The organism is Patulibacter brassicae (assembly GCF_033949425.1).
In the GTDB taxonomy this organism is placed as follows: domain Bacteria; phylum Actinomycetota; class Thermoleophilia; order Solirubrobacterales; family Solirubrobacteraceae; genus Patulibacter; species Patulibacter brassicae.
Genome location: NZ_JAXAVX010000006.1, coordinates 115,042 through 171,714, shown reverse-complemented (window position 1 = coordinate 171,714; position 56,673 = coordinate 115,042). Strand labels below are relative to the sequence as shown.

The window sequence follows — 56,673 nt, the reverse complement described above, 5'->3', positions numbered from 1 at the left end:
CCGGCGGCGAGCTTGCGGTGGTCCCAGGTGGCGCGGCGCCGCTCGACGAACTCCATCGCGATCCGCTTCGTCGCCTGCTGGTCCACGGCGGCCTGCATCGCGTCCGGCAGCGGGCCGTCGCCGATCCCCGGCGTGTAGCGGCGGAAGACCTCGGTGCCCAGCGCGCTGACCGTCTCGAGGTCGCGGTGGATCACCGTCTCGCACTCGAGCATCACGCCGCGCAGCTGGTCGTAGGTCTCGCCGGCCTCGACCTGGAGCGTCGCCCGCGGATCGCGCTCGAGGTTCTTCGTCTTCTGGGACTTCGCGAACGTCCACGCCCAGATCCGGCCGTCGCGCACGACGTACCAGAGCGGCATGAGGTGCGGCCAGCCGCGCGGCCCGGCGGTCGCGCAGACGAGGGTCCGCTCCTCGTCGAGGAAGGCGAGGACCTCGTCGTCGCTCATCGTGATCTGATCGCGGCGGCTCATGGCCGCGCACGCTATCCGGCGCGCGGCGCGACGGCGGACGGGGCGGCCGGTGGACGTCGTGGCGCGCCACGAGCCGCGGGCACGAGCGGGAAGCGCGGCGGAGCGTGACCGATGACGCACCCGGCCGGTGACCGGGGCCGCGGACCCTGTCGCCGGCCGGCGACAGGCTGTGCGCGTACCCCACACGCGGCCCCGAACGAGCCGCAGGCACCGACGACGCGGCCCTCCCGGTCCTTCTCCAGGTCCCCCCTCGGCGACCGGGCCCGCCGCGAGACGCGACGCGAACGGGCGGACCTCCGGGTCCGCCCGGTCCGCGGTCCGTGGACCGCCGGTCTGCAGGACTCCCGCGAGCTGGGGCGCCTCCGCGGTGCTCAGCGCCCGCGGCGCTCAGCTGCGAGCCAGGCGATCCGCGACGGCGCGCACGGCGTCGCGCGCGTCCTGCGGCTCGAGGATCACGAGGTCGCCGATCTCGGTCAGCACCTCGCGCACGAGCCAGTCCACGCCCGCGAACGGGATCTCGATCACCAGCGCGCCGTCGTCGAGCTCCTCGACGACCTGGCGGCGCTCGCGCTCCCACCGCGCGCGCTCCGGGCTCACCCAGACCCGCGCGGTGCGGCTCGCCGGCACCTCGCCGGTCCGCGGCCACCCGGCGACCTCGGCGGCGGGGTCGACCTCGGGCCGCCGCTCGAACTGCTCGTCGGTCGCGCGCGCCGAGCGGATCCGGTCCAGGCGGAAGTGGCGCACGTCCTCGCGGCCGCGGTCGTAGCCGGCGACGTACCAGCCCTCGCGCCCGTTGATGAGCGCGTAGGGCTCGAGCACGCGCTCGCTGAACTGGTCCTCGTTGGGCTTGTAGTAGTCGAGCTCGAGCACGCGCCGGTCGGCGATCGCCTCCGACACGAGCCGGGCGAGGTCGCGGTCGTCGCCGCCACCGTGGGCGACCTGCAGGCCGTGCTCCAGCGGGTCCTCGCCGAGCGCGTCGACGACCTTCGCCCGCGCCGTGCCGAGCGAGCCGGCGGGCAGGTGGTCGCCGATGAGGTCGATCGCCGCCACGAGCGCCTTCGCCTCGACGGGCAGGAGCCGCGCGGGGCGGGCGAAGTGATCGCTGTAGGGCTCGTTGTCGACCTCGATCCGACCGTCGTCGGTCACCTCGGCGTAGAGGACGTAGGAGCCGCCGCCGAAGTTCACGATGTTCAGGACGTTGATGTCGTCCCGCAGCTCGCTCTCGTTGACGTTCAGGCGGTCCAGCACCTCCGGCAGGTCGAGCGCCTCGCCGCCGCGGCCGGCGTGGATGAGGATCGACGCGAGCGTCACGAGCCGCGCGAAGCGCTCCGGGCGGATGATCCCGTCGCGGGTCGGCGGCGCCGTCGCGCCCGGCTCCTCCTCCTCGAGGTAGGGGCGGCCGCCCGCGATCGCGAAGTCGCCCTCGTGGCGCTGCCGCACGAGCGCCACGCGCTGCGCGTACTCGTCGCGCAGCGGCGCCGGGTCGAGGATCTCGGCGTGCTCGCCGATCCGCATGACCCACCCGAGCAGCGCGCGCGGCACGCCGTAGGCCGTCTCGAAGACGACGTCGCCGCGCAGCAGCCCGTCGTCGCTGCGCTCCTCGGCACCGTCGCCGGCGGGCGCGAACGTCCCCTGCCGCGCGTGGTTGCGCTGGACCTGCCACGCGATCCGCTCGGCGATCCGGATCCGCGCCGTGGCGACCGGCTCGGCCATCTGCCAGTCGGCGCGGTCGCCGTAGGGCCGCGGGTCGAAGTCGTCGGGCCGGCGGAAGTCGTGCTCGGCCTTCGTCGCGTAGGCGACCTTGTCCTGGATGCGCGAGAGCCGGAAGACGCGCAGCTCGTCGCGCTCGTGGTCGCGGCCCAGGAGGTAGAAGTGGCCGCCGCGGAAGAGCAGGTGGTACGGGTCGACCTTGCGCGTCTCGACCGTGTCGCGGTGCAGCGAGTGGTAGCCGAAGACGATCGTCTTGTTGCGGAAGATCGCCGACTCGACCTTCGCCAGCCGCTGCGCGGGGTCGCGGCCGCTGACCTGGGCGGTGATGCCCAGGCCGACCATGCCCGCCCCGGCCGCCTCGGCGCCCGCCAGGGGGCTCGGCCGGCCCCACGAGAGCTGCTGCAGCGCCAGGCGCAGCGGCTCGGCGTAGGCGAACTCGCCGTCGAGCAGCGAGAGGGCGAGCTGCAGGCTCGCGAGCTCGTCGTCGCTGAAGGCGATCGGGGGCAGGTGGAAGTTCTCGCTGCGCAGCGAGTAGTGCTCCTGCTCCGCCGTCCCGTCGCCCGGGCGCTCGATCGTCAGCTGGATCCCGAGCGACTCGAGCTCCGCGCGGTCGGCGTAGAAGCGGCGGGCGAACGCGTCCTCGTTCATCCCGCTGTAGCCCTCGACGTCACGGCGGATCTCCAGCGCCGTCACGGGACGGCGCTCCGCCATGAGGTACGAGATCAGCGAGAGCTGCCGGATCAGCTTCTCGGTGTCCTTCGCCATCGCCGGTGGACTGTACGCGGACGGCGCGCGCCCCCGCCGTTCAGGGGGCCACGAGTTCCCGCAACACGCGAGAAACGGCCGGGCCCTCCGGCGCTTCCCGCCCCCCGTCGACGGCCGAGGCGTCCAGGTCGCCTGGGAACGGACGCGGAGGCCGGCCGACGGTGGGGCGTCAGGCGGCGCGGGCCGGCAGGACGGGGGCCGGCAGGGGCGCGAGCGCCTCGAGGTCCGCGTCCCGGCGCACGGGCCCGAAGTACGCCGCCGAGCCCACGCCGCGGTCGTAGGCGCTCCACTGCGCGTCCGGGGCCAGGCCGCGCTGCAGGCGGTCGAAGCTGCCCATCCGCGCGGCGAGGTCGTCGGCGTGGTGCACGAGGACCGCCTCGCGGGTCGCCGGCACGACGGGGCTGCCGTACTCCTGCTTGCCGTGGTGGCTCAGCACGATGTGCCGGACGGCGAGCGCCGTCTCCGCCGGGAAGCCCTCGAGCGCCTCGACCGCCGCCCGGACGATCTCGTAGCCCAGGACGATGTGGCCCTCGAGCCGCCCCAGGTCGGTGAGGTCCGGCGCGAGCGGGTCCGTGGTGTACGCCTCGGCCTTGCCGATGTCGTGCAGCAGCGCGCCGGCGACCGCGACGTCGCGGTCGACGTCCGGGAACAGCGGCGCGAGGGCCTCCACGGCCTCCGTCACCCGCAGCGTGTGGTCGAGCAGCCCGTGGGGGTAGGCCTCGTGGAAGAACTTCGCCGCGGGCGCCTCCCGGAACCGCAGCCAGAAGGGCGTCTCGCGGTCGAAGACGCGCTCGAGCAGCAGGCGCAGCCAGCGGTCCGCGGTCCGCGCGATGAGCGCCTGGAACCGCCGCTCGAGCTCGGCCACCGGGATCGCCGGCCCCTCCGTCAGCTCCGCGAGGTCGACCGTGCCCCGGTCGACCGGGGCGAGCGACTCGAGCGCGAGCTGCCGGCCGAACCGCTCGTCCTCCTCGACGACCCCGCGGAAGCGGACCGCGGCGCCGCGCTCCGCGAACGCCGCGATCGCGTCGACGTCCTCGCGGACGATCGCCACGAGCGCCTGCGAGCGGTCCCCGAGCTCGAGCCGGAGGTACTCCGAGCCGTCGTCGCGCCGGCGGCGCCGCGCCGCGGCGCGGACCAGCAGCACGCGGTCCACCGGTGCGCCGGCGTCGAGATCGCGGAGATCCATGCGAAGGACGGTACGACGCGAACCGGACGGCACAGGCGACGGGCGATCGGGGTCGGCGGGCGCCGCGAGCGACGCGAGAACTCCCTGCAGATCGGCAGGTTCCGGCCGCGCCCGCGGGGCGCAGCGACGGGCGGCTCGGCGCGGCCGCGGGTCGACGGACGGTCCACGGCGCTTCGAAGCGCATCGAACACGGTGTTAGCGTTCGGTCATGGGTCGACCCGAGATCACCGAGCGGTTCATCGAAGCCGCCGGGGTGCGGACGCGGCTCCTCGAGACCCGCGGCTCACGCCTGGGCGGGCCACCGCTGCTCCTCCTGCACGGGTACTCCGACTCCGCCGACACGTGGCGGCCGCTGATGCTCGACCTCGCCGACCGCCGGCAGCGGTCGGTCGCGATCGACCTCCAGGGGTTCGGCAAGGCGGACCGGCTGGTGCCCGACGAGCCGATGCTCGAGCAGTTCGCCCGGCTCATCGACGGCGTGCTCGCCCAGATCGCCCCCGACGAGCCCGCGGTGATCGCGGGCAACTCGATGGGCGGCGCCGCGACCTTGCTCGCGGCCGAGCGGCGGCCCTCGCCGGCCGGGATCGTGCCGATCGACCCCGCCGGCTTCGACCACCCGCGGTGGTTCGGCCTCATCTCCCAGCAGCCGCTGCTGCGGTTCCTGCTCGCCGACCGCAACCCGGTCCCCACGCCGCTGATCCGCGCGATCGTCGCCCAGCTCTTCCGGCAGCTCGCGTTCGCGCGGCCGCTGCGCGCGCGCCGCGACGTCCTGCACCGGTTCGCGCAGCACTTCGAGTCGCGCCGCGACGTCCGCCGCCTGCTGCACACCGGCCGCCGGCTGCTGCCCGAGCTCGAGAGCCCGTTCGACCACTCGCGGATCGAGTGCCCGGTGCTGCTCATCTGGGGCGACGGCGACCGGATGGTCCATCACGACGGCTCCCGGCACCTGCGCGACGCGCTGCCCGCCACCCGCTACGAGCTGCTGCCCGGGATCGGCCACTGCCCGCAGCTCGAGTGCCCGGCGATCGTCGGCGAGCTCCTCGCCGAGTTCTGCCGCGAGGTGCGCGTGGCGCCCGCGGCGGACGTCGCGCCGCCCGCCGCCGTCGCCGGCTGACGCGCGTTCCCGGCCGACGCGGCGCCGGGATCCGGCCGCGGACCCAGCGGGGCGCCCCGCGCCGCGCGGCCGTCTCGCCGGCGACCGCGTCCGAGGCGGTGGCCGTCGGCGCGGCCCGACGCGCCCGCGGACGCACGAGCCCGTGCAACCGTCGCCCGTCCGCGCGCGGGTGCCTAGCCTGGACGCATGCCGTCGTCCCTCCGCCCGCCCGCGGGTTCACGTCCCCTGGCCGCGGCCGCGCTGACCCTGCTCGCGCTGGCCGCCCCGGCCGCCGCCCACGCCCAGGACCCTTCCGCGACCGTCCCGGCCCCGCCGACGACCACGACGCCCGCCCCGCCGGCCGAGCCGACGGTGAAGCCGGGCGTGAAGCTCGGCGACGTCGACCTGTCCGGCCAGACCGGCAAGCAGGCGACCCGCACGATCGCCGCCGCCCTGCGCGGCCACAAGCCGTCGGACGCCCCGATCGTCGTGACGATCGCCGAGCGGCCGCACCGCCTGGCGATGGACGCCATCGACTACCGCTACGACGCCTCCGACACCGCGGCGGCGGCGCTGAAGGCGAAGGCCGGCACCCGGATCGCGCCCGTGATCCTCTGGCGCCAGTCGGCGGTGAACCGCTGGATCGCGTCGCTCTCGAGGATGGGCCGGGCCGCGCGCGACGCGACCGCGCGGATCGGCATCAGCAAGCAGCGGTACACGGGCTCCAAGCGCGGGTGGAAGGTCGACCGCGCGAAGCTCGAGAAGCTCGTCCTCGGCGCGCTGCGGGACCCGGGCGCGGAGCGGGCGACGCTCACGCTGAAGGTCACCCGCACACGGCCCGCGGTGACCGTCGAATCGCTGAAGCGCCGCTACGCGACGCTCGTGACGGTCGACCGCCAGACGTTCCGCCTGCGCCTGTTCAAGCGCCTGAAGTGGGTCAAGACGTACAAGATCGCCGTCGGCGCGGCCGGTCACGGCACGCCCGCCGGCACGTACTCCGTGACGTCGAAGCAGGTCAACCCGGCCTGGCACGTCCCGAACTCGGCCTGGGCCGGATCGCTCGCCGGCCAGGTCATCCCCGGCGGCGCCCCGAACAACCCGCTGAAGGCCCGCTGGCTCGGCCTGCGCGACGGGATCGGGATCCACGGCACGGCGGAGACCTGGTCGCTCGGCTCCCGCGCCTCGCACGGCTGCATCCGGATGCACCCGAGCGACGTCATCGACCTCTACCCGCGCGTGCCGATGGGCACGACGGTGAAGATCCGCTAGCGATCGGCGCCCTGCCTCGGGGGCGCCGGCTAGCGCCGCGGGCGCAGGGTGTTGCGGGCGAGGAACCCGCTGATCCCGGCGCCCACGAAGCCGACGACGACGAGGGCGCCGGAGCCGATCACGAGGCCGACGATGCCGGCCGCGCCCAGCGCGACGGCGGCGACCCCGAGCTTGAAGGCCCGGTCGACCCGCTGCGTGCGGGAGAGGTTCGAGCCGGAACGACGCTGCAGGTTGCCCATGGTCGGCCCATCGTCCCACACGAGCGGGGACGTGCCAGCACGGTCCTCGGCACCCGTGCGGCCGGCCGTCTGCTGTCATGGGAGCCGTGGAGCCCGAGCTGCGCGTCACCGGAGCCGTGCGGATCCCCCTGCGCGAGATCGTCGTGCGCGCCAGCCGGTCGTCCGGCCCCGGCGGCCAGCACGCGAACGTCACGGCGTCGCGGATCGAGGCGACGTTCGACGTCCGCGCCAGCGAGGCCCTGACCGACGCCCAGCGGACGCGGATCCTCGAGCAGCTCGGCCCGCTCGTGCGCGCCGTCGCGCAGGACGCCCGCAGCCAGTCGCGCAACCGCGAGCTGGCGCTCGAGCGGCTCGCCGCGCGGCTGCGCGGCGCGCTGCACGTGCCGAAGGACCGTCGCGCGACCCGGCCGACCCGCGGGTCGCAGCGCCGCCGGGTCGAGGCGAAGGGCCGGCGGGGCCAGCTGAAGCAGTCTCGCCGCCGCCCGTCGGCCGACGACTGATCCGCGGTCCCGCACCGGCCGCCGAGGCCGGTCAGGGGCGCACGACGTTCGCCAGCGGCTCGCCGGCGGCGAAGCGCCGCAGCTGGTCGATCACGAGCCGCCGGGCGCGCGGCGGGAAGCTCGCCGACCCGCCCCCGACGTGCGGGGTCAGCAGCAGCCCCGGCGCGTGCCAGAGCGGGTGGTCGGCGGGCAGCGGCTCCGGATCGACGACGTCGAGCGCCGCGCGCAGCCGCCCGGACTCGAGCTCGGCCCGCAACGCGGCGGTGACGATCGCCGTCCCGCGGCCGACGTTCACCACGAGCGCCCCGTCGGGCAGCAGCGCCAGGCGGCGGGCGTCGAGCGTGCCGCGCGTGGAGGGATCGTCGGGCAGGACGAGGACGACGATCTCGGCGGCCGGGAGCAGCGCGTCGAGCTCGTCGACCCCGCGAACGCCCTCGGCGGGGCGGGCGCGCCGCGCGACCGCGGTGACGACGGCCTCGCACGCCTCGAGGCGCCGCGCGATCGCCCCGCCGATCGAGCCGGCGCCGACGAGCAGGACGCGCCGGTCCGCGAGCGAGCCGACGAACGACGGGTCCCAGCGGCCGGCCGCCTGGTCGGCGACCCAGCGCGGCAGCTCCCGCTGCGCGGCGAGGATCAGGCCCAGTGCGTGCTCGGCCGTCGAGGCGTCGTGCAGCCCGCGGCCGTTGGCGATCGTCACGCCGTCGGGCACGAGCGGCAGGAGCTCGTCGACCCCGGCGCGCAGGCTCTGCACGACCGCCAGCCCGGTGAGCCGCGGCAGCGCGTCGTAGGCGCACGGCGCGCCGTAGGGCAGGACGTGCAGGCGCACGTCGCCGAGGTCGCCCTCGGGGGCCGGGCCCGTCCCGTCCCAGACGTCGACCCGCAGGCCGAACGGCCAGTCCCCGCCGGCCTCGTCGGCGAGGTCGAACGGGAGCAGGACGCGGGCGCCGTCGGCCATCGCCCGATCATCGCGCACGACCGGACGTCCCTCGTCGGCGCGCGGCCCGACCTCGGCGCGGCCGCCCCGACCGGGATCGGATCCGCCGCTCCCGGGACGCACCGGCGGCCGTGGCAGGATCGGGGCGTGCCACCGTCCGCCCGTCACCGCACGTCCGCCGGGATCCTGCTGCACCGCGGCGACCCGGACAGGCTGCGCGTCCTGGTCGCCCACATGGGCGGGCCCCTCTGGGCGCGCAAGGACGAGCGGGCGTGGTCGATCCCGAAGGGCGAGCACGGCGCGGACGAGGAGCCGTGGGCGGCGGCGCGGCGCGAGTTCGCCGAGGAGCTCGGCCTGCCGGCGCCCGACGGCGAGCCGCTCGACCTCGGCGAGGTCCGCCAGGGGTCGGGCAAGCGCGTGCGCTGCTTCGCGATCGCCGGCGACCTGGACCCCGACGCCGTCGTCCCGGGGACGTTCACGATGACCTGGCCGCCCCGGTCCGGCCGGACGATCGAGGTGCCGGAGGTCGATCGCGTCGCCTGGCTGACCCTCGACGAGGCGCGGCCGCGGCTCGTCGCCGCGCAGGAGGCGTTCCTCGACCGGCTCGTCGCGGCGCTCGGCGGGGACGGGACCGGGGCCGTGGTTTGATCCGCCCGTGAGCGACTCCGCCCCGACGCGCGCCGACGCGCTGCTGGACGCCCAGGTGGCGTTCCTGCTGCGCGACCTGTCCGAGGAGCGGTTCGCGACGCTCGCCGCCGAGGAGATCGACCACGCGCTCGCCGCCGCGCGGACGCTGACCCTCGACGAGGTCGTCGACCGCGCGGCCGTCCAGGCGGTGGCGCGCAAGTACGTCGCGAGCTTCCGGATCAGCCGCGGCGCGATCCCCGAGCTCATCGGCCAGGTCGCCACCCGGCTCTACGACCATCCCGTCCACGACGAGCACCCGATCGGGGCGATCCTCGACGAGTCGCTCGTCGCCCCCGTCGCCGAGAAGCTCCTGGGACCGGGCCCGCTGCGCGCCCGGCTGCTGGAGGCCGTCGCGCGCAACCCCGTGGCCGTCCGCGGGCTCGCCTGGCTCCTGCAGCGGATCGTCGTCGACGCGCGCACGCAGGCCGAGCGGCTCCCCGGCCTCGGACCGCTGCTCGAGGCGGGGCTGCGGGCGGTCACCGCGGTCGCGCCGGGCCCGAGCGAGCTCGTCGACGCGCAGCTGCGGGAGCTCAGCGAGCGGGTCGCGCGCGTGCTGCTGCGCGAGGCCGAGCGGGCCGGGCAGCGCGAGGACGACGGCCTCGTCGAGGCGGTCCTCGAGCTGCTCGCCGAGGTCGAGGACGAGCCCGTCGGCCGGTTCCGGGCGCTGCTGGCGCGCGAGGACCTCGAGGACCTGCTCGTCATCGCCTACGAGCTGTGGCTGCAGCTGCGCGAGCACCCGTGGCTGCTGGCGCTCGTCGACGAGGGCGTGGCGCTCTTCTTCGACGAGTACGGGCCGGTGCCGCTGCGGGACCTGCTCGAGGAGATCGGGCTGACGCGGGAGGACCTGCTCGAGGAGGCCCGGCGGTTCGGCCCCCGGGCGCTCGCCGTGCTGCGGGAGGCTGGGCTCCTCGAGGCGCTCCTGCGTCGGCGGCTGGCCCCGTTCTTCGCCTCGGACGAGGCGCGGGCGCTGCTCGGCGAGGCCTGAGCCCCCGTCGGGTCACCGTGTCGGGGCCACCGGTCGAGGGACCGGGCCGCCCGATGCCTCGCGCGCTCCCCACCGCCCGCGCCGATGCGCCCGACGGCCGGCTCGCGGTCGTGCTCATCCGTCGTTGCCGCGCGGCGTCGCCCGGCGACCCGCGGCGGGTCGGGCGCGCAGCTCCGGCAGCCGCCCGAGCGCGTCCGCCTCGGCGAGGCTGCCGTCGAGGCTCAGCAGCGCGAGCAGCCGCACGGCGCGGCCCCCCTCGGCGGCCGCCTGGAGCTTGTGGTGCCCGTCGAGGAGGAAGTGCGTCAGCGCCCAGTGCCAGTACCACTCGTCGCCGTCGCCGTCGGTCGCCGGGGCGCAGACGTCGAGCGTCGTCAGCGCGACCGCCGTCGGCCGCGCGGTGTGCGCCAGGAGCTCGCGGTGGCGGTCCACGACGGCCGCCTCGTTCCAGCTCGGCGGCACCATCGGCACGACGAACTCGTAGAGGTGCGCGTCGTCGGCGACGCGGGTCTGCCACGTCCGGTAGTACGGCGTGCGGGGGGACTCCGGCAGGTCCCAGAACGGGTCGACGCCCCAGGTGCGCACCTGCTCCTCGGCGAAGTAGTCGCCCGGCGCGGCCGGGCGGACGAGGCGCGGCCGCAGCTCCAGCAGCAGCGGACGGTAGGACCCGCGCGGCAGCAGCGCGCCGAAGAGCTCGGCGACCGGGTCGTCGGGGTCCTCGACGCCCTCCGTCAGGCGGTCCGTCGCGGCGCGGACGGCGAGCTTCTCGTTCGCGCCCTCCAGACGCTGGAAGAGCACCCCGCAGGTCCCGCACCACGGCGAGAGGTCGAAGGCGGCGCGGCCGTCCAGGCGCAGCGTCCGGCGCGGGAACGCGTCCTCGACGCCCGGTGCGGCGAGCCGCAGCCGCGGGTCGGCGGAGCCGAGCGTCCGAGGCGTTCCGGCGGCGAGCAGCACCGGGTCCAGCGTAGGGGAAGCGCGCCGCGCCGCCGCCGGTCCCGGTTGGACGTCCGCACAGCGCTCCGAGGACCGCCCGTGGCCGGCACGGAACGCGTCGGCGAGGATGGCGGCGATGACGAAGCTGCGCCTCGGCCTGAACGTCGGCTACTGGGCGGGCGGCCCGCCGCCCGGGATCGAGGAGACCGTCGCCGAGGCCGAGCGGGTCGGCTTCGACTCGATCTGGTGCGCCGAGGCGTACGGCTCCGACGCGCTGACCCCGCTGGCGTGGTGGGGCAGCCGGACGCAGCGCCTGCGGCTGGGCACCGGCATCGTGCAGCTCTCCGCGCGCCAGCCGACGGCGACCGCGATGGCGGCGATGACGCTCGACCACCTCTCCGGCGGGCGGTTCGTCCTCGGCCTGGGCGCGTCGGGGCCCCAGGTCGTCGAGGGCTGGTACGGCCGGCCGTTCGAGAAGCCGCTCGCCCGCACCCGCGAGTACCTCGGGATCCTGCGCGACGTCTGGGCGCGGGGCGGCCCGGTGACGAGCGACGGTCCGGCGTACCCGCTGCCGCTGACCCCGGACGCCGGCCAGCCCGGCGTCTCGGGGCTCGGCAAGCCGCTGAAGTCGTCGATCCGCCCGCTGCGCGAGGACATCCCGGTCTTCCTCGCCGCCGAGGGGCCGAAGAACGTGGCGCTCGCCGCCGAGCTCTGCGACGGCTGGATCGCCATGCTGCTGGACCCCCAGGAGCGGTTCTACGCCGATGCGCTGGCCGAGGGCTTCTCCCGCGACGGCGCGCGGCGGACGCCCGAGGACTTCGAGGTCGCCGCGATGGTGCCGCTCGTCGTGCACGACGACGTCGAGGCCGCCGTCGACCGCGTGCGGCCGTTCTACGCCCTGTACTTCGGCGGGATGGGCGCGAAGGGCCGCAACTTCCACGCGAACGTCGCGATCCGGATGGGCTACGAGGAGCACGTCGATCGGATCCAGGCCCTCTACCTCGACGGGAGGAAGGACGAGGCGGCCGCCGCGATCCCGTCCGAGCTCATCCAGCGGATGGCGCTGCTGGGCCCCGCCGACAAGATCCGCCACGACCTCGCCGCCTGGGAGGACTCGTTCGTCACGACGCTCCTCGTCGACGGCGATGCCGAGACCGTCCGGCAGGCCGCCGAGATCGTCCTGGGCTGACCGAGCCCGGACGCCCCACCGGTGCGTCGCACGCCGCGTGCGGCGCGCCGCGGGGCGCGCGACGTGCCGCGCACCGCCCCCGTGCCGAGAACGACGGACACGGGCGGCGCCGCCGCAACCGACGCGCCGCGCCCGCCCCGTGCGTGAGACGACGCCCCCGGGGACGCTCCGCGCACGAGGCTCGGGGGGCACGGACGCCGTGCGGCCGCCGTCGCCTCCGCGCGCCGAGCCCGTAGGCGATGTGCGGCGCCGCGGGGCCGTGGGCGAGCCGGGGCCGCGGATCGTCCGGCGGGCGGCTCCGGGTCAGGCGCCGACGTAGTCGGCGAGGTGCTCGCCGGTGAGCGTCGAGCGTGCCGCGACGAGGTCGGCCGGCGTGCCCTCGAAGACGATCCGGCCGCCGTCGTGGCCGGCTCCCGGACCGAGGTCGATGATCCAATCCGCGTGCGCCATCACCGCCTGGTGGTGCTCGATGACGATCACCGACCGCCCCTCGTCGACGAGCCGATCCAGCAGGCTGAGCAGGGCGGCGACATCGGCGAGGTGCAGACCGGTCGTCGGCTCGTCGAGCACGATGACCGCGCCCGTGCCCGGGGCGTCGGGGGCGGGGCGGCGGGAGGATCCCTTCCCGGACATGTGGGCGGCGAGCTTCAGCCGCTGGCGCTCGCCGCCCGACAGGGTCGTGAGCGGCTGCCCGAGCGTGACGTAGCCCAGGCCGACCTCCTCCAGCCAGACGAGGATCTTGTGGGCGGCGGCGATCTTCCCCTCGCCCGCGCCGAAGAACGCCCCCGCCTCGGCGACCGGCATCGCGAGGACCTCGCTGATGTCCTTGCCGCCGAAGCGGTGCTCCAGGACCTCGGCCTGGAACCGCTTGCCCCCGCACTCCTCGCAGACGGCCGGGGCACCGGCGACGATCCCGAGGTCGGGGTAGATGACGCCCATCCCGCTGCAGACCGGGCAGGCGCCGTCGGAGTTCGGGCTGAAGAGGCCCGGCTTCACGCCGTTCGCCTTCGCGAACGCCTTGCGGATCGGCTCGAGCAGGCCGGTGTACGTCGCCGGATTGCTGCGCCGCGAGCCCTTGATCGCGCCCTGGTCGACGGCGACGACCCCGTCGCGACCCGCGATCGAGCCGTGGATGAGCGTGCTCTTGCCCGAGCCGGCGACGCCGGTCACGACGCACAGGACGCCGAGCGGCACGTCGACGTCGACGTCCTGGAGGTTGTGCCCGTCGGCACCGCGGACCTCCAGCACCCCGGTCGCGGCCCGGACCGCGTCGGCGGGCTTCAGCGACGCGCGGTCGTCGAGGTGGCGGCCCGTGCGCGTGTCGCTGGCGCGCAGGCCCTCGACGGTGCCCTCGAAGACGATCTCGCCGCCCGCCGTGCCGGCGCCGGGACCGAGGTCGACGACGTGGTCGGCGATCGCGATCGCCTCCGGCTTGTGCTCGACGACGAGCACGGTGTTGCCCTTGTCGCGCAGCTGCAGCAGCAGGGCGTTCATCCGCTCGATGTCGTGCGGGTGCAGCCCGATCGTCGGCTCGTCGAAGACGTAGGTGACGTCGGTCAGCGACGAGCCGAGGTGGCGGACCATCTTGACCCGCTGCGCCTCACCGCCCGACAGCGTCCCGGAGGGTCGGCTCAAGGACAGGTAGCCGAGCCCGATCGCCACGAACGAGTCGACGGCGTGACGCACCGACGCCAGCAGCGGCTCGACGCTCCCGGGCACGTCGAGCTCGGCGACCCAGGCGGCGAGGTCGGTCACCTGCATCGCGGAGACGTCGGCGATGCTCTTGCCGGCGATCTTCGACGACCGCGCCTCCTCGCTCAGGCGGGTCCCGTCGCAGTCCGGGCAGACCGTGAAGACGACGGCGCGCTCGACGAACGCCCGGATGTGGGGCTGCATCGCCTCCACGTCCTTGGAGAGCATCGACTTCTGGATCTGCGGGATGAGGCCCTGGTAGGTGAGGTTGATCCCGTCGACCTTGATCTTCGTCGGCTCCCGATGGAGCAGGTCGTGGCGCTCGCGCTTGTTGAACGTCGCGATCGGCTTGTCCGGGTCGAAGTAGCCGCAGCCGCGCAGGATCCGGCCGAACCAGCCGTCCATGCTCATGCCGGGGATGGTGATCGCGCCCTCGTTGAGCGACTTCGCCTCGTCGAAGAGCGCGGTGAGGTCGAAGTCGTTCACCGACCCGCGGCCCTCGCACCGCGGGCACATCCCGCCGGTGCGGCTGAACGACGCGCTCTGCGTGATCGTCCTGTCGCCCCGCTGGACGGTGATGCCGCCGCTGCCGGAGGCCGACGCGACGTTGAAGGAGTACGCGCCGGGACCGCCGATGTGCGGCTCGCCGAGCCGGCTGAAGAGGATCCGCAGCAGCGCGTCGGCGTCGGTCACGGTCCCCACGGTGGAACGAGGATTGGCTCCCAGCCGCTCCTGGTCGACGACGATCGCCGTCGTCAGGCCGTCGAGGACGTCGACCTCCGGCCGCGAGAGCGTCGGCATGAACCCCTGGACGAAGGCGCTGTAGGTCTCGTTGATGAGCCGCTGGGACTCGGCGGCGATCGTGCCGAAGACGAGCGAGCTCTTGCCCGATCCCGACACGCCGGTGAAGGCGGTCAGGCGGCGCTTCGGCAGCGCGACGCTCACGTCCTTCAGGTTGTTCACCCGCGCGCCGCGGACGCGGATCAGGTCGTGGGCGTCGGCGGGGTGCTGGCTGGGGTCGGTGCGCATGTGGTGCTCGGGACCGGGGACGGGGACGGGACGGGACGGCGGTCGGGGTCGCGGGACGGGCGCCCGCGGTGGCTGCGGCGGCGGCGCGCCCGGGGCCCGCGGCGCGCCGCGGCGGCTCAGACCTGCTGCAGCCGGATGAGGGTGCCGGCGGGATCGCGGATCGACGCGTCGCGGATCCCGTAGGGCTGGTCGGTCGGCTCCTGGACGACCTCGACGACCTCGTGGGCCTGGAGCCGGGCGAAGGCCTCGTCGACGTCCTCGGTGGCGAGGTTGATGCTCGCGAACGTGCCCTTGGCCATCATCTCGGCGATGAGCCGCTGCTCGTCCTCGGTGACGCCGGGGTCGGCGGTCGGCGGGTAGAGCACGATCGACGTCTCGGGCTGGTCGGCGGGGCCGAGCGTGATCCAGCGCATCCCCTCGTAGCCCACGTCGTTGCGGACCTCGAAGCCCAGGGCGTCGCGGTAGAACGCCAGCGAGGCGTCCGGGTCGGTGTGGGGCAGCATCGACTGGTGGATCTTCAGGCTCATGGGATCCACCCTAGGAGCGGCTCGCCGGTCCCGCTTCTCGATTCCTGACCGGTCGCGCCACGCGCTTGGCGACGCACGGCGCGAGGGTGGGGTAGGGGTCCCGTCCCGTGGCCGCCTGCTCGCGGCGGTAGACGCTCGGCGGCACCCCGACGAGCTCGGTGAAGCGCGTCGAGAACGTCCCCAGCGACGAGCAGCCGACGGCGAGGCTCACCTCGGTCACCGTCAGCTCGCCCACGCGCAGCAGCGCCATCGCCCGCTCGATCCGACGGGTCATGAGGTAGCTGTAGGGCGACTCGCCGAACGCCCGGCGGAACGCGCGGCTGAAGTGCCCGGCGGACATGCACGCGTCGCGCGCAAGCGCCTCGACGTCCAGCGGCAGGGCGTACTCGCGGTCGATCCGGTCGCGCACGCGGCGCAACCGCCGCAGGTCCTCGAGCCGGGCCGCCTCGCGCCCCGCGTCCGCCTCCGTCGCGCCGGTCACACGCGCATCGTCCCATGCGCGACCGGGCCCCGGCGCGGGGACCGCACGACCCGCTCGGGTCCGCGATGGGCGACCCCGCCGAGATCCCCCTCAGGCGTCGACGACCTCGCCGACGCGCCGGTCGAGGCCGGCGGCCAGGACCTCGCGCGCCGCGCGCTCGCCCGCCGTCAGGGCACCGTCCATGTAGCCGGAGAACCGCTCGGCGGTCTCGGTGCCCGCCCAGTGGATCGCGCCGCACGGCCGCCGCAGCGCGAAGCCGATCGACGTCAGGACGCCCGGCGGCAGCATCCCGGCGTAGCCGCCGCCGCTCCAGCGCTCCTCCGCCCAGGCGCGTTCGACGTACTCGCTGGGGGTCGCCGCCCGCGGCCCGAAGTACCGCGTGAAGCAGCCGACGACCGCGGCGCGCCGCTCGTCGACGGAGACCGCCCCGAGCGCCCGGGCGTGCGCGCCCTCGAGGAAGCCGATGAGGACGCCGACGCCGCCGGTCGAGGGCGTGTTGTCGAAGACGACCTTCACCGGGCCCTCGGTGCTCGTCACCTGGCCCGAGAGCCCTTCGGCGCGCCAGAACGGCTCGTCGTAGACGGCCATGCACTTGATGACCGAGCCCATCGCCATCCGCTGCGTGAGCTGGTCGCGCCAGCCGGGCAACGCGGGCTCGTACGCGATCCGCCCGGCGATCGTGGGCGGCACCGCGACGATCGCGCGCGCCGCGCGCGCCGCGACGCCGTCGGCCTCGACGACCAGGCCGTCGCCGTCCTGCGCGATCCGGCGCACCGGCGCGTCGAGCACGACGCGGTCGCCGAGCTCCTCCGCCAGCCGCTGCGCGACCCGCTGGGATCCGCCGACGACGCGGTCCTGCTGCGCGCCGCCGTCCGTCTCGATCAGCGCGTCGAAGCCGCCCCCGGAGTGGAGGTAGAAGAGGACGTGCAGGAGCGAGAGCTCCGCCGGCTCGGCGGAGAAGACGGCCTCGCACATGAGCGTGAAGAACTCCCGGGCCAACGACGTGGCGGTGTTGCGCGCGATCCACGTCGCGAAGGTCTGCGCGTCCCAGCGGGTGGCCCGCGGCGCCCGCCAGGGCGCGTCGAGGGGCACGTGCCGCGCCATCCGGTCCAGCCGCGCCTGCGCCTGGGCGACGTCCGCGAGCGCCAGCGGGTTCACGCGCGGGATCGCGCCGCGGTAGCGGGAGCGCCGCCCGCGGTGCTCGAACTGGTTGTCGCCCTCGTCGTACGTCGGGAACCGCTCGAGGCCGAGCTCGTCGATCACCGCGTTCACGCGGTGCTGTGCCGGACCGACCCACTGGCCGCCGACCTCGACGATCCCGCCCCCGGCGAGCTCGTGGTTCAGCAGGCGTCCCCCGACGCGATCGCGGGCCTCGAGGACGACGACGGAGGCGCCGGCGGCGACGAGGGTCCGGGCCGCCGCGAGACCCGAGAGCCCCGCGCCGACGACGACGACATCGGTGGTCGTGCTGCGCATGCCCCGAGGCTCGCGGGCACCCGGGCGCGGGCGCTCCACGACCTTCGCCGATCGCCACGCCCGCCCTCGACGAAGATCGTCGAACGGCCGCCGTGGGTCGTCGCCGCCGGACAGGGCAGGAAGGCGACGGCGGCCCCCAGCGACGAGGTGTCGGGCGGTCGGCCCGCGGGCTGGAGCGCGCGGCGATCCGCCCGCTCGGCGATGGTCGGGTGGCGGAGGCGCGGCGACGGGACTAGGTTCGACGACGGTGGACACGCGGACCCGGCAGCAGCTCGTCGATCGCGTCGCGAACGCGATCCGGGAGCGCGAGGACGACCTCGTCGAGCGGATGCTCGCGCGCTTCGCGGCCGAGGTCCCCGACTCCGGCGTCGGCACGGACCCGGAGATGACCGCGGCGATGCGGCGCAGCTGCCACGGCAACCTCCGCGCCGCCCTCGCGCACGCGGTCCGCGAGGGCGACCCGCTGCCCTTCGGGCCGCCGTCGGACGCGATCGACGAGGCCCGGATCGGCGCGCGGATCGGCACGCCGCTCGTCGCCGGCCTGCGGACGTACCGGATCGGCGAGGCCGTGGCCTGGGAGGCGCTCCAGGACGCCGTCGACGCCCTGGAGGACGTCGACCCGGCGACCCGCAGCACGCTCCTGCGGCGCTGGACGCGGGGGATGTTCGCCTACGTCGACGCGGTGATCCCCTTCGTCGTCGACGAGTACACCCGCGAGCGCGAGCGCCTGCTGCGCGGCCGCGAGCAGCGGCGCGTCCAGCTCGTGCGCGACGTGCTGGACGGGGGCGACGTCGACCCCTGCGCGCTGGGCTACGACCTCGCGGCGACGCACCGCGCGGTCGTGGCGTGGGGCCCCGGCGCGGAGGGCGAGATCGGGCGGATCGCGGCGACGGCCGGCGCACCGTGCCTCGTCGTCAGCGTCGGCGAGCAGACGTGCTGGGGCTGGCTCGCGGGCGCGGGCGACGAGCGCGATCTGCGCGAGGCGCTCGGCGGCTGGGAGGGCGGCCTGGCGCTCGGCCGTCCGGCCCGGGGAGCCGACGGCTTTCGCCGCAGCCACCGCGAGGCGCGGGCCGCTCACCGGATCGGTGCCGCCACCGGCGACCCGGTGACGCGCTTCGACGACGTCGCGCTCGAGTCGGTGCTCCTCGCCGACGAGCGCGCCGCCCGGGCGTTCGTCGCCGCCGAGCTCGGTCCGCTCGGCGACGGCCGCGACGGGACGAAGCTCCGCGAGACGCTCGTCGCCTACTTCGCCTGCGGCTTCAACGCGTCGGCTGCCGCCGCCGCGCTCGGCGTCAACGACCGGACGGTCGCCTACCGACTGAGCGGCATCGAGGAGCGCCTCGGCCGACCGGTCCGCGCCCGTCAGGCGGAGCTCCAGGCCGCGATCCGTCTGGAGCGGGTCCTCGGCGCGCCGCCGCCGCGCTGATCCCCCGAACGACGAAGGCCCCGCATTGCGGGGCCTCCGGGAGTGGCGAGACCCGGACTCGAACCGGGGACACCACGATTTTCAGTCGTGTGCTCTACCAACTGAGCTATCTCGCCGAGGATGCGACAGGGTAGCGGCTGCGCGGCCGTGCGCGCGCTCAGCCGTCGCAGGGGTTGGGCAGCTTCACGAGCACCGGGTACGGGTCGATCGCCCGGTCCCGGTTGCCCGACCACGGCTGGGGCCGCATCTCGAAGTGCAGGTGCGGCTCGTAGTCGCCGCCGGAGTGACCGGCGTTCGCGAGCGCCTGGCCGGCGGCGACGCGCTGTCCGGCGCGGACGACGGTCGAGCCCGGCTGCAGGTGGAGGTAGCCGTAGGCGATGCCGTCGTCGCCGTTGAGGACGAGGGTCCAGCCGCCGCCCGCGTCGTCCCACCAGGTGCGCTCGATGACGCCGGCCGTGAACGCGACGACGGGCGGGGAGCCGTCGTAGGTGCCGATGTCCTGGCCGTTGTGGCGGCGTCCGCCGCCGCGGCCGGCCTGGAACCGCTGGGCCTGCAGGCTGCGGAAGTTGCAGCGGCCCTGCACCGGGAAGACGGTCGTCGCCCCCGCATGGGGCGTCGGCGCGGTCGCGGTCGCCTGCGCCTCGCGCACGCGCAGGTTGCGCAGCGCCGGGGCACCGGCGCGCCGCGCGCGCTTTCCCGTCGCGTCGGTCACGACGAGCCGCAGCCGGTAGCGGCCGGGCTTCGCGGCGATCGCCTTCGTGACGTCCTGGGCGACGTCGACGCCCGAGCGGACGGTGCCGAGCGCCTGCTTGGCGACGAGGCGGTGGCTCGCACGGTCCTCGATCCGCAGCTGCACCGTCGCCGCGGTCTGCCGCGCCGCGTCGAGGCGGATGCGGACCTGCGGGGCGGCGGCGCCCGCGCGCCAGACGCTGCGGGTGAGCTGGAAGCGGGTGATCGCCGCGCGCACGCGCGCGGGCGCCTCGGGGGTCGTCCCCCCGATCGAGGTCGTCGTGGTCGGCGCGTTGATCGTCTGCGACGCGTCGAGCCCACCGCCCCGTGGTGCGGCGGCCGGCTCGACGGTCGTGGTCGGCGTCCGGACCGAGGCTCCGGCGGCATGGGCCTCGGTCCGGGCGTCGACGAGCGGCAGGGTCACGGCGGCAAGAAGGACCGCTGCCGTTTGCAGCACCGGAGCGCTGCGTGGTTGTGCCCGCGACATGGCTGCAGGAGCGTGCCGCCTGGCAGCACGCTCGCCGGACGGCGTGCAGCTTCGGTGCAGGATTCGGTCCCCGGGCGCGCGCCGCGGCGCAGGTTCCGTGCAGGTTCGCCGGATCCTGCACGCGATGGCCCGGGAAGCGGGGCCGCGGACCACCCGACTGCGAGCGGCGGCCCGTCGCGTTCCGCCACGCCGTCCGCGTGAGCGAGCGGCGCCCCTGGCGCGGGCGCCGACGGCGTCGGCCCGGTCTCGTTCGCCGCCCCAGCGGCGGCTCCTCCCCGCCACGACCGCGGTACGGCGCTCGAGCCGGTCCCCGGGGCGAGCGCCGCGCAGCCGTCGCTCCCCGGCCCCGGTACGCCGCTCGCGCGAGGCGGGCCGGTGAGCGCCGCACCGCGCAGCGCCTCCGACGACTACCCTGCTCCCGTGACGTCCGACGTCCCCACGACGTACGAGGACCAGGGCGGGTCGTACCTCGTCTCGCCCGACTGGACGCTCATCGCGTGGACGGCGGTGGGCCTCGTCGCCGTCGTCGTGGTGCTCGTCGCCGGGGCGGTCACCGCCGCGAAGGGCCACCGACGGATCCTCCTGTGGGGACTGCTGCTCGCCGGGCTGCCGTGGCTCCACGGCGCGCGCCTGCCGGCGCAGCCGGGCAGCCGCTGGGCCCGACGGCGCGCTCGGCGCTGATCGGGCGCCTCGGCCCGGATTCACCGACGGTCGGCCCGGGCCAAGGACCACGGGTGGGCAGACCACGGCCGGGACCATCGGAGGGCGTCCGTCCTCGGCCACGCGCCGGTCCTGGCCACCAGGCGGCCCGAGGATCGGAGCTCAGCGGGTCCCGGTCAGGCGGCCCAGCAGCTCCAGCGCGCCGGCCTTGTGCAGCGGCTCGTTGAGGTTGCCGCACTTCGGCGACTGCACGCACGACGGGCAGCCGGCCCGGCACGGGCACTCGTCGATGAGCGTCCGCGCGTCGCTCGCCCACTCCTCGAACCGGCGGTAGGCCTGGCGGACGATCCCCACCCCGCCGACGTGCCCCTCGTAGACGATGATCGCCGGGCCGCCGAGCTGCGGGTGCAGGTTCGTCGACAGTCCTCCGACGTCCCAGCGGTCGCACATCGCCAGCAGCGGCAGGACCGCGATCTGCGCGTGCTCGGCGGCGTGCAGCGACCCGAGCAGGTGCTCGCTGGGGAACGCATCCCACGCCGGGGGCCCGCCGGCCGCACCGCGAGCGCCGGTCGCGGGCGCGCCGCCGACCGCCGCGGCCGGCCGGGCCATCGCCCGTCGGGGGTCGGTCCCCACGAACGGCCCCGGCTGCCACCAGACCGCCTCGGTGGTGAAGGACACCGACGGCAGGTCGATCGTCTGCAGGTCGATGATCTCGCCGCTGCCGCTCTTGCGCCGCTGGTAGCCGAGGACCGTGTCGGTGACCGTCACCGTGCCGAGGTGGATCGGGACGGCGTCGCCGCCGCGGTCCGGCCACGCCTCGCGGTGGTCGAGGATCCGCTCGAACGTGATGTCGATCTCGCGCTTGGGCTCCGTCCACCAGCTCCCGTGGAACGGCTCGACGACGGCGAAGCCGCGGTCGAGGTCGAGGTCGGCGACCTCGTAGCGCTCCCCGAGGTGCAGGTAGACCGCGCCCTGGTGCACGACCGAGGGCGCCTTGTCGCGCTCGACGTGCCCGAGCTCCTCGCCCGTCGAGCCGTCGACGATCACCACCCGGGCGCTCGACGCGCTGCGCAGCGCGACCTCCCCGGCCGCGAACCGGTCCGCCTCGACCGGGCGGAAGGTCGCGTCGCGCTCGCGCAGCGCCCCCCGCACGACGAGCTCCTCGGCGTGCGCGCGCCAGCGCGGCCCGAGCGTCGCCGCGTCGCGCGCGTCCAGCGGCGCCTCGTGGGCGGCGCAGAGGAGGTGGGCGAGGTGGATCGGCTCGTTCTCGTGCTGGAGGATCGCCGCCTCGACCGGCCGGTCGAGGAACCCGTCGGGATGGCGGCAGAACCACTGGTCCAGCGCGTCCTCGCCCGCGACGTAGACGGCCAGGCCGCGACCGCGACGACCCGCGCGACCCCACATCTGGCGCAGCGACGCCACGGTGCCGGGGAAGGTGACGACGACGCACGCGTCGAGCTCGCCGATGTCGATCCCGAGCTCGAGCGCGGTCGTCGTGACGACGCAGCGGACCTCGCCGTCGACGAGCCGCCGCTCGAGCTCGTGGCGCTGGCGGGTCGTGTACCCGGCGCGGTACGGGATGACCTGCGCGGCGAGCGCGTCGCGGCCCCGCTCGCGCAGCTCCTCGGCCGCCATCTGCGCGACGACCTCCACGCCCTTGCGGGACCGAACGAAGCAGATCGTGCGGACCTCGCGCTCGGCGAGGTCGGCGAGCATCTCGGCCGCCTCGGTCAGGGCGGAGCGCCGCGTGCGGCCGGCCTGCAGCTCGGACGCGTCGAGCAGCTCGACCTCGTCGGGGTCGGCTGGCGTCGGCGCCGGCTCCGCGTCGGCGGCGCCGGGTGGCGCGACCGTCGCCGGCGGATCGGCCGCCGCGCCGGGCTCGTCGCCGGGCGGGCCGGCGGGCCGCTGGCGGACCTGCGCGGCGACCCAGTACGGGTCGTCGTCGGGCTCGAGCAGCGGCGGGTTCCAGAGCGCGATCCGCCGCGCGACCCCGGGCGAGCCGTCGTCGTCGATCAGGGCGACGTCCTCCAGGCCGGTGAGCGCCTGGGCGTGCTCGACCGGGTTGGCGATCGTCGCGCTGGCCAGCAGCACGCGCAGCGCGCCCGGTGCGGTTCCCGAGGTCGGCGTCGCGCCGGCCTGCGCGGCGGCGGCGAAGAGGTCTCCCTGGCCCGCGGCGAGGCGACGGACCGCGGCGCCCGGCGTCTGGTGGCGCTCGACGAGCCGCCGCAGGCGGCGCACGACGTTGGAGACGTGCGAGCCGAAGACCCCGCGGTAGACGTGCGCCTCGTCGATGACGAGGATCCGCAGGCGAGCGAGGACCTCGGCCCAGAGGTCGGGCCGGGGCAGGATCCCGACGTGGAGCATGTCGGGGTTCGTGAGGATGACGTTCGCGCGTCGGCGGATGTCGCGGCGCGCCTCGCGCGGGGTGTCGCCGTCGTAGATCGCGATCCGCAGCCGGTCGCCGAGGCCGAGCGCGGCGAGCGCGCGGGCCTGGTCCTGCGCGAGCGCCTTCGTCGGGTAGAGGAGGATCGCCCGGGCGCGCGGCTCGCGCAGCAGCCGGTCCACGAGCGGCAGCTGGAAGCAGAGCGACTTGCCGGACGCGGTGCCCGTCGTGACGACGAACGGCCGCGGCGCCGGGATCGCGACCGCCTCGGCCTGGTGCGCGTAGAGCCGCTCGATGCCGCGGCCCGCCAGCGCGGCGCGCAGGTCCGGGTGCAGCGCCTCCGGCAGCGGCGTCGTGCGCGCCTGGCGTGCGCCCTCGAACGCCGAGGCGACGAGTCGCTCGTCCTCGCGGCCGGCGTCCAGCAGGGGGCGCCACGGCTCGGGGCTCCGGGACGCGCCGCTCACCCCTCCAGTGTGGCGAACCGCCCGGAGCGGCCCCCGGTGGCGGGCCGTGCGCCGCCGCCGTGCCCGGACGACCGGGTGGCCTCGACGATCGCGGACCCGGGGCGCGACGTCCCACGGGTACCGGCCCACGGCCCCGGGTAGCCACCCGTCATGAGCACGAGTTCCGACCCCCAGGACGTCGCCCCGGGCGACGAGGCGCCGCCCGGCACGCCCGGGACCGGCGAGGACGTCTGCCCGCGCTGCGGCGGCGACGGACGGCTGGACGGCGAGCGCTGCCCCGACTGCGCCGGCACGGGCCGGATCGTCCGGGGCGTCGGGGGCGGCTGAGATGGCGGAGGTTCGCCTGACCGTCCAGGCGACGGACGCCGAGCGCGAGCAGGTGCGGGAGTCCCTCGGCGTCGCCGACGACGTCGTCGCGGTCCGTCCGCTCGACGACGGGTCGATGGTGCTGCGCCTCGCCGGCTACGACCGGCCGCAGGCGGAGTCCCGCGCGCAGGAGGTCGCGCGCACCGCGGCGGCGGCCGTCGGCCTGGCACCCACCGCGATCCGCGTCGACGGCGAGGGCTGGTCGTTCGGCGAGGACGGCGTCGACGCGTGACGGCTCACGCGCCGGCCGCGGCGCGGTTGCGCTCGTGCAGGGCCTGCTGCGTGGCGTCGCGGCGGGCGATCGGCAGCGCCCAGTCCTCGACGTAGGCGACGTCCTCGCGCCAGATCGCCAGCGCGCGGGCGGCGTCGATCGGCCCGCCGTGCCCGGGCACGACCCAGTCGGCCTGCTCGATGAGCGGCTTCAGGCGGTCGAGCGTCGCGCGGTAGGCCGTGCGCGAGCCGTCGGCGTCGTGCCAGGTCGGGATCTCGACCGGCGACAGGTAGTCGCCGCAGAGCAGCACGCGCGCCCACGGCACCCAGATCGCCATGCCGTCGCCGGTGTGGCCGTCCGCGGCGTGCAGCTCGAGCTCGTGACGCGGGGCCGAGCCGCCGGCGTCCTCGCCGGCGCCGAGCTCGAGCTTCCCGGGCACCGGCAGGGCCTGCACGTCCCCGAGCCCGGGCCCGCGCTCGCGGGCGACGTAGTGCTCGGCGTCGAAGGCCCGCATCTCGCGGACCGCCTGCCCGCTGTGCCCCGTCAGGCGGGCCGCGGTCGTCTCGGCGACCCCGAGCGCGGCCTGCGGGAAGGCGAGCGGGCCGAGCAGATGGTCCCAGTCGCCGTGCGTCGCCAGCAGGCCGGCGACGGAGAACCCCGCCTGACCCGCGACCTGCGCGGTGAGCTCGAGCTCGTCGGGGTACACCGGCGAGTCGACGAGGAACGCCTCGCGGGGCGTCGTCGCCGCGCCCGGGCCGCTCGGCGCGTCGGCCGGGGCCGGGGCGCGCACGAGCGCGGCCGTCGTCTGCCAGACGCGCGAGACGACGACGAGGACGTCGGAGTGGACGGCGAGAGCGCGCACGAGCGACGACGATGCCAGAGGGCGCTCGCCGCCCCGCGGGCGGCGGGCATCCCGCCGGCGGCTACTTCAGGCCGAGCTCGCGGACCGCGTCCAGCAGCGTCCGCACCTCGAGCGTCGGCTGCTTCGCCTTCGGCTCGAGCTCGACCCCGTTGCGGTTGATCCAGATGACCGGGATCTTCGCCTTCAGGCAGGGCTCGACGTCGCTCTTGTACCCGGCGGCGATGTGGACCCAGTTCTTCTTGCTGCCGTAGCGGCGCGCGATCTCGGTGAAGTGCGCGGCGTCGGGCTTGTAGGAGCGCACCTGCTGCGCCGTCACGACGAGGTCGAAGTCGTGCGGGATGTGGCGCCGGGTGAGGCCGAGCAGCTTGTCGTCGATGTTCGAGACGATGCCCGTCTGGAACGCCTTGCCGAGCTTGCGCAGCTGCGGCATGGTCTCGCGGAACGGGCGCCAGCGCTCGACGGAGTCCGGCAGGAAGTTCGCGCGCGAGGGCTCCTGGCGCAGGTCGTCCCAGCCGATCTCCTCGGCGACCTCGCGGGCGGTCCGCCGGAGGACCTCGGCGTAGAGCTCGTAGGAGCCGCCGGCGATCTCGTCGTGCTTCTGGTGGAACAGTCGCAGCGTGAGGTCGCGGTCGATCGTGAAGCCGTCCTTGCCGGCCTCGCGAACGAACGCATCCAGGACCCCGGCCTCCCAGTCGATCAGGGTGCCGTAGACGTCCATCGTGACGAAGTCGATCTGCTTCGGAAGCGGCATGACCGACGAGTATGACAACGTATACGTTGTATACGTACGCCGCCCGCGGTTCTCCCTGCATGCGCCGCGGGCGGGTGACGAGCGCCGCGCTCCAGGACGCCCGCCCGCCCGGGCGCCCCGAGCGCCTCGCGGTCGTCCCGGGGCGGCCCGGGACGACGGCGAGCGCTCAGACCCGCTGGTAGCGGCGCAGCGCGAGCCACGCCATCACCACGGTGATGGCGACGATCCAGACGAACGAGACCCAGACGTCGGAGTTCGCCGGTGCCGCGGGGCCGCCGATGAAGAGGTGTCGGATCGCGTCGACCCAGGTCGTGAACGGGTTCGCCTCGGCGAACTGGCGCAGGCCGTCGGGCATCGTCTCCGGCGGGACGAACGCGCCGGAGGCGAACGTCAGCGGGAAGATCACCGTGAAGCCGATGGCGTTCGACGTCTCCGCCGACCCGGCCGTCAGGCCGATGAGCACGAAGACCCAGCTGAAGGCGAAGCCGAGCGCCAGCAGCAGGACGATCCCCAGGAGGACGTTCCCGACGCTCGCGCCGAACGAGAAGCCGACGAGCAGTCCGACGCCGATGAGGACCACGAGCTGCAGCGCGTTCAGGACGAGGTCGGCGAACGACCGCCCGGCGAGGACCGCGATCCGCGACATCGGCAGCGACCGGAAGCGGTCGATGAGGCCCTTCTTCATGTCGTCCGCGATCGCCAGCGCCGTGACGAACCCCCCGAAGGCGATCGACTGGACGATGATGCCCGGCATGAGGAACTGCGCGTAGTTCTCGAACGGCGTCTGGATCGCCCCGCCGAACACGTAGCGGAACAGCAGCACGAACATCACGGGCTGGACCGTGTAGCCCATGAGCAGGTCCGGCTGGCGCGGGATCCGGCGCAGCTGCCGTCCGGCGAGGACGAGCGTGTCGGAGAGCGTGGTCGCGAGGGACATCAGGCCTGCTCCTCCTCGGCGGCGGCCTCCTCGGCCGGGCGGCCGGTGAGGGTCAGGAACGCGTCGTCGAGCGTCGGGCGCGCGACGGCGATCTCGCCGATCCCGACGTGCGCGGCGTCGAGCCGGCGGACCGCCTCGGCGACCCCGCCGGCGTCCGCGCGCAGCGGCACGCGCAGGACGCCGTCGCTGCCGAGCGCGTCGCCGTCGGGCCGCGCGTCGAGCAGCGGCGCGAGGGCGTCGATCGCGGCGGCGACCTGCCCGGGATCGGCCGGACGCAGCTCGAGCCGCTCGCCGCCGACCTTCGCCTTCAGCTCGTCGGCGGTGCCCTCCGCGATCACGCGGCCGTGGTCGATGACGGCGATCCGGTCGGCGAGGCGGTCGGCCTCGTCGAGGTACTGCGTCGTCAGGAGCACCGTCGTGCCGTCGGCCACCCGCTCCTCGATCGTCTCCCACAGCGCGATCCGGCTGCGCGGATCCAGGCCCGTGGTCGGCTCGTCGAGGAAGAGGACCGGCGGGCGCACGACGAGGGCGGCCGCGAGGTCCAGGCGCCGGCGCATGCCGCCGGAGTACGTCGAGGAGACGCGGTCGCCGGCGTCGGTGAGCGAGAACTCCTCGAGCAGCTCGGTCGCCCGGGCCGCCGCCTCGCGCTTGGACAGGTGGTAGAGCTGGCCCACCATCCGCAGGTTCTCCGCGCCCGTGAGGTACTCGTCGACGGCGGCGTACTGCCCGGCGAGGCCGATGCGCGAGCGCAGCGCCTGGGCCTGGGTCCGGACGTCGAGCCCCGCGACGCGAACCTCGCCGGCGTCGGGCTCCAGGAGGGTGGTCATGATCCGGACGGCCGTCGTCTTGCCGGCCCCGTTGGGGCCGAGCAGCCCGAGGACGGAGCCTGCGGGAGCGCTCAGGTCGACGCCGGAGAGGGCCTGGACGTCGCCGAAGGACTTGACGAGACCGCGGACCTCGATCGCGGTGTCGGAAGGGGGCACGCGCGCCAACCTACACGCCGCCCCGGCCCGCGTCATGCGATCGCGGGGCCGCCCCGGACGGGTTCGAACCGAGCGGCGACGCGCCAGGTGCGCACGCGGGCCACCCCCGATCCGGGGGGAGCGGCCCGGCGCCGGGGGCCCGGGGGCGCCGTCGGGCACGCGGATGGGTGGCCGTCCTACTAGTGTCCCGCCGGTCGCTCGGGTATGGCGTCCTCGACGCCCCCGTCCCGCGCGACGTCTCATCGGGACCCGCGACCGCACGCCGACGCATCCGCCGCCCGCGTCGAGGCCGCTCACGACCACACGACTCAGGAACCACCGCATGGACCTGCTCGAGTATCAGGGCAAGCAGCTGTTCGGACGCCACGGCCTCGCCGTCTCCGACGGCAAGCCGGTCACCACCGTCGAGGACGCCGTCGCCGCGGCCAACGAGATCGGGTACCCGGTCGTCGTCAAGGCCCAGGTGCTGATCGGCGGCCGCGGCAAGGCCGGCGGCGTGAAGCTCGCGGCCAACGAGGACGAGGCGCGCGAGCACGCGTCGAACATCCTCGGCCTCGACATCAAGGGCCACATCACCCGCACGGTGTGGATCGAGCACGCCTCGGACATCGACACGGAGTACTACGCGTCGATCCTGCTGGACCGCTCCGCGAAGAAGCCGCTGCTCATGTTCTCCATCGAGGGCGGCGTCGAGATCGAGACGGTCGCCGAGGAGACGCCCGAGAAGCTCATCAAGCACCACATCGATCCGCTCGTCGGCCTGACGCGCGAGGAGGCGATCAAGGTCGCCACCGACGGCAAGGCCGCCGACGACGTCATCGAGGGCGTCGCCGACGCGCTCGTCGCGCTCTACGAGGTCTGGATCGAGGAGGACGCCTCCCTCGCCGAGATCAACCCGCTGATCGTCACCCCGGACCGCAAGGTCAAGGCGCTCGACGCGAAGGTCACCCTCGACGGCAACGCCGCGTTCCGTCACCCCGACCACGCCGAGCTCGGCGACTCCGCCAACGCCGACCCGATCGAGGTCAAGGCCGCGGAGCAGGGCGTCACGTACGTGAAGCTCGACGGCGACATCGGGATCCTCGGCAACGGCGCGGGCCTCGTCATGTCGACGCTCGACGTCGTCGCCCAGCACGGCGGCACCCCGGCGAACTTCCTGGACGCCGGCGGCGGATCGGACGCCGCGAAGGTCAAGCAGGCGGTCGAGCTGATCCTCGCGAACGAGAACGTCAAGGCCGTCCTCTTCAACATCTTCGGCGGGATCACCCGCTGCGACGAGGTCGCCAACGGCCTGATCGCGGCGTTCGAGGACCTGAAGCCGAGCGTCCCGTTCGTGGTCCGCCTCGACGGCACGAACGACGTGCAGGGTCGCGAGATCCTGGAGCAGGCCGCGCTGCCGAACGTCTACGCGGCGAAGACGATGGACGGGGCGGCCGAGCAGGTCGTCGCGCTGGCGAAGGGGGCCTGAGCATGTCGATCCTCATCGACGAGAACACGAAGCTGGCCGTCGCGGGCATCACCGGCCGCGAGGGCTCGTTCCACACGCTGAACAACCGCAACTACGGCACGAACGTCGTCGGCGGCATCAACCCGAAGAAGGCCGGCTCGGACGTCGAGGGCATCCCGGTCTTCGCCGACTGGAAGACGACGGTCGCGGAGACCGGCGCCAACACGGCGATGATCTTCGTCCCGCCGCCCTTCGCCGCGCAGTCGGCGCTCGAGGCCGCGCAGGCCGGCGTCGAGCTCGTGGTGATCATCACCGAGGGCATCCCGGCGCACGACGAGCTGAAGCTCTACAACCAGGTCAAGCGGGATCATCCGGGCACCCGGATCATCGGGCCGAACTGCCCGGGCCTGCTCTCGCCGGGCAAGGCGAACGTCGGCATCATCCCGGCGTCGTTCTTCAAGCCGGGCAACGTCGGCGTCGTGTCCCGCTCGGGCACGCTGACCTACCAGATCGGCAACGAGCTGGCCCAGAAGGGCTTCGGCAACAGCTCGATCGTCGGCATCGGCGGCGACCCGGTCCCGGGCAGCTCCTTCGTCGACATCATCGAGCTGTTCGAGCAGGACGACCAGACCGAGCTCATCGTCATGTCCGGCGAGATCGGCGGCTCGGCCGAGGAGGAGGCCGCCGAGTACATCGCGGCCCACGTCTCCAAGCCGGTCGTCGGCTACATCGCCGGCTTCACCGCGCCGGAGGGCAAGCAGATGGGCCACGCCGGCGCGATCGTGTCCGGCAGCGCCGGCACCGCCAAGGCGAAGGCCGAGGCGCTCGAGGCGAAGGGCGTGCGCGTCGGTCGCACCCCGACCCAGACCGCCGAGATCGCGATGGAGATCCTGGGCAGCCCCACGGCCGCCTGATCCACCCCACCGCGCAGTCCCGACGGGGCGGCTCCGGCCGCCCCGTCGTCGTTCCCGGACCCCGTCCGGGCGCCGGGCCGGACGGCGGCGGCACCGGCCGCGCCGGTACGGTCCTGCCATGAGCGCGACGGACACGCCGGCCGAGGGACGGATCGCCGCGATCCAGGCGACGTGGCACAGCGAGCTCGTCGACCGGGCGCGGGAGGCCTTCGTCGCCGACCTCGTCGCCGAGGGCACCGATCGCGAGCGGATCGACGTGCTGCAGGTCCCCGGGGCGTTCGAGATCCCGCTGCACGCGCTGCGCCTGGCCGAGTCGGGGCGCTACGCGGCGATCGCGTGCTTCGCGCTCGTCGTCGACGGCGGGATCTACCGCCACGACTTCGTCGCCTCGACGGTCCTCGACGGGCTCATGCGGGTGCAGCTGGACACGCGCGTCCCGGTCTTCTCCGTCGTGCTGACGCCGCACCACTTCCACGAGCACGCCGACCACGAGGGGTTCTTCGCCGAGCACCTCGTCGGGAAGGGCGCCGAGGCCGCCCGGGCGCTGCGCGCCACAGTCGCGTCGCTCGACGCGCTCCCCGCCTGAGCGCATCCGCCGATCGGGGGCCTACAGTGGGCATGTGCCGGGTTCCCTGGATCTCGCCGGGATGCTCGCCGCGCTGGAGGGCCGCCGGCCGCCCGCGCCGCGGCACCCGCTCGACGAGCTGACGCTCGCCGGGCACCGGGCCCGCGCCGGCCTGCGCGCGTTCGGCCCCGAGCGGGTCGAGCCCGACCCGGCCCGTCCCGCGCCCGCGCGACCGCGCCCGCACGGCGACTGACCGCGCCCCGCCGACCGGCGGGACGGCCTCGCGGGACCCCACCGCGAGCGGGCATCGAACGCAGATCGGCATCTAAGCTGGCTCCATGGCCGACACGATCTCGTTCTCCCGCGGCGCGCCGTCCGCCGACATCGTCGACATCGAGGGCCTGAAGCAGGCGGCGATCGAGGCCTTCGAGCAGGATCCGGCCGGCGTCGCCGGGTACGGCACCTCGATCGGCTACGTCCCGCTGCGCCGCTGGATCGCCGAGAAGCACGGCGTGCCGGAGGACCACGTCCTCGTCACGAACGGGTCGATGCAGGCCGACGCGTTCCTCTTCGACGAGCTCGTCGCCGCCGGCGACGCCGTCGTGACCGAGCGGCCCACGTACGACCGCACGCTCCTGGGCCTGAAGGAGCGGGGCGCCGACGTGCACCTCATCGGCCTGCAGGAGGACGGGATCGACGTCGACGAGCTGCGCGCCGCGCTCGAGGGCGGGCTGCGCCCGAAGCTCGCCCACGTCATCCCGAACTTCCAGAACCCCGGCGGGTCGACGCTCTCGCTCGAGAAGCGCCGGGCGCTGCTGGCGCTCGCCGCCGAGCACAGCTTCGTCATCTTCGAGGACGACCCGTACGTCGACGTCCGCTTCACCGGCGAGTCCCTGCCCCGGATGCTCGAGCTGCAGCCCGGCGGCCAGGCCGCCACCGACGGGCCGGTCGTCTACGCCTGCTCGTTCTCCAAGACGGTCTGCCCCGGCGTGCGCGTCGGCTACCTCGTCGGTCCGCCGGCGCTGATCGCGAAGATCGCCCGTCGCGCCACGAACACGTACATCGCCCCGAGCCAGGTCGCCCAGGCCATCGTCCACCGCTTCGTGAGCGGCGACCGCTTCCCGACGGCGCTGCAGACGGTGAAGGACGCGCTCGCCGAGCGCTCCTCGACGCTCGCCGACGCCCTGCGCACCCACCTCCCCGAAGCGACGTTCGTGCAGCCGGAGGGCGGCTACTTCCTCTGGGTCTCGCTGCCCGAGGGCGAGGGGCACGACTGCGCCAGGATCGCCGACGAGGCCGCCGCCCGCGGCGTCCAGATCGTCAAGGGCACGGACTTCCTCCTCGAGGGCGGCGAGAGCGCCTTCCGCCTGGCCTACTCGGCGGTCACGGCCGACAAGGTCGACGAGGGCGTCCGGCGCCTCGCCGAGGCCGTCGCCGCCGCGAAGGCCTGATCGACGGAGCGGCGCGGCGTAATCGCCGCGCCGCTCCCGGCAGAGAGGGAGCGTGAGCCCTCCTCTCCTCGATCCCGGTGGCCGCGACGACGGCCCCCGCTGGACCCTCTTCGAGCAGCACCACGACGCCGTGCGGCGCTACGTCGCGCGACGCGTGGAGCCCGCGGCCGTCGACGACCTCGTCGCCGAGACGTTCGCCGTGGCGTGGCGCCGGCTGCCGCGCGAGACCGACGAGCCGCTGCCCTGGCTCTACGCGGTGGCGCGCAAGGTCGTCCACGGGCACCGGCGCAGCACCGCTCGGCGCTCGGCGCTGTCCGTGCGCGCCCAGCGGCTGGCGGCGGACCGGACCGATGCGGGCGACCCCGCCGATCGGCTCCCCGGCGACCCGGTGCTCGCCCGCGCGTGGGCGACGCTCTCCACGACGGAGCGCGAGGCGCTCGCCCTCGTCGTCTGGGAGCGCCTGGACCACGCCGAGGCCGCGCGCGCCGCCGGCTGCCGCCCCGGGACGTTCGCCGTCCGCCTGAACCGCGCCCGCCGGCGCCTGCGCGACGCGCTGGAGCCGGAGCCCGACCCGGGCGCCGGGCGCCGCCGCGCCCCGACCACCGCACGTCCCGCCACCCTCGATCCGGAGCACTGACATGACCCTCCTCGACGACCCCGTCCTGCGCCGCCTCGAGGCGGCGGACCCCGCCGCCGGCCTCGACGAGGCCGCGCCCGACCGCGCCGCCCTGCGGCGCGCGCTCGCCACCCGTCACCGCCGCCGCCGGGTCGGCGCGCTCGTCCCGGTCCCGCTCGCCGGCGCGGGTGCCGCCGTCGTGCTGCTCGGCCCGTCGAGCTCGCCGGCCGTCGCCCAGATCGTCGACCGGGCGCTCGACGCCAGCACGCCACCGGCCGGCTCGATCGTCGCGAGCCGCTCGACCGTCGAAGGGCGGTACTGGGGCGCGAAGCAGGGCCGGTCGAGCTCGGAGAGCGAGGAGCGCGGCTGGGTCCGGATCGCCGCCGACGGCGAGGTGACGGACGTCCGGACTATCCAGCTCCGCCACGCCGCCAGCGACGAGCCGACGCGCACGACGCCGGTGGAGACCGCCACGAGCCGGTCCGAGGGGGGCGAGCCCGTCCTGCGGACCTACGACGGCGCCACCGGCCGCACCAAGGTCGACCGGGGCGCGTGGGAGGTCCCGCGCGAGACGTTCCAGGCCCGGGACCTGCTCCGCGCCGCGCGCGACGGGCGGACCGACGTGCGCCTCGACGGCGAGGAGACGCGCGCGGGCCGCCGCACCTACCGGCTGCTCCTGACCGGCGAGGGGCGCGGGCTGCCGCAGCGCCTGCACCTGCGCACGACGCTCTACGTCGACGCCGCGACGTACGCCCCGGTCGAGCTGCGCTCGCTCACGTGGGGCCGCGACGTGCAGGACGAGCCGTTCCGCACCGAGGTCGTCCAGCGCGTGCTGGAGCACGAGGTGCTGCCCGACGACGCCGCGCACCGGCGCCTGCTGGAGCTGCGGGGCCCCACCCGCCCGTAGCAGCGGCGGCCGCCGCCGGTCCCCGGCCGGGGACCGGCGGCGCGTCAGCGGCCGAAGGCCTCCTGCTCGAGCACGACCGCGGCCGGCAGGCCGACGCGCTCCGGCGGGGAGGGGTCGGCCTTCACCGAGACCGTCTCCGCCGCGCTGAGCGTCAGCGCGTGGCGCTCGCCGTCGGCGTCCTCGTAGACGACGCGGTCCTCGTCGCGCTCCACCAGCCGACCCTGCTGGCCCGGGCGCACGCCCTGACCGTAGAGGTAGTGCAGGACCTGCTCGGCCTCGTTCTCGAACCGCAGGACGCGGATCGCGGCCCCCGGCTCGACGTCGGCCAGCGGCGCGCCGGGCTCCCGCTTGCCGACCTCGATCGGGTGGCCGTGCGGGCACGTCGTCGCGTCGCCGATCGCGTCGCGCATCCCCTGCTCGATCGCGGGGCTCATCGCGTGCTCCATGCGCTCGGCCTCCTCGTGGACCTCGTGCCACGGGATCCCGAGGACGTCGGTGAGGAACCGCTCGACGAGCCGATGGCGGCTCACGACGTTCTCCGCGACGCCGAGACCCCGGTCGGTGAACGAGATCCGCTTGCGCTCGTCGCGGGTGATGAGGCCGTCGGCCTCGAGCCGCTTGACCATCTCGTGGACCGTCGGCGCGGAGAGCATCATGGCGCGCGCGACGTTCGCCGCGGTCAGCGGCAGGCGGACCTCGTGCAGCCAGTAGAGCGTCTCCAGGTACTCCTCTTCGCCGGCGGTCGGATGGCCCATGCGGCCATCGTACCCCGGCGCCCGCGGCGCCCGGGCGGCCTTCTCCGCGGAGCGGCGTCGCCGCGCCGCGGCCGCGGTAGGCTGGGGCGGTGGCGACGAAGCGCGGCGACTCCGGCCTGAGCACCCTCGACCTGGCGAAGATCGTCCTCGCGATCGTCGTCGCCGTCGTCCTCGTCAAGGTCGTCCTGGGGATCATCGGGGCGGCCGTCGCCCTGCTCTCGACGCTCCTCATCGCCGCCGCGGTGATCGCGGCCGCCTGGCTCGTGTGGAGCCTCTTCCTCCGTCGCGACGACGGTGCCTGAGCGCGCACGCGCGCACGCGCCCGACGCCGTCCCGCCCAGCGGGCCACGCGACGAGCGCCCCGTGCTCGTCGCCCCGGACGCGTTCAAGGGGACGCTGACCGCGGCCTAGGTCGCGGGCGCGATCGGCCGCGGGATCGAGCGCGCCGGGCTGCGCCCGCCCGACCTCTGCCCGGTCGCCGACGGCGGCGAGGGCACCGCCGCGACGCTGCTGCTCGGACTCGGCGGCGAGACCGCGGGGACGACGGCGCGCGACCCCCTCGGACGACCGCGACCGGCGGGGTTCGCGCTCGTCGAGGACGGAGCGACGGCGATCGTCGAGGTGGCCGCCGCGACCGGGCTGCCCCTGCTCGCCGCCGACGAGCGCGACCCCCTGCGCGCGACGAGCCACGGCACCGGCGAGCTCATCGTCGCGGCGGTCCGCGAGGGCGCGAGCGTCGTCCTCGTCGCGTGCGGCGGGAGCGCCACCGTCGACGGCGGAGCGGGCGTGCTGGAGGTCCTCGGCACCAGCGGGCTGCGCCTCGGCGGTCCCGGCCCGGTCGACGCGCAGCTCGTCTGCCTCTGCGACGTGCGCACGCCGTGGGAGGCCGCGGCGGCGACCTTCGGCCCGCAGAAGGGCGCGTCGGCCGCGACGCTGCCGCTGCTCGAGCGCCGGATGGCCGAGCAGGCCGCGGCGCTGCCCCGCGATCCGCGCGGCGTGCCGGGGACGGGCGCCGCCGGCGGCATCTCGGGCGCGCTCTGGGCGGCGCACGGCGCGGTCCTCGAGCCCGGCGCGCCGTTCGTGCTCGGCGCGCTCGACGTCGAGGCGCGCGTGCGCGCCGCCCGCGCGGTCGTCGTCGGGGAGGGCCGGATCGACGCCACGACGCTCGAGGGCAAGGTCGCGGGCGAGATCGCCGGGATCGCCCGGCGGCACGGCGTCCCGGTCCTCGCCGTCGCCGGGGAGGACGCGCTGGAGCCCGCGTCCCGGCGGGCGCTCGGCCTGCGCGCGGTCCTCGAGGCCGGGGACGTCGCGACGCTCGAGGCGGCGGGCGAGCGCGTGGCGGCGTACCTCTGAGCGCGCCCTCGGGTAGTACTTCGCAGTCCGTCGATGACCGATCGTCCCCGTCCCCTCCCGGCGCCGCTGCGCGGCGTCAACCTGCCGAACCCCCTCGGGCGCCGCGCCCTCGTGGTGGGCGCCGGCTCGTTCGGCACCGCCGTGGCCGTGCTGCTCGCGCGCGGCGGGTTCCGCACGACGCTCCAGACGCGGACCGCGCAGCAGGCCGAGCAGCTGCGGCGGGACGGCGAGAACGCCCGCTACCTGCCCGGCGTCGAGCTGCCCACGAGCCTCCGGATCGAGCCGATCGACGCCGGTCCCGGCCGCGCGGAGTTCGTCTTCCTCGGCGTGCCCTCGGCGCACCTCGGCGACGCCGTCCGGCGCCTCGAGGCCGACGGGCTGGATCGGCGGGCGAAGGTCGTGTCGCTGAGCAAGGGGCTCGTCCCGCCGCACGGGATCCCGCCGACGGTCCTGCTGGCGGAGCGCTTCGGCAGCGCCCGCGTCGCGTGCATCGGCGGTCCCGCGCACGCGAAGGAGATGGTCACCCAGGGCGCCGGGCTCGTCGCGTCCTCGGCCGACGAGGAGCTCGCCGCGACGATCGCCGCCGTCTTCCTGCGGGCCGGCGTCGTCTGCGAGCACACCGACGACCCGGTCGGCGTCGAGCTCGCCGGCGCGGCGAAGAACGCCGCCGCGCTCGCGGCGGGCGCGACCGAGGGCCAGGGCCTGAACGCCGCCGGCGCCGCCGCGGGGCACATCTTCAGCGAGGTCTGGCGGCTCGCCGAGCGGCTCGGCGCGCAGCCGGTGAGCTTCATCGGCCTGGCCGGCACCGGGGACCTCGTCGCCACCGCCCTCGCCCCGCAGAGCCGCAACCGCCGCGCCGGCGAGCTGCTCGCCGAGGGCGTCCCGACCGCCGAGATCCCCGCGCGGGTCGGGCAGGCGATCGAGGCGTTCGAGTCGGTGCCGCTGCTCGCCTCCGCCCTGCGCCGGTACGGGATCGACGCGCCCGTGACGACCGGGCTCGTCCAGCTCATCCAGGGGACGCTCCCGCTGCCCGCGTGGGTCGGGCTCGTCCGCACGACCGTCCCGCCGCCCGCGCGCTGGAGCGCCGGCGAGCCGGGACCGCTGCGCCGCTGGTGGAACGGGCTGCTGCGGCTCCTGCGCATCCGTCGCGATCCGCCGGCGCTCGAGGCGACCCCGGCCGCCCCCGCCGTCGAGGGCTCGGCGGTCGAGGAGGCCCCCGCGCTGACCGCGGGGGGCGACGGCGCGCCGACGGCGCCGGCCGCGACCGAGCGCTGACCCGCGCGCCCGGGGGCGCCTCCACGCCCGGTTCACGGGTTCCCCGCCGCGTGCGCCTAGAGTGAGGGGCGTGTCACCCGCTCCGCGCCGCACGAAGATCGTCGCCACGATCGGCCCCGCCAGCCGGGACCCCGACGTCCTCGTCCGGATGATCCACGCGGGCATGGACGTCGCCCGGCTGAACTTCAGCCACGGCAGCCACGAGGACCACGCCGAGACGGTGCGGCTCGTGCGCGAGGCCGCCGAGCGCGCCGGACGGCCGGTCGCGATCCTGCAGGACCTGCCGGGGCCGAAGATCCGCCTCGGCCAGGTCGAGCCGGAGGTCGTCGACCTGCGGGAGGGCGACCTCGTGACGCTGCGCTCGGGCAACGTCGAGGACGTCGGCGACGAGCGATCGCTCGTCGTGGCCTGGGACCGGTTCGCCGACGCCGTGGAGCCGGGCGAGGAGGTCCACCTGGCCGACGGCATCGTCCGGCTCAAGGTCGAGGCGGTCCGCACCGGGGAGGGCGAGGCGGATTGCCGCGTCGAGCTCGGCGGCCCCGTCTCCAGCCGCAAGGGCGTGAACCTCTCCGGGCCCGCGGACCTGCTGCCCGCCGTGCCGGAGGAGGACCTCGCGCACGTCGCCGCCGGTCGGCAGATGGGCGTCGACCTCGTCGCCGTGTCGTTCGTGCGTCGCCCGGAGGACATCGAGCTGCTGCGCTCGAAGACCCGCTGCCCGCTGATCGCGAAGTTCGAGAAGCCGCAGGCGATCGAGAACGCCGAGGCGATCGTCCGCGCGGCGGACTGCATCATGGTCGCCCGCGGCGACCTCGGGATCGAGCTGCCGATCGCCCGCGTCCCGCGCGTGCAGAAGGAGCTCATCGCGATGGCCGGCGCGCTCGCGCGGCCGGCGATCACCGCGACCCAGATGCTCGAGTCGATGGTCCACAGCGCCCGCCCGACGCGCGCCGAGGTCACCGACGTCGCCAACGCGATCCTCGACGGCACGGACGCCGTGATGCTCTCCCAGGAGAGCGCCGTCGGGCGCTACCCCGTCGAGGCCGTCCGGACGCTCGCGGAGGTCGCGGTCGAGACCGAGGCCGTCGCGCCGACCTGGGACTGGAACCAGCGCCGGGTCCGTCGCGACAGCGCGGACCCGTCGTGGGCGGTCGCGCGCAGCGCGGTCGCGGTCGCGCAGGAGCTCGACGCCGCCGCGATCGTCGTCCCGACGCTCTCGGGACGCTCGGCGCGCCTCGTGTCCGCCCACCGTCCCGATCGGCGGGTCATCGCGCTCTCGCCGAGCCGCGAGACCGTCGCGCGCTGCAACCTCATGTGGGGCGTCGAGGGCGCCATGATGGCCCACCACGGCATCACCGAGGAGCTCATCGCGGACGCCGCGGCGCGCGTCCGCGAGCTCGGCTGGTGCCGGCCCGGGGATCGCGTCGTCATCACCGCCGGGCTGCCGTCCGGCACCCCGGGCACCACGAGCCTCGTCCAGGTCCAGACGATCTGAGGGAGAGGGCCGGGCCCCGCCCTGCTTCTCGTCTCGGCCGCGGCCTCAGCGTCCGGGAAGCTCGGGCGCAGGGCACCCGGGAGGGCCGGGCCCCGCCCTGCTTCTCGTCTCGGCCGCGGCCTCAGGTCGTCGCGGCGAGCTCCTCCGGATCCCAGTCCTCGCGCGGGTCCGGGATCGGCTGCAGTCCGGCCTCGACCTCGGCGCGGCGGGGCTCGAGCCACGGCGGCAGGATGATCTTCCGGCCCCACTCCTCCCGCGGGTTGCGCGCCTCGAACCCCGGCTCGTCCGTGGCCAGCTCGTAGAGCACGCCGCCCGGCTCGCGGAAGTAGATCGAGTGGAAGTAGAAGCGGTCGACGAGGCCCGAGGTGTGCAGGCCGGCCGCGCGGACGTGCGGGTCCCAGGCCTCGTAGTCCGCCTCGCGGATGCCGAAGGCCACGTGGTGGACGGTTCCCGCGCCCTGCAGCGGGCGCTGCTCGGGCGCCGCATCGACGAGCACGTGCGCGCCGCGCCGGTCCGAGCGCAGCTCGTGGGCGCTCAGGGGCGCCCGGCCGGTCGCGGCACCGCCGGTCCGGTCCACCGTCGCCGGGTCGTCGACGCGGCGCGCGCCGAGCGGGCCCTCGAGCGCGGTCGCGGTGGCGCCCGGGTTGCGGCTGTACAGCCGCACCCCGGCGAACCCGCGCAGCGCGACCTCCGCCGGGATCCGCGGGTGGACGGCCGAGAGCGGCTCGTCGGGCGAGTCGTCCACGACGAGCTCGAAGCCCAGGCCCTCGGGATCCTCGAACCAGAGCGCGTCGCCGACGCGGCGGTTCGGCAGGCCGTACCGCGTGAGGCGCTGCTCCCAGAAGGCCAGGGCGTCGACGTCGGCCACGCGGTACCCGATGCGGTGCACCATGCCGGCGCCGTCCCGCCCGCGCGGCAGCCCGCGGACCTCGAACATCGTGAGGTCCGCGCCCGGCTGCGCGTCCTCGTCGGTGAAGAACAGGTGGTACATGTCCGGCGCGTCCTGGTTCACCGTCTTCGCCGCCAGGCGCAGCCCGAGGACGCCGGTGGCGAACTCCGTCGCCGCGCGGCCGTCGCCGGTCATGGTCGAGATGTGGTGGATGCCGTCGATCTGCATGGTCCCCGCCCTTCATTTGTTGCGGACGCAACAACGATGATACGCCTCTCCCGGCCGCGGTCAAGGGCGGCACCCGGGCGTGACCGATGACGCATCCGGGGCGTGGCGCAGGCCGGAGAGCGGGACCGATCCCGGACCTAGCCTGCGACGCACCGTGACCGCCACCGCCCTCCGCCCCACCCCGAGCCGGCGTCGCGCTGGCCGTCCTCCCGCCCGTCCGGGCACCGCACGGCCCGCCGCCCGCTCAGCCGACGGCGCCTCGCTGCACGACCTGCGCGAGCGCCGCGACGCCGCGCGCTTCGTCGGGCGCGAGCCCGAGCTCGCGCGCCTCCTCGACCCCGCCGACGACGCGTCGATCGTGCTGCTGCACGGGCCCGCCGGCGTCGGCAAGAGCGCGCTGCTGCGGCGCCTGGAGCAGCGCGCCCGCGACGCCGGTCGACCCGTCGCCCGGCTCGACCTCGACGCCGGGGACGACCTGACCGCCGTCGCCGACGCCGTCGCGGCGCTCCCCGCCGACGGACCGTCGCTGCTGCTGCTCGACGCGACCGACGGCGTCGTCCACCTGCACGGGCACCTGCAGCGCCGGGTCCTGCCCGACGCCCCGGCGGGCCTGCGGGTCGTCCTCGCCGCCCGCCGGGACCCGAGCGCGCGCTGGAGCGACGAGGGATGGGACGCGCTCGTCGCGCGGATCCCGCTCGAGCCCCTGGACCGCACCGCGGCCGAGGCGCTGCTCGCGCAGCGCGGCGTCCCGGCGGAGCGCCACGAGCGGCTCCTGCGGTGGTCGCGGGGCCTGCCGCTGGCGCTCGTGCTCGCGGCCGACGCCGAGCAGGGCGCGGCGCCGGGCGGGCTCGCCCAGGAGCTCCTGCACCGGCTGGCCGGCGACGAGCTCGCGGCGGCGGACCCCGACGTGCTCGCCGTCACCGCGATCCTCCCGGCGGTCGACGGCCGCCTCCTCGCCGGCGTCCTCCCCGGCCTCGACGGCGACGCTGCCGAGGCGTGGCTGCGCGCGCGCACCGTGAGCCGCGAGGTCGGCACCCGCGTCGGGCTGCACGACCACCTGCGCGCGGCGCTCGCGGCGGAGCTGCGTCGCCGCGCCCCGCTGCAGGAGCGCGCCCTGCGGCGGACGATCGCCGACCACCTGCACCAGCGCGCGACCCTCGGCGAGCCGTGGCTGCTCGACGACCTCGTCGAGGCCGTCCCGACCGCCGCGGACCGCGCCGCGCTGCGGGCGGTCGTCGCCGCCGGCGGGGCGCGCCCCGAGGACGTCCACGCTCGCGTGCTGGCGACGCTCGGGGTCGCGGTCCCCGCCGTGGATCGCGGCGCGCTCTGCGTGGCGGTCGTCCGCGACGCGCTGCGCGCGTTCCACGACCCGCTGACCCTCGCTGCCAGCCCGCTCGCGCGCGGGGCGGGACCCGAGGAGCGGGCCGCGAGCGTCCGCCGCCGCCTCGCCGCCGGCATCGAGCGGGCCTTCGGCGCCACGCCGGACGAGCAGCTCCAGCGCGCGGTGCTCCAGCGGGGCTACCTCGACGCCGACCGCGGCCACGGCCCCGCCGCCCGCGAGCTGCACCTCAGCCGCTCGGCGTACTTCCGGCGCCTGGCGTCGGCGACCGAGCGCCTCGCGCTGCTCCTCGGCCAGGAGCGTCCGTCTCGCGCGTGAGGACGCACGGGATCGTGCGGCGTCTCCCGAGTCCGGTTGCGCTCGGTAGACGACCTCCGCGGTCGAGGAGGACGTCACCCGGACCGCTCGTGCCGCTCGGGCAGCGCCGGCTGCTCAGGGGATCGACCGGGAGGCGGAGACGCCGCGCGCGCCCGTCCGGAGGCGCACCCGCACGTCGCCAGCGCGGCTCCCCGGAACGACGATGATCGTCGTCCTGCGCGTCACGCGCAGGCGCGACCGGGCGACCCGCCAGCGCCCGCAGCCGACCCGGACCTGCACGTCGACGCGGACCGGCGTCCTCGCGGTCACCCCGGGCACCTTCAGCGCGATGCGCACCGACGAGCCGACGCGCCGCACGCGACGGATCACGGGCCGACGGACCCCCGTCGCGCGGGCGGCCCGGCAGGTGCGCACTGCCGGCGGCGGCGCCAGGGGCACCCGCCCTACGTCAGGGCGCGTCACCTGCGGCCGCAGCGTCAGCAGCGCGGCGAGGACCGCCTCCGCGGCACCGGCCGGGCGCGCGGGCGAGTCCTCCGCGGCGGCCGGCGTCTCGTCCGCTCCGGTCCCGACGTCCCCCCCGTCGGGCGCCCGCGGATCGTCCATGGCCGGGATCACGCGCTCGATCGACGCCTCGTTGCCCGCCGCGTCTGTCCCCTGCGCACGGATCACGATCGGGCCCTCCGCGACGACCTGCTGCGGGCACCAGGGGTGAGCCGAGCTCGCGACGTCCCCAGAGCGCACCTCGCAGGTGCGCTCCACCACGGGCGACTGCTCCGTCTCGCGGCCACGATCCACGACGAGCTGCGGGAGCTCTACGACACTGCCGCGCCGGACCGGACCCGGGTCGCCGCCGAGGAGCTCGAGGACCGGGGGCGTCGTGTCGATCCCGAACGCGTAGCGCTGCTCGGGCGATACCCGTGCCCATCGATCGCGCGCCCGAACGGCGACTTCGTGCCGTCCATCCCGGTCGGCGATCCCTTGCTCGCCGCGTCCGACCGCAATCCCCTCGCACGCCACCCACGCGGGCGCGTCGTCGAAACGGCACTCGGCTTGCCGCGGCTCGGCCGGCGGCGCGACGTCGAACGCGACCGCCACCCGGCGCTGCCACGGCAGGTTCACGTGATGCGTGCCCGGGTCGGCGAGCGTCCGGGTCACCCGGAACCCCCAGTCGTCGGCACGGCGCACCTCGAGACGCGCCGACCCGTACTCCTCGTTCCCCGCCCGGTCCCAGCTCCGCAGCTCGACTTGGTAGCGCCCCGAGCGCGGTACCGCAACGATCCACGGCGACCGGCAGTCCTCGTCGACCACGTCCTGCTCCTCGGGTCCGACGAGCCGGCAGCGGACGACGTCGGTCGGCCGCTCGTCGTCGATCGTGAACCGGACGGCCAGGTCCGGACCGAGCTCCGGATCGCCGAACGGCTCGATCGTGATCCGGGGTGACGTGCCGTCCTGTTCCCAGCTCGCCTCGTCCGGGTCGCTGACGTTCCCAGCGACATCGATCGCGCGCACGCGGAACCGGTGCGTGCCGTCCCGCTCGTCACGGGTCGAGAACCCCTGCTGGCAGGCGCGCCAGGGACCGCCGTCGATCTGGCACTCGAAGCGGGCGAGCGGATCGTCGGAGGCATAGTCGAAGATCCCCTCCGTCGGGCCACCGACGAGGTCCGTCGGCCGGCGGGTGATCCGGACGGTCGGTGGCGTGCGATCGACGGTCAGGACGTACCGGGATGGGGGCAGGTCGTCAGCCTGGAACCACAGGTCGTGCTCACCCTCGGTTTCGAGCTCCGGAGTCGTCCAGTTGGACCCGCAGGGTTCCCAGGGACCTGCGTCGAGACGGCATCGCGCGGTCCGTCCCTCCTCGATCTCCAGTGGCACGGTCACCCGCCGCTCTCTCGTCGTGTCGGGGTAGTCGCTGAGGCCCTCGTTGTCCGCCAGCACCGTCCGGAGCCGGCGCAGCGCCACGCCGCGGGGCCCCGGCGTCAGGCGCACGTGATTCCCCAGCCGCGCGACCGTCGGCCCCGACCCGCTGACGAGACCTCCGACCGCGCCGCGCATGGTCCACTCCGACACCGGCTGCCCGTCGGACAGTCGCCGCACGCTGACGGTCACTTCGGGCCGGCCCGACGCTCCACGGGGGCGCTCGCGGACGGCGACGACCGCGTCGCCGTCGAGGCGGACGCTCACGCGGTCGTCCCCGTTGCGTTCCCGCAGCGGCACGCGCCAGCGCACCGAGCCGGACGCGTCGACCGCCACCAGCTCGGACCAGCCGTCCAGCAGCCACGTGCCGTCGCGAACTGCGATCGGGTCCGCGCGCGGTGGATCCGGCAACGTCGCGAGCGGCTCCCCCGTGGCCGCGGCGCGAAGCGTGACCGCCTCCGGAGAGGTGTCGGCCACGACACCGTCCGCGGCGATCGGGGGCGGCCCGGAGCCGAACGACGATCGGCATCCGGTTCGCTGCTGCTGCCGCCACAAGAGGTCGCCGGTGCCGGCGTCGTGCACACGAAGCTCGCAGGTGGCGCGGCTGAAGACCCTGCCCTCCGCTACCGACAGCGCACGTCCCATCGTGCGCTCCCACACCACCGTCCCCGTCGCGCGATCAAGGCGCCGCACCCGGGCGAGCTCCTCCGACGCGGACGTCCCGTAGTAGACCGCGTTCCCGTCGATTGCCACGCCTCGCGGAATCGGGTCGCCGCCGTCGGGGACGTATCGCCAGAGCCGCCGGCCGTCGTGGGCGTCGAACGCCTCGACGCCCTGCGCACCGGAACCCTCCACGACGACAAGCCCCTCGGCCCCCCAGAGCTCCAGCGAAGGACGATCGTCCTGGAGTGCCTTTCCCGTCACGTACGGGAGCACCGTGCTCCACCGAGTCCGACCCGTCTCGGCGTCGACCGCGAGGAGCCGCGATCCACGGCGGCGTCGTTCGAGGCCGACGATCACGGCCGGGTCCTCAAGGGTCACGGTGTCGGTGGCGATCCAGCGCTCCCACGACGGGCGCACACCGTCCGCCCAAGACGCTGCCCGCGCGCCGTCCGCCCAGGCGCATCCCACCGCCAGCAGGAGGGCCGTCCACAGCAGTCGCCGCCCAGGAGTGGTCACCCCTGTTCTCTCGGCCGGTCGGCGTCCCGCCTTGAGCGACCCGGACCCGCCGGACGCACGACCTGCCGCGGCAGCGCGGACGACCGGTGTTCGTGGCGGGGGCCCAGCGGACGCCGGAACGACGACGGGCCGCCCTGGGGCGGCCCGTCGGCAGGTGCGCGGCCGAGGCCGGCGCGAGGCGCGCTACGCGTCGGCGGCCTTGATCGTCGCGATCAGGTCGCCGGTGTTGATGGGCTCGCCCTCCTTGGCGGCGAGCGTCGTGATCGTGCCGGCCTTGTGGGCCACGATCTCGTTCTCCATCTTCATCGCCTCGATGATGCAGATCAGATCGCCCTCGGCGACCTCCTGCCCCTCCTTGGCGACGACCTTCCACATGTTGCCCTGGATCGGGGAGGGCAGGTCGTCGGCGCCGCCGCCGGCGGCCTTCTTGCGCTCCGAGCGCTTCTTCGGGGCCGGACCGGCCGGCGCGGCACCGGCGGCACCGGCGACCGGCGCGAACGCGGTGCCGTGGACCTTGACGTCGAACTTGCGGCCGGAGACCTCGACGACGTAGTCGCGCGTGACCGTCTCCTCGTCGTCCTGCTCGACCGGGACGACCGGCTCGGCGGGCGCGGTCGACTTCAGCCACTCCTTGTCCTCGAGCAGCTCCGAGCAGGTGGATGCCTCGGCCCAGTTCTGCGTCGCGAAGATCGTCGCGTGGAACGGGATGAGGGTCGTGAGGCCCTCGATCTTGTACTCCGACAGCGCACGGCGCATGCGCTGCGTGGCCTGCTCGCGGTCCGCGTCCCAGACGATGAGCTTCGCGACCATCGGGTCGTACTGCGGCGAGACGACGCCGCCGGCGCCGACGCCGGAGTCGACGCGCACGCCCGGGCCGGTCGGCTCGAGGTACTCGCCGATGGCGCCCGGGGTCGGGGCGAAGTTCATCGGCGCCGACTCGGCGTTGATCCGGGCCTCGATGGCGTGCCCGCGCAGGACGACGTCCTCCTGCTGATACTCGAGCGGCAGGCCCGCGGCGGCCTTGATGCCCTGCTTGACGATGTCGATGCCGGTGACCATCTCGGTCACGCAGTGCTCGACCTGCACGCGGGTGTTCATCTCGAGGAAGAAGTACTCCCCGTCCTGGAGCATGCCCTCGATCGTGCCCGCGCCGACGTAGTTCACGGCCTTCGCGGCGTCGATGCCGATCTGCCCGATCTTCGCGCGCAGCTCCTCGTCGACGACCCACGGCGGCGCGGGAGCCTCCTCGATGAGCTTCTGGTGGCGACGCTGGATCGAGCAGTCGCGCTCGCCGAGGTGGATGCAGTTGCCGTGCTTGTCGGCGATGATCTGCACCTCGACGTGGCGCGGCTTGGGCAGGTAGCGCTCGAGGTAGACCGTGCCGTCGGAGAAGAACTTCTCGCCCTCGCGGGAGGCGCCCTCGAAGGCGTCCTTGAGCTTGTCCTCCGTCAGCGCGACGCGGAAGCCCTTGCCGCCGCCGCCGGAGGCCGCCTTCACCGCGACGGGGAAGCCGATCTCGTCCTTCGCGATCCGCAGCGCGTCCTCGTACGTGTCGACCGGCTCGGTCGTGCCCGGCACGATCGGCACGCCGGCCTTCTGCATGAGCTCGCGGGCCTTCGTCTTCGAGCCCATCGCGTCGATCGCCGAGGCGGGCGGCCCGATGAAGGTGATGCCCTCGGCCTCGAGGCGCTCGACGAACGCCGCGTTCTCGGAGAGGAAGCCGTAGCCGGGGTGCACGGCGTCGGCGCCGGACTCCTTCACGACCTCGACGATCTTGTCGACGTTGAGGTAGCTCTTCGCCGCCTCGGCCGGACCGAGGAGGTACGCCTCGTCGGCGCGCTGGACGTGGAGGGCGTCGCGGTCGAGCTCGGAGTAGACGGCGACCGTCTTGATCCCCAGCTCCTCGCAGGCGCGCATCACGCGGATCGCGATCTCTCCACGGTTGGCGATGAGGATCTTCCCGAACATAGGCCGCCGGAATCTATTGGATCGCGCGCGGCGTCCGCCGTGCGCGTCGGGCGCACCCGCCGGGTGGCGGGGCGCTCGCGTGGACGGCGACGCGGCCCCGCCACGGGACCGGCCGGGCGGCGCCCGCTGGGGGACCCCGGCGCCCGCGACGCCGCGCCGGACGCGACGGCGGTCCAGACGGTCGCCGCTCGACGGCCCGGGTCCAGTAGAACTGTCGGCGTGAGCCAGCAGCGGGAGATCGGGACGGCCCGGGCCACCGACCTGCTCGCCGCCTGGGCGGTCCACTTCGCGGGGACGGCGGCCCGCGGGTTCGATCGAGCGGCGCAGGCCGCCGCCGCGGACCTCGGCACGAGCCTCGGCGTCGACCACCTGTCGCTCTCGCTCTCGCTGCCGTCCCGCGATCGCCGCGAGGTCGTCGCCTGGTCGACCGCGGGCGAGATCGGCGACGTCCAGCGGCGCGCGCTCGTCGACCTCGCCGGCGACGAGCCCCTCGTCGTCCCGGACCGCGACGCCCACGACGTCCCGCCGGCACTGCGCGCCGCGCTCCTGGACGCCGACCTCGGCGCCGTGGTGCTCGTGCCCCTCGGTGCCCCGAAGGACGATCCCGGGAACGGACCGGAGCTCACCCCCGGCAGCCACCTGCTCGCGGGACGGCGCTCCGGCAGCCCCTGGTCGCCGGACCAGACCGCGGTGCTCCGCGGGGCGGGACGGGTCGCCGCCGCGACGTACCTCGTCGCGCGCGGCGTCGCCGGCGCCGAGCACCATCCCGCCGTCGCCGAGGCGCTGCGCTCGATCGGCCACCGCGACCCGGTCACGGGACTCGGGAACCGCACCGGCCTGCGCGAGCACCTCGACCGCATCATCGCCGAGGGCCCCGGCCCGGTCGCGGTCGCGTTCGTCGACCTCGAGCGCTTCAAGCGGATCAACGACACGCTCGGGCACCTCCTGGGCGACCTGCTGCTCGAGCGGGTCGCCGAGCAGCTCACCGCCGCGATCCGGAGCGCCGGCGCGCCCGAGGGCACCACCGCCTTCCGCTTCAACAGCGCGGACTTCGTCGTCGTCATCCCCGGCGGCGGCGAGGAGGCCGCCGAGGACCTCCTCGGCGTGATCGCCGCGGCGATGGTCGAGCCGGTGGACGTCAACGGCCACCGCGTGTCCCTGCAGTCGCGCGGCGGGATCGCGGTCGGTCCGCGGGACGGGGGCACCGCCGACCAGCTCATCGGCGCGGCCGATCTCGCGATGCTCGCCGCGAAGGCCCGCGGCACGACCCGCGAGACCTTCACGCCCGAGCTCGCCGAGCGCGCCCGCATGCGGCTGGCGATCGAGGAGCGGCTGCCGCGGGCGCTCGAGGACGGGGGGCTGAACGTCGTCTACCAGCCGCTGCTGCGCCTCGCCGACCGCTCCCTCTTCGGCGTCGAGACCCTCGCGCGCTGGAAGGACCGGGAGCTCGGCACCGTGAGCCCCGGGGAGTTCGTGCCGATCGCGTCGGCGACCGGCTCGATCGTGGCGCTCGGCCGGGTGGTCCTCGACCTGACGCTCCGCCAGGCGCGCGAGTGGCGCCGTGCCGGCTCCGTCGCCCCCGCCGCGGTGAACGTCAGCGCCGAGGAGCTGCGGACCGAGGACTACGCCGACGTCGTGCTCAACGCGCTGCGCGCCCACGGCCTGCCGGCGGGCGCGCTGGAGGTCGAGATCTCCGAGGCGACGATGATCGACCACGACGAGGCCGCGATCCACACGCTGCGCCGGCTCGAGGCCGCCGGCGTCCGGCTCGCGCTCGACGACTTCGGTGCGCGGTTCTCGAGCCTCGCGCACCTGCGCAACGTGCGCCTGCACCACATCAAGCTCGACCGCGACCTCGTCGAGCGGGTGGACAGCTCGACGACCGACCGCGCGATCGTCAAGGCGGTGGTCGACGTCGCCCGCGCGCTGCAGGCCGACGTCACCGGCGAGGGCATCGAGCGCGAGGCGACGATCGACGCGCTGCTCGAGCTCGGGGTCGACGTGGGTCAGGGCCACGCGCTCGCCCGGCCGGGCAGCCCGGACCAGGTCATGGACCTGCTCGTCCGCCCCGCCGCGGACTGAGCGCGCCCGTCCTCAGTCGGACGCGACGGCGTCGGCGTCCGCGGGCAGGCCGACCGCGGCGAGCTGCGTCCGCCCCCGCACGCCGAGCTTCGCGTAGACGTGCTTCAGGTGGGTGGCGACGGTGTTCGGCGAGAGGTGGAGCGTCCGGGCGATCTCCGCGTTCGTCAGCCCGGCGACCGCCGCGCGGGCGACGCGGAGCTCCGCCGGGCTGATCGCGTCGCGGTCGCGCGCCGGGCGTCGGCGACCGCCGGCGAGCCGCAGCTCGCCGGCCGCCAGCCGGACCAGGCCACCGGCGCCGGCGGCCTCGCTCGTCGCGAGGGCGGCGGAGAGCGGCGCTCGCGCGTCGACCGGCCGGCCGCTCCGGCGCAGGGCCGCGCCGAGGGCGAGCTGCGCGACGGCCCGCTCGAGCGGCAGGTCGACGGACCCCAGCCGCGCCAGCGCCTCGTGGAACCCGGCGATCGCGCCGTCGAGGTCGCCGTCGTGCTCGGCGAGCCGCGCGCGGCAGAGGGCGAGGGCGAACGCCGGCCAGACGCCTGGATGGCCGTCGGCGAGCTCCGCCAGCAGCGCCGTGACGCGGCCGGCGTCGTCGCGTCGACCGGCGAGCAGCTGGGCCTCGACGCCCTGGGCGAACCACGGGGTGTGGTTCGGCTCGCGCACGCCGGCGTCGGCGAGCCGACGCTCCATGCGCGCGAACGCGTCGGCCGCCCGCGGGTCGCGCTCCTCCAGCCGGGCGATGCCCTCGGCCCACGCGTGCCAGAGCGGCACGATCCAGGCGACCCCCTCGGTCGGGACCGCCACCGGCTCCTGCCGCGCGCCGCGTCGCGCGAGGACGAGATCGCGCAGCGATCGCGCGACGGGGACGGCGAGGGGCGTGCCGGCGAGCTGGCGCGCGCGGTCGGCCCCGCGGAGCGCCTCGGCGAGCCGCCCGCGCCGGATGAGGTGGTTCGCCCGGAAGAGCTCCACCATCGAGACCGCGTCGTCGGCCCCGGCCTCCACGAGGCGCTCGAGGGCCGCGTCCAGCGCGGCGAGGCTCTCGTCCAGCAGGTCCGCGAACTGCGCCGCGTGCGCGTACGGGTAGAGGTCGGCGACGGGGGAGACGAGCTCCGTCGTCGTCCGCGACGAGGCGACGGGCTCGGGCTCGAGGCGCACGCCGCGCGCGACGGCGGCGCGCAGCGCCGCGTGGTCGCCGCACTCCGCCGCGACTTGGTCGCGGGACACGCGCGCGCGGGAGCGCAGCGCCTCCGGCCCGTCCTGCGCCATGGCGACCGCCCGCTCGTTGTAGGGGAGCGCGCGGGCCGGACCGGCCACCGCCCAGCCGGTCGTCGCGTGGTCCAGGAGCGCGCCGACCGCGGCGACTCGATCGTGGTCGGCGGCGAGCTCCACGGCGCGGTCGAGCGCCGTCGCACCGAGGTCGCCGGCCCCGGTGAGGTACTCCGCCCGTCCGAGCAGCCCGAGGGCGTCGATCCGCCCCGGGAGGTCGAGCGCGGGATGCAGGAGCGCGGCACGGGCCGCGTCCCCGGCCTCGGCGGCGCGCCCGGCCGCCAGCAGCGCCGTCGCCCAGCCGCGCAGCAGCTCCGGGCGCGCCTCGTCGCCCCGCGCCAGGACCGCCGCTCCGAGGACGCGCAGCGCGCGGTCGATGGCTCCGCGTCGCAGCGCGTCGGCCCCGGATCGCTCGAGGAGCTCCACGAGCTCGCCGTCGCCGGCGACATCGCCCTCCAGCGCGTGCTCGGCGGCCTCGGCGACCCGCCCCCGGCGCGCGAGCTCGCGCGCCGCGCGAGCGTGCATCCGCCGGCGGGCGGTGGGCGCGACGTCGGCGCGGAGGCGTGCCGCCGCCGCGGCGTCCGCGAACCGGGCGCGGCCGTGGTCCTCGGTGAGGAGCGTCCCGTCCCGGACGAGCGAGGCGACCGCCGCGTCGGCGCGCCGCTCCGGCAGCCCGGCGACCACCCCGACGGCGTCGACGGGGAACGGCGCGGCGAGGAGCGCAGCGGCGATCGCCGCGAGGCGCTCGTCGGCGGGGGTCGGCGCAGCGCCGCCGCCGCGCGCGCGTTCCGGGGACGACATGGATCCGAGCCTAGCCCCGGGCCGCTGAGGATCACCAGTTCCGGGGTTGCGGATGCGGTCGTCCGCCCCGACCGTGGCGTCGTGCGCTGACCGGACGCCCCGCGAGTGGTTCGCCGCCCTAGCGGATCATCCCGCCGGCGACCGTGTCGTTCGTGCCCTCGTCGATGAGGATGAACGCCCCGGTCGCGCGGTCCTGCTCGTACGGGTCGGCGACGAGGGGACGCTTCACGCGCAGGCGGACGCGGCCGATGTCGTTCAGCCCGAACGCGTCGACCGGGCCGGCCTCGCGCTCCAGGGTGTGCAGGTCGACGCGGTCCAGCAGGGCCTCGACGCGCGCCTGGGTCGTCGTCGTGAGGTGCTTGACGAGCAGCCGGGCGCCGGGGCGCAGCGGCGTCTCGCTCATCCAGCAGACGTCGGCCTCGAGCTCGCGCAGGACCTGGGCCTCGTGCTCGTCGTCGAGTCCGACGAGGACGTCGCCGCGGCTCACGTCGAGGTCGTCCGCGAGGTGGACGGTCACCGAGAGCGGCGGGGCGGCCTCGTCGAGGTCGCCGGTCAGCGTCTCGATCCGGGCGATCGTCGACTCCTTGCCGGACGGCAGGACGCGAACCGCGGAGCCCGGACGCAGGATGCCGCCGGAGACCTGCCCCGCGTACCCGCGGTAGTCGTGCAGCTCCTGGGAATCGGCGTCCCCGGGGCGGATGACCCACTGGACCGGGAAGCGAACGTCGGTGAGGTTGCGGTCCGCCGCGATCTGCACCGTCTCGAGGTGCTCGAGGAGCGTCGGATGATCGGCATCGGCGCGGTACCAGTCCGGCGAGTCGCCGTGCTCGACGACGTTCGTGCCCTGGAGCGCGCTGATCGGGATGACGTGGATGTCCGGGATCCCGAGCCGGCGCGACATCTCGGTCGTCTCGGCCTCGATCGCGCGGAACCGGTCCTCGTCCCAGTCGACGAGGTCCATCTTGTTCACCGCGAACGTCACGTGGCGCAGGCCCAGCAGCGACGCGATGAACGTGTGGCGCCGGGTCTGCTCCACCACCCCGTTGCGGGCGTCGACGAGGACGATCGCCAGGTCGGCGGTCGAGGCGCCGGTGACCATGTTGCGCGTGTACTGCACGTGCCCGGGGGTGTCGGCGAGGATGAAGCTCCGCGCCCCGGTCGTGAAGTAGCGGTAGGCGACGTCGATCGTGATGCCCTGCTCCCGCTCGGCCCGCAGGCCGTCGGTGAGCAGCGAGAGGTCGACGACGCCCTCGCCGTGACGACGGACGGAGGCCTGCTCGACCTGCTCGAGCTGGTCGGCCAGGACGCTCTTCGTGTCGTAGAGCAGGCGGCCGATGAGCGTCGACTTGCCGTCGTCGACGGAGCCGGCGGTCGCGACCCGCAGGAGGTCGGCGGAGGTGAGCTGGTCGGCGGCGGACACTAGAAGTACCCCTGGGTCTTGCGGTCCTCCATGGCGGCCTCGGACGCGCGGTCGTCGGCCCGGGTCTCCCCCCGCTCGGTCACGCGCGTGGCGGCGATCTCGGCCACGACGTCCTCGAGCGCCGTCGCGGTCGACTCGACCGCCCCGGTGATCGTCAGGTCCCCGACGGTGCGGTACCGGACGCTCAGCCGCTCGACGGCCTCGCCCTCGCGCGGCTGGAGGAACGCGCTGACGGCGTAGAGCATCCCGTCGCGGCGCAGCACCTCGCGCTCGTGGGCGAAGTAGATCGGCGGGAGCTCGAGCCGCTCCTCGGCGATGTACTGCCAGACGTCGAGCTCGGTCCAGTTGGAGATCGGGAACACCCGCACGTTCTCGCCCTGGCGGATCCGGGTGTTGTAGAGGCTCCAGAGCTCGGGCCGCTGGTTCTTCGGATCCCAGCCGCCGAAGTCGTCGCGGAAGCTGAAGATCCGCTCCTTCGCGCGGGCGCGCTCCTCGTCGCGGCGCGCGCCGCCGAAGCACGCGTCGAAGCGGTGCTCCTCGATGCAGTCCAGCAGCGTCTGCGTCTGCTGCTGGTTGCGCGAGCCGGTCATCCGCGCGGCGTCGTAGCCGTCGGCGACGCGACCGGCGTCGATCGTGTCCTGGACCTTCGCGACGATCAGCCGCTCGCCGAGCTCGGCGACGCGCCGGTCGCGGTAGTCCAGGACCTCCTGGAAGTTGTGCCCGGTGTCGACGTGCACGAGCGGGAAGGGGAACCGGCCCGGCCGGAAGGCCTTCTCGGCGAGGCGCAGCAGGACGATCGAGTCCTTGCCGCCGGAGAAGAGCAGCGCCGGGCGCTCGAACTCCGCGGCGACCTCGCGCATGACGTGGATCGCCTCCGCCTCCAGCGCGCGGAGCTTCGTCAGGGCGGGTTCGGTCATGGTCGAGGAAGGATCGCTCATACGGGAAGGGGCTCGAGGCGCCGGCGCCGCTGATGGCGGCGATGGACGTACGTGGCGAGGGCACCGGCGACGAGCGGCGCGACGACGATCGCCCACGGCGGGACGTCGGCGCCGGCCTTCGACAGCACGCCGAGCGCGCTGGCCAGCAGCACGCAGGCGAGCGCGGGGCGCAGGCCCGCCGCCGGCACGCGGGGCAGCAGCCAGGTCCCGATCCAGACGCCGGGGATCGAGCCGAGCAGCAGCGTGCCGGTGATGACGAGGTCGACGTTGCCCGCGACGCCGTGCGCGAGCGCGGCGGTCCAGAGGAGGATCGCGGCGTGGAAGACGTCGGTGCCGACGACCCGGTGCGGGGTCAGGCGGAAGACGAGGATGAGCGCCAGCCCGATGAGCGCGCCCGAGCCGACGGAAGTCATGCCGAGGATGACGCCCATCACCGCGCCGATCGAGACCGCCTGGAGCTTCACGCGCCGGGAGAGCTCGACCGTGTCGCGCTCGCGGTCGGCGGCACCCGGGTCGAAGAGGACGCGGTAGAGGATCGCGACGGCGACGATCGTCAGCGCGATCGCCACGCCGGTGAGGAGCACCGCGTCGAAGTCGTCGCCGACCGCGTCGTGCAGCCGGTGCACGAGCCAGACGCCGACGAGCGAGCCGGGGACCGACCCGAACGCGAGCCACTTGGAGACGCCGAGGTCGACGGTCCCGATCCGCAGGTGGCGCCAGCCGCCGACGGTCTTCGTGACCGCGCCGTACGCGAGGTCGGTGCCGATCGCCATCGTCGGTGGAACGCCGCCGGCGAGGATCAGCAGCGGCGTCATCAGCGACCCGCCGCCGATGCCCGTCAGGCCGACGAGCACGCCGACGACGAGGCCGAAGAGGATGAAGAGCGGATCCATGCGCGGCGGAGCGCGAGGACGCCGGTCAGGCGTCCTCGAGGTGCAGGCCGCACTCGGTCTTGTCGTTGCCGGCCCAGCGGCCCTCGCGGCCCGCGCCCGGGCGCGTGCAGGGCACGCAGCCGATCGACGCGTAGTCGCGGTCGTGCAGCGGGTTGTACGGCAGGCCCTCGCGCATGACGTGGCGCCAGACGTCCTGGTCGCTCCAGTCCGCCAGGGGGTTGACCTTCACGAGGCCGAAGGCGGCGTCCCACTCGACCTTCGCGGCGGTCGCGCGCGCCGGCGACTGGTCGCGGCGGATGCCGGTGATCCACGCGTCGAGCTCGGCGAGCCCGCGACGCAGCGGCTCGACCTTGCGGATCGCGCAGCACTGCGACGGATCGCGCGCCCAGAGCTGATCCCCGTAGCGCTCGGCCTGCTCGGCGAGCGTCGGGCCGCGCCAGCGCTCGATCGTCGTGTCGTAGCGCTCCTCGACCTGGCGCCAGAGGTCGTAGGTCTCCTCGAACAGGAGGCCGGTGTCGAGCGCGAACACGCGAGCGTCGGGCCGGACGGAGAAGATGAGGTCCAGCAGGACCGACTCCTCCTTCTGGAACGAGCACGCCAGCGCGATCCGCGGGTGGTAGCGCTCGAGCGCGTACGCGACGACGTCGCGGGCGCTGGCGGACTCGAGGTCCGGCAGCTCGAGCTTCGCGACGGCGTCCGTGGGCATCAGGCGGGCAGCGGCCGGGGGTCGAGGGAGACACCGGCCGGGCCATCCAAAGTAGCAACACGGACCCGGAATTCAGCCATTCCAATCGGCCGAACGGCCATTCCGTGCCGGAATCCGGTCGGGGCGCGCCACGCCGGTCCGTCGAGGATGCCCGGCCCCTACCGCGGCGGGTCCACGGTGGCGACCGCCGGACCCGTGTCCGCGAGCGCGGCGACGATCCGGGCGACGGCGGCGTCGACGTCCTCGTGGGCGGTCCGCACGCGGACCTCGGGCTGGAGCGGCGGCTCGTACGGCGAGCCGTCCCCGGTCATGTCGGGCAGGCCGCCGTTCGTCGAGCGGGCGTACAGCCCCTTCGGGTCGCGGCGGCGGCACTCCTCCAGCGGCGTGTCGACGAAGACCTCGACGAACGGCAGCGCGGCGGCCGCGTGCAGGGCCCGGACCCACCAGCGGTCCTCGCGGAACGGCGAGACGAGCGACGCGACGGCGACCCCTCCCGCGTCGGCGAAGAACCGCGCGACGTGGCCGACGCGGCGGACGTTCTCGCTCCGTCCCGCCCGGTCGAAGCCCAGGTCGCCGGACAGCCCGTGGCGGACGTTGTCGCCGTCGAGCAGGTAGGCGAAGCGCCCGGCCGCGACGAGCTCGCGCTCGAGCTCCACGGCGATCGTCGACTTGCCCGAGGCCGGCAGCCCGGTGAGCCAGACCGTGGCGCCCTGCTGGTCGAGCGCCCGCCAGCGGTCCTCGCGGGCCAGGTGCCCCTCGTGCCACTTCACGTGCGGGCTGCGCCGCTCGGCGCTGTGCGCCTCGGCGTCCCGCAGGGGGTCGCTCACGTCGCCTTCTCCTCGGCGAGGAAGCGCTCGCGCCACGCGCCCGACGTGCCGTTGGCCTGCCGGCGCATCCGGGGCGTCGCGAACCCCGCGGCGGGCTCGTCCTCGATGCCGAGCTCGCCGAGCAGCGCCCGGACCGTCGGCTCGAGGGCGGGGACGAGGTCCTCGTAGACGACGACCCGCACCGGGGTGATGCCGTGCTGGGCGAACCAGGCGTCCCAGGACGCCTCGCCGGACGCGAGCAGGTCGCGCAGGTGCGCGATGGCGCCGCGGTGGTAGACGGGCTCGGCCGGGGAGCCCGGGGCCGCCGCGCCACGGGCGGTCGCGTCGGCCGCGGCGATCGCCGAGGACGCGCCGGCCGCCTCGCCCTCGTCGCGCCAGCGCTGGGTCTGGATCGCGCGCCACAGCGAGATCGCCTGCCCGAGCTTGTCGGCCCGCCGGACCTGGACGTACGCCACGTCGCCGCCGCCGGCGAGGGCGCGGGAGATCGTCGTCGGGTCGTCGAGCCCCGGCTCCCCGAGGGCGAGGCGCGCCCCCGCGAGGAAGTCGCCGAGGTAGCCCCACATGAGCTTCGTCCCGAACACGCCGTTGGCGGTCGTGCCCTCCGCGATGGCGCGGTCGATCCGCTCCGCGGCGTCGTCCGCGTCGATCGCCCGGTGGATCTCGCGAGGCGGCAGCAGGGCGAGCAGCTCCGCGTCGCCCACGTCGCGGAAGTAGTCCCGGGGCTGGTGCGGGAGCCCGGTGTCGGCGAGGCGCTGGAACGGCTCCTCCGGGCGGCCGGCGACGGCGGAGGCGCGTAGGGTCTCGCAGAGCAGCGTGCTGCCGCTGCGCGGGGTCGCCGCGACGACGTACGAGCGACGCGGCGGATTCTCTGGAAAACCCATCGGATTCATAGTATTCGCCTGGTGGCCGCTCGTCGACCCAACGTCCTGTACCTGCACTCCCACGACACCGGTCGCTGGGTCCAACCGTACGGGCACGCGATCGCCACGCCCCGGATCCAGCGGCTCGCGGAGGAGGGGCTGCTCTTCCGCCAGGCGTTCTCCGCCGCGCCGATCTGCTCCGCCAGCCGCGCCGCGCTCCTCACCGGCGAGTACAGCCACACCGGCGGCATGCTCGGACTGGCGCACCGCGGGTGGCAGCTCCTGGACTACGAGCACCACCTGCTCCACACCCTCGCCGACGCCGGCTACCGCACGGCGCTCGTCGGCGAGCAGCACCTCTCCGCCACGCCCGAGGTCCTCGGCTACGAGGACGTGCTGCCGGTCCCCGACACGACCCAGGAGCACGTCGCGCCCGCCGCGGCCGCGTGGCTGCGCGACCGCGCCGGCGACGAGCGCCCGTTCTTCCTCTCCGTCGGGTTCTTCGAGACCCACCGCGAGCTGCGCGAGGCCCCGGAGGAGGAGGCGCGGTACGTCGCCGTGCCGGCGCACCTGCCCGACACGCCGGAGGTCCGCACCGACGTCGCGGCCTTCAAGCGCTCCGCGGCGGCGCTCGACGTGGGCGTCGGCGTCGTCCTCGACGCGCTCGCCGAGAGCGGCGCGGCCGACGACACGCTCGTCGTCCTCACCACCGACCACGGTCCCGCCTTCCCCGGGGCCAAGGCGACCCTCACCGACCGCGGGATCGGCGTCCTGCTCGTCGTCCGCGGCCCCGGCGGCTTCACCGGTGGGCGGGTGAGCGACGCGCTCGTCTCGCAGATCGACCTCTTCCCGACGATC

At 75.4% G+C, this 56,673-nt stretch carries 51 protein-coding genes and 1 tRNA gene (2 of these 52 cut by a window edge); 24 read left to right on the top strand and 28 right to left on the bottom strand.

Annotated elements, in window-relative coordinates; all coding sequences use genetic code 11:
* From SK069_RS13235 to SK069_RS13225, 3 genes are all read right to left on the bottom strand, one after another.
* Positions 1–467, bottom strand: the 5' portion of a protein-coding gene (locus SK069_RS13235) for a pyridoxamine 5'-phosphate oxidase family protein (protein ID WP_319954715.1). The gene continues 10 nt to the left of window position 1, outside the view; the window shows 467 of its 477 coding nt (coding positions 1–467); the start codon lies at positions 465–467; its stop codon lies beyond the left edge, outside the window.
* 387 nt (positions 468–854) lie between these two features.
* The gene (locus tag SK069_RS13230; RefSeq protein WP_319954714.1) at positions 855–2,942 is read right to left on the bottom strand and encodes a helix-turn-helix transcriptional regulator; all 2,088 of its coding nucleotides are present in this window, start codon (positions 2,940–2,942) and stop codon (positions 855–857) included.
* 169 nt (positions 2,943–3,111) lie between these two features.
* Positions 3,112–4,128 carry a 3'-5' exoribonuclease YhaM family protein gene (locus SK069_RS13225; RefSeq protein WP_319954713.1) on the bottom strand — a complete coding sequence of 339 codons (1,017 nt, stop codon included), beginning with the start codon at positions 4,126–4,128 and terminating at the stop codon, positions 3,112–3,114.
* 208 nt (positions 4,129–4,336) lie between these two features.
* Here SK069_RS13225 and SK069_RS13220 point away from each other — a divergent pair, with 208 nt between their 5' ends.
* Entirely contained in the window at positions 4,337–5,242 is a 906-nt protein-coding gene (locus SK069_RS13220; protein WP_319954712.1) for an alpha/beta fold hydrolase, read from the top strand.
* Between the two features lie 186 nt (positions 5,243–5,428).
* Positions 5,429–6,490: a L,D-transpeptidase family protein gene (locus SK069_RS13215; RefSeq protein WP_319954711.1), complete on the top strand. Its 1,062-nt coding sequence runs from the start codon at positions 5,429–5,431 to the stop codon at positions 6,488–6,490.
* A gap of 29 nt (positions 6,491–6,519) precedes the next feature.
* On the opposite strand, the gene SK069_RS13210 is transcribed toward SK069_RS13215, so the two are convergent.
* Positions 6,520–6,729, bottom strand: coding sequence for a hypothetical protein (locus SK069_RS13210; protein ID WP_319954710.1), 210 nt, complete (start codon positions 6,727–6,729; stop codon positions 6,520–6,522).
* Between the two features lie 86 nt (positions 6,730–6,815).
* Between SK069_RS13210 and arfB the strand changes: the two genes are divergently transcribed.
* The gene (gene arfB / locus SK069_RS13205; protein ID WP_319954709.1) at positions 6,816–7,229 is read left to right on the top strand and encodes an alternative ribosome rescue aminoacyl-tRNA hydrolase ArfB; all 414 of its coding nucleotides are present in this window, start codon (positions 6,816–6,818) and stop codon (positions 7,227–7,229) included.
* A 31-nt stretch (positions 7,230–7,260) separates the two neighbouring features.
* Here the strand turns inward: arfB and SK069_RS13200 are convergent, their stop codons facing one another.
* Positions 7,261–8,184: a 2-hydroxyacid dehydrogenase gene (locus SK069_RS13200; RefSeq protein ID WP_319954708.1), complete on the bottom strand. Its 924-nt coding sequence runs from the start codon at positions 8,182–8,184 to the stop codon at positions 7,261–7,263.
* A gap of 126 nt (positions 8,185–8,310) precedes the next feature.
* Here SK069_RS13200 and SK069_RS13195 point away from each other — a divergent pair, with 126 nt between their 5' ends.
* Both SK069_RS13195 and SK069_RS13190 read left to right on the top strand, forming a co-directional pair.
* Entirely contained in the window at positions 8,311–8,811 is a 501-nt protein-coding gene (locus SK069_RS13195) for an NUDIX domain-containing protein (RefSeq protein ID WP_319954707.1), read from the top strand.
* Positions 8,812–8,818: 7 nt separating this feature from the next.
* On the top strand, positions 8,819–9,835 hold the full coding sequence (locus tag SK069_RS13190) for a hypothetical protein (protein WP_319954706.1): 1,017 nt from the start codon (positions 8,819–8,821) through the stop codon (positions 9,833–9,835).
* A 114-nt stretch (positions 9,836–9,949) separates the two neighbouring features.
* On the opposite strand, the gene SK069_RS13185 is transcribed toward SK069_RS13190, so the two are convergent.
* Positions 9,950–10,786, bottom strand: coding sequence for a hypothetical protein (locus tag SK069_RS13185; protein WP_319954705.1), 837 nt, complete (start codon positions 10,784–10,786; stop codon positions 9,950–9,952).
* A gap of 124 nt (positions 10,787–10,910) precedes the next feature.
* Between SK069_RS13185 and SK069_RS13180 the strand changes: the two genes are divergently transcribed.
* Positions 10,911–11,954: an LLM class F420-dependent oxidoreductase gene (locus tag SK069_RS13180; protein ID WP_406628295.1), complete on the top strand. Its 1,044-nt coding sequence runs from the start codon at positions 10,911–10,913 to the stop codon at positions 11,952–11,954.
* Positions 11,955–12,257: 303 nt separating this feature from the next.
* Here SK069_RS13180 and SK069_RS13175 read toward each other — a convergent pair whose 3' ends face one another.
* The 4 genes from SK069_RS13175 to SK069_RS13160 form a co-directional block, all read right to left on the bottom strand.
* The gene (locus SK069_RS13175; RefSeq protein WP_319954703.1) at positions 12,258–14,675 is read right to left on the bottom strand and encodes an excinuclease ABC subunit UvrA; all 2,418 of its coding nucleotides are present in this window, start codon (positions 14,673–14,675) and stop codon (positions 12,258–12,260) included.
* 116 nt (positions 14,676–14,791) lie between these two features.
* Entirely contained in the window at positions 14,792–15,202 is a 411-nt protein-coding gene (locus SK069_RS13170) for a VOC family protein (protein ID WP_319954702.1), read from the bottom strand.
* Positions 15,203–15,212: 10 nt separating this feature from the next.
* The gene (locus SK069_RS13165) at positions 15,213–15,683 is read right to left on the bottom strand and encodes a helix-turn-helix transcriptional regulator (protein ID WP_319954701.1); all 471 of its coding nucleotides are present in this window, start codon (positions 15,681–15,683) and stop codon (positions 15,213–15,215) included.
* A gap of 90 nt (positions 15,684–15,773) precedes the next feature.
* Positions 15,774–17,414: a flavin monoamine oxidase family protein gene (locus tag SK069_RS13160; protein ID WP_406628292.1), complete on the bottom strand. Its 1,641-nt coding sequence runs from the start codon at positions 17,412–17,414 to the stop codon at positions 15,774–15,776.
* On the opposite strand from SK069_RS13160, the gene SK069_RS13155 reads away from it, so the two are divergent.
* Positions 17,407–18,585, top strand: coding sequence for a PucR family transcriptional regulator (locus tag SK069_RS13155; protein ID WP_319954699.1), 1,179 nt, complete (start codon positions 17,407–17,409; stop codon positions 18,583–18,585). The two genes, SK069_RS13160 and SK069_RS13155, sit on opposite strands and share 8 nt — an antisense overlap.
* 43 nt (positions 18,586–18,628) lie before the next feature.
* Here SK069_RS13155 and SK069_RS13150 read toward each other — a convergent pair.
* A tRNA-Phe gene (locus SK069_RS13150) sits at positions 18,629–18,701 on the bottom strand.
* A gap of 41 nt (positions 18,702–18,742) precedes the next feature.
* Complete coding sequence (locus SK069_RS13145) at positions 18,743–19,738, bottom strand: M23 family metallopeptidase (RefSeq protein ID WP_319954698.1); 996 nt, start codon at positions 19,736–19,738, stop codon at positions 18,743–18,745.
* A gap of 483 nt (positions 19,739–20,221) precedes the next feature.
* Between SK069_RS13145 and SK069_RS13140 the strand changes: the two genes are divergently transcribed.
* Positions 20,222–20,482 (top strand): hypothetical protein, encoded by a 261-nt coding sequence (locus SK069_RS13140; protein ID WP_319954697.1) that lies wholly within the window; start codon positions 20,222–20,224, stop codon positions 20,480–20,482.
* 141 nt (positions 20,483–20,623) lie between these two features.
* Here the strand turns inward: SK069_RS13140 and SK069_RS13135 are convergent, their stop codons facing one another.
* Positions 20,624–23,308: a DEAD/DEAH box helicase gene (locus SK069_RS13135; protein ID WP_319954696.1), complete on the bottom strand. Its 2,685-nt coding sequence runs from the start codon at positions 23,306–23,308 to the stop codon at positions 20,624–20,626.
* Positions 23,309–23,458: 150 nt separating this feature from the next.
* Here SK069_RS13135 and SK069_RS13130 point away from each other — a divergent pair, with 150 nt between their 5' ends.
* Both SK069_RS13130 and SK069_RS13125 read left to right on the top strand, forming a co-directional pair.
* Positions 23,459–23,635 carry a hypothetical protein gene (locus tag SK069_RS13130; protein WP_319954695.1) on the top strand — a complete coding sequence of 59 codons (177 nt, stop codon included), beginning with the start codon at positions 23,459–23,461 and terminating at the stop codon, positions 23,633–23,635.
* Between the two features lies 1 nt (position 23,636).
* Positions 23,637–23,906, top strand: coding sequence for a hypothetical protein (locus SK069_RS13125; protein ID WP_319954694.1), 270 nt, complete (start codon positions 23,637–23,639; stop codon positions 23,904–23,906).
* 4 nt (positions 23,907–23,910) lie between these two features.
* Here the strand turns inward: SK069_RS13125 and SK069_RS13120 are convergent, their stop codons facing one another.
* From SK069_RS13120 to SK069_RS13105, 4 genes are all read right to left on the bottom strand, one after another.
* The gene (locus tag SK069_RS13120) at positions 23,911–24,747 is read right to left on the bottom strand and encodes an MBL fold metallo-hydrolase (RefSeq protein ID WP_319954693.1); all 837 of its coding nucleotides are present in this window, start codon (positions 24,745–24,747) and stop codon (positions 23,911–23,913) included.
* Positions 24,748–24,808: 61 nt separating this feature from the next.
* Positions 24,809–25,498, bottom strand: a complete 690-nt coding sequence (locus SK069_RS13115) for an HAD family hydrolase (RefSeq protein WP_319954692.1) — start codon at positions 25,496–25,498, stop codon at positions 24,809–24,811.
* Positions 25,499–25,664: 166 nt separating this feature from the next.
* Complete coding sequence (locus tag SK069_RS13110) at positions 25,665–26,435, bottom strand: ABC transporter permease (protein ID WP_319954691.1); 771 nt, start codon at positions 26,433–26,435, stop codon at positions 25,665–25,667.
* On the bottom strand, positions 26,435–27,454 hold the full coding sequence (locus SK069_RS13105; protein WP_406628291.1) for an ATP-binding cassette domain-containing protein: 1,020 nt from the start codon (positions 27,452–27,454) through the stop codon (positions 26,435–26,437). Before SK069_RS13105 ends, SK069_RS13110 begins: the two co-directional genes overlap by 1 nt.
* Between SK069_RS13105 and sucC the strand changes: the two genes are divergently transcribed.
* The 7 genes from sucC (at position 27,453) to SK069_RS13070 (ending at position 33,318) form a co-directional block, all read left to right on the top strand.
* The gene (gene sucC / locus SK069_RS13100) at positions 27,453–28,886 is read left to right on the top strand and encodes an ADP-forming succinate--CoA ligase subunit beta (RefSeq protein WP_406628290.1); all 1,434 of its coding nucleotides are present in this window, start codon (positions 27,453–27,455) and stop codon (positions 28,884–28,886) included. The two genes, SK069_RS13105 and sucC, sit on opposite strands and share 2 nt — an antisense overlap.
* A 2-nt stretch (positions 28,887–28,888) precedes the next feature.
* The gene (gene sucD / locus SK069_RS13095; protein WP_319954688.1) at positions 28,889–29,779 is read left to right on the top strand and encodes a succinate--CoA ligase subunit alpha; all 891 of its coding nucleotides are present in this window, start codon (positions 28,889–28,891) and stop codon (positions 29,777–29,779) included.
* Positions 29,780–29,897: 118 nt separating this feature from the next.
* On the top strand, positions 29,898–30,365 hold the full coding sequence (locus SK069_RS13090; RefSeq protein WP_319954687.1) for a 6,7-dimethyl-8-ribityllumazine synthase: 468 nt from the start codon (positions 29,898–29,900) through the stop codon (positions 30,363–30,365).
* A 34-nt stretch (positions 30,366–30,399) separates the two neighbouring features.
* A complete protein-coding gene (locus tag SK069_RS13085) occupies positions 30,400–30,597 on the top strand; it encodes a hypothetical protein (RefSeq protein ID WP_319954686.1) in 198 nt (65 codons plus the stop codon).
* A gap of 85 nt (positions 30,598–30,682) precedes the next feature.
* Positions 30,683–31,795 (top strand): aminotransferase-like domain-containing protein, encoded by a 1,113-nt coding sequence (locus SK069_RS13080; RefSeq protein WP_319954685.1) that lies wholly within the window; start codon positions 30,683–30,685, stop codon positions 31,793–31,795.
* A 52-nt stretch (positions 31,796–31,847) separates the two neighbouring features.
* A complete protein-coding gene (locus tag SK069_RS13075) occupies positions 31,848–32,432 on the top strand; it encodes an RNA polymerase sigma factor (protein WP_319954684.1) in 585 nt (194 codons plus the stop codon).
* Between the two features lies 1 nt (position 32,433).
* On the top strand, positions 32,434–33,318 hold the full coding sequence (locus SK069_RS13070) for a hypothetical protein (protein ID WP_319954683.1): 885 nt from the start codon (positions 32,434–32,436) through the stop codon (positions 33,316–33,318).
* Positions 33,319–33,362: 44 nt separating this feature from the next.
* On the opposite strand, the gene SK069_RS13065 is transcribed toward SK069_RS13070, so the two are convergent.
* Entirely contained in the window at positions 33,363–34,073 is a 711-nt protein-coding gene (locus SK069_RS13065; protein WP_319954682.1) for a metal-dependent transcriptional regulator, read from the bottom strand.
* Between the two features lie 89 nt (positions 34,074–34,162).
* On the opposite strand from SK069_RS13065, the gene SK069_RS13060 reads away from it, so the two are divergent.
* The 4 genes from SK069_RS13060 (at position 34,163) to pyk (ending at position 38,193) form a co-directional block, all read left to right on the top strand.
* The gene (locus SK069_RS13060; RefSeq protein WP_319954681.1) at positions 34,163–34,375 is read left to right on the top strand and encodes a hypothetical protein; all 213 of its coding nucleotides are present in this window, start codon (positions 34,163–34,165) and stop codon (positions 34,373–34,375) included.
* A gap of 121 nt (positions 34,376–34,496) precedes the next feature.
* Entirely contained in the window at positions 34,497–35,426 is a 930-nt protein-coding gene (locus tag SK069_RS13055; RefSeq protein WP_319954736.1) for a glycerate kinase family protein, read from the top strand.
* Positions 35,427–35,459: 33 nt separating this feature from the next.
* On the top strand, positions 35,460–36,701 hold the full coding sequence (locus tag SK069_RS13050) for an NAD(P)H-dependent glycerol-3-phosphate dehydrogenase (RefSeq protein WP_319954680.1): 1,242 nt from the start codon (positions 35,460–35,462) through the stop codon (positions 36,699–36,701).
* A 70-nt stretch (positions 36,702–36,771) separates the two neighbouring features.
* The gene (pyk, locus tag SK069_RS13045; protein WP_319954679.1) at positions 36,772–38,193 is read left to right on the top strand and encodes a pyruvate kinase; all 1,422 of its coding nucleotides are present in this window, start codon (positions 36,772–36,774) and stop codon (positions 38,191–38,193) included.
* 121 nt (positions 38,194–38,314) lie between these two features.
* On the opposite strand, the gene SK069_RS13040 is transcribed toward pyk, so the two are convergent.
* Entirely contained in the window at positions 38,315–39,310 is a 996-nt protein-coding gene (locus SK069_RS13040; protein WP_319954678.1) for a VOC family protein, read from the bottom strand.
* Between the two features lie 154 nt (positions 39,311–39,464).
* Here SK069_RS13040 and SK069_RS13035 point away from each other — a divergent pair, with 154 nt between their 5' ends.
* Positions 39,465–40,967, top strand: coding sequence for an AAA family ATPase (locus SK069_RS13035; protein WP_319954677.1), 1,503 nt, complete (start codon positions 39,465–39,467; stop codon positions 40,965–40,967).
* A 114-nt stretch (positions 40,968–41,081) separates the two neighbouring features.
* On the opposite strand, the gene SK069_RS13030 is transcribed toward SK069_RS13035, so the two are convergent.
* Positions 41,082–43,922: an outer membrane protein assembly factor BamB family protein gene (locus SK069_RS13030; RefSeq protein ID WP_406628289.1), complete on the bottom strand. Its 2,841-nt coding sequence runs from the start codon at positions 43,920–43,922 to the stop codon at positions 41,082–41,084.
* Between the two features lie 321 nt (positions 43,923–44,243).
* Positions 44,244–46,028 carry an acetyl-CoA carboxylase biotin carboxylase subunit gene (locus tag SK069_RS13025; protein WP_319954676.1) on the bottom strand — a complete coding sequence of 595 codons (1,785 nt, stop codon included), beginning with the start codon at positions 46,026–46,028 and terminating at the stop codon, positions 44,244–44,246.
* A 219-nt stretch (positions 46,029–46,247) separates the two neighbouring features.
* Between SK069_RS13025 and SK069_RS13020 the strand changes: the two genes are divergently transcribed.
* Complete coding sequence (locus tag SK069_RS13020; RefSeq protein ID WP_319954675.1) at positions 46,248–48,110, top strand: putative bifunctional diguanylate cyclase/phosphodiesterase; 1,863 nt, start codon at positions 46,248–46,250, stop codon at positions 48,108–48,110.
* A gap of 12 nt (positions 48,111–48,122) precedes the next feature.
* On the opposite strand, the gene SK069_RS13015 is transcribed toward SK069_RS13020, so the two are convergent.
* The 7 genes from SK069_RS13015 to SK069_RS12985 form a co-directional block, all read right to left on the bottom strand.
* Positions 48,123–50,171: a helix-turn-helix transcriptional regulator gene (locus SK069_RS13015; RefSeq protein ID WP_319954674.1), complete on the bottom strand. Its 2,049-nt coding sequence runs from the start codon at positions 50,169–50,171 to the stop codon at positions 48,123–48,125.
* A 118-nt stretch (positions 50,172–50,289) separates the two neighbouring features.
* Positions 50,290–51,591, bottom strand: coding sequence for a sulfate adenylyltransferase subunit 1 (locus SK069_RS13010; RefSeq protein WP_319954673.1), 1,302 nt, complete (start codon positions 51,589–51,591; stop codon positions 50,290–50,292).
* Positions 51,591–52,508, bottom strand: coding sequence for a sulfate adenylyltransferase subunit CysD (cysD, locus tag SK069_RS13005; protein WP_319954672.1), 918 nt, complete (start codon positions 52,506–52,508; stop codon positions 51,591–51,593). The genes SK069_RS13010 and cysD overlap by 1 nt, the downstream gene beginning before the upstream one ends.
* A gap of 17 nt (positions 52,509–52,525) precedes the next feature.
* Positions 52,526–53,422, bottom strand: coding sequence for a sulfite exporter TauE/SafE family protein (locus tag SK069_RS13000; protein ID WP_319954671.1), 897 nt, complete (start codon positions 53,420–53,422; stop codon positions 52,526–52,528).
* A 25-nt stretch (positions 53,423–53,447) separates the two neighbouring features.
* Entirely contained in the window at positions 53,448–54,128 is a 681-nt protein-coding gene (locus SK069_RS12995) for a phosphoadenylyl-sulfate reductase (protein WP_319954670.1), read from the bottom strand.
* A gap of 158 nt (positions 54,129–54,286) precedes the next feature.
* Positions 54,287–54,955, bottom strand: a complete 669-nt coding sequence (gene cysC / locus SK069_RS12990; protein WP_319954669.1) for an adenylyl-sulfate kinase — start codon at positions 54,953–54,955, stop codon at positions 54,287–54,289.
* The gene (locus SK069_RS12985; protein ID WP_319954668.1) at positions 54,952–55,836 is read right to left on the bottom strand and encodes a Stf0 family sulfotransferase; all 885 of its coding nucleotides are present in this window, start codon (positions 55,834–55,836) and stop codon (positions 54,952–54,954) included. The genes cysC and SK069_RS12985 overlap by 4 nt, the downstream gene beginning before the upstream one ends.
* A gap of 21 nt (positions 55,837–55,857) precedes the next feature.
* Here SK069_RS12985 and SK069_RS12980 point away from each other — a divergent pair, with 21 nt between their 5' ends.
* A protein-coding gene (locus SK069_RS12980; protein ID WP_319954667.1) for a sulfatase family protein crosses the window boundary here: on the top strand, positions 55,858–56,673 show its 5' portion. Its footprint extends 513 nt past the window's final position; 816 of the gene's 1,329 nt are visible here — the first part of the coding sequence; its start codon is at positions 55,858–55,860; the stop codon falls past the right edge of the window.

What these genes read in the sequence shown, in the direction of transcription:
- SK069_RS13215 (WP_319954711.1), top strand. Translation starts at nt 5,429, where the DNA reads ATGCCGTCGTCCCTCCGCCCGCCCGCGGGTTCACGTCCCCTGGCCGCG.
- SK069_RS12995 (WP_319954670.1), bottom strand. Translation starts at nt 54,128, where the DNA reads ATGCCCACGGACGCCGTCGCGAAGCTCGAGCTGCCGGACCTCGAGTCC.
- SK069_RS13125 (WP_319954694.1), top strand. Translation starts at nt 23,637, where the DNA reads ATGGCGGAGGTTCGCCTGACCGTCCAGGCGACGGACGCCGAGCGCGAG.
- SK069_RS13230 (WP_319954714.1), bottom strand. Translation starts at nt 2,942, where the DNA reads ATGGCGAAGGACACCGAGAAGCTGATCCGGCAGCTCTCGCTGATCTCG.
- SK069_RS13130 (WP_319954695.1), top strand. Translation starts at nt 23,459, where the DNA reads ATGAGCACGAGTTCCGACCCCCAGGACGTCGCCCCGGGCGACGAGGCG.
- SK069_RS13040 (WP_319954678.1), bottom strand. Translation starts at nt 39,310, where the DNA reads ATGCAGATCGACGGCATCCACCACATCTCGACCATGACCGGCGACGGC.
- SK069_RS13070 (WP_319954683.1), top strand. Translation starts at nt 32,434, where the DNA reads ATGACCCTCCTCGACGACCCCGTCCTGCGCCGCCTCGAGGCGGCGGAC.
- SK069_RS13115 (WP_319954692.1), bottom strand. Translation starts at nt 25,498, where the DNA reads ATGCCGCTTCCGAAGCAGATCGACTTCGTCACGATGGACGTCTACGGC.
- SK069_RS13090 (WP_319954687.1), top strand. Translation starts at nt 29,898, where the DNA reads ATGAGCGCGACGGACACGCCGGCCGAGGGACGGATCGCCGCGATCCAG.
- SK069_RS13025 (WP_319954676.1), bottom strand. Translation starts at nt 46,028, where the DNA reads ATGTTCGGGAAGATCCTCATCGCCAACCGTGGAGAGATCGCGATCCGC.
- SK069_RS13105 (WP_406628291.1), bottom strand. Translation starts at nt 27,454, where the DNA reads ATGACGCGGGCCGGGGCGGCGTGTAGGTTGGCGCGCGTGCCCCCTTCC.
- SK069_RS13210 (WP_319954710.1), bottom strand. Translation starts at nt 6,729, where the DNA reads ATGGGCAACCTGCAGCGTCGTTCCGGCTCGAACCTCTCCCGCACGCAG.
- SK069_RS13065 (WP_319954682.1), bottom strand. Translation starts at nt 34,073, where the DNA reads ATGGGCCATCCGACCGCCGGCGAAGAGGAGTACCTGGAGACGCTCTAC.
- SK069_RS13200 (WP_319954708.1), bottom strand. Translation starts at nt 8,184, where the DNA reads ATGGCCGACGGCGCCCGCGTCCTGCTCCCGTTCGACCTCGCCGACGAG.
- SK069_RS13170 (WP_319954702.1), bottom strand. Translation starts at nt 15,202, where the DNA reads ATGAGCCTGAAGATCCACCAGTCGATGCTGCCCCACACCGACCCGGAC.
- SK069_RS13080 (WP_319954685.1), top strand. Translation starts at nt 30,683, where the DNA reads ATGGCCGACACGATCTCGTTCTCCCGCGGCGCGCCGTCCGCCGACATC.
- SK069_RS13050 (WP_319954680.1), top strand. Translation starts at nt 35,460, where the DNA reads ATGACCGATCGTCCCCGTCCCCTCCCGGCGCCGCTGCGCGGCGTCAAC.
- cysD (WP_319954672.1), bottom strand. Translation starts at nt 52,508, where the DNA reads ATGACCGAACCCGCCCTGACGAAGCTCCGCGCGCTGGAGGCGGAGGCG.
- sucC (WP_406628290.1), top strand. Translation starts at nt 27,453, where the DNA reads ATGCGATCGCGGGGCCGCCCCGGACGGGTTCGAACCGAGCGGCGACGC.
- SK069_RS13000 (WP_319954671.1), bottom strand. Translation starts at nt 53,422, where the DNA reads ATGGATCCGCTCTTCATCCTCTTCGGCCTCGTCGTCGGCGTGCTCGTC.
- SK069_RS13110 (WP_319954691.1), bottom strand. Translation starts at nt 26,435, where the DNA reads ATGTCCCTCGCGACCACGCTCTCCGACACGCTCGTCCTCGCCGGACGG.
- SK069_RS13015 (WP_319954674.1), bottom strand. Translation starts at nt 50,171, where the DNA reads ATGTCGTCCCCGGAACGCGCGCGCGGCGGCGGCGCTGCGCCGACCCCC.
- SK069_RS13220 (WP_319954712.1), top strand. Translation starts at nt 4,337, where the DNA reads ATGGGTCGACCCGAGATCACCGAGCGGTTCATCGAAGCCGCCGGGGTG.
- SK069_RS12985 (WP_319954668.1), bottom strand. Translation starts at nt 55,836, where the DNA reads ATGGGTTTTCCAGAGAATCCGCCGCGTCGCTCGTACGTCGTCGCGGCG.
- sucD (WP_319954688.1), top strand. Translation starts at nt 28,889, where the DNA reads ATGTCGATCCTCATCGACGAGAACACGAAGCTGGCCGTCGCGGGCATC.
- SK069_RS13225 (WP_319954713.1), bottom strand. Translation starts at nt 4,128, where the DNA reads ATGGATCTCCGCGATCTCGACGCCGGCGCACCGGTGGACCGCGTGCTG.
- SK069_RS13175 (WP_319954703.1), bottom strand. Translation starts at nt 14,675, where the DNA reads ATGCGCACCGACCCCAGCCAGCACCCCGCCGACGCCCACGACCTGATC.